Annotated in this window: 38 protein-coding genes (1 of these 38 only partly in view); 30 read left to right on the top strand and 8 right to left on the bottom strand. The window is 67.2% G+C overall.

Features of this window, described 5'->3' with window-relative positions; genetic code table 11:
• Positions 1-354: 354 nt before the first annotated feature.
• From LWH48_RS01540 to LWH48_RS01495, 10 genes are all read left to right on the top strand, one after another.
• Positions 355-855, top strand: coding sequence for an Lrp/AsnC ligand binding domain-containing protein (locus tag LWH48_RS01540; RefSeq protein WP_161432435.1), 501 nt, complete (start codon positions 355-357; stop codon positions 853-855).
• Between the two features lie 8 nt (positions 856-863).
• The gene (locus LWH48_RS01535) at positions 864-1,625 is read left to right on the top strand and encodes a HesA/MoeB/ThiF family protein (RefSeq protein WP_232911019.1); all 762 of its coding nucleotides are present in this window, start codon (positions 864-866) and stop codon (positions 1,623-1,625) included.
• A gap of 253 nt (positions 1,626-1,878) precedes the next feature.
• Positions 1,879-3,165: an NAD(P)/FAD-dependent oxidoreductase gene (locus LWH48_RS01530; protein ID WP_232911018.1), complete on the top strand. Its 1,287-nt coding sequence runs from the start codon at positions 1,879-1,881 to the stop codon at positions 3,163-3,165.
• A gap of 38 nt (positions 3,166-3,203) precedes the next feature.
• Positions 3,204-4,313: an ABC transporter ATP-binding protein gene (locus LWH48_RS01525; protein WP_232911017.1), complete on the top strand. Its 1,110-nt coding sequence runs from the start codon at positions 3,204-3,206 to the stop codon at positions 4,311-4,313.
• 10 nt (positions 4,314-4,323) lie between these two features.
• Positions 4,324-5,247, top strand: a complete 924-nt coding sequence (locus LWH48_RS01520; RefSeq protein WP_232911016.1) for an ABC transporter permease — start codon at positions 4,324-4,326, stop codon at positions 5,245-5,247.
• Positions 5,244-6,041, top strand: a complete 798-nt coding sequence (locus LWH48_RS01515; RefSeq protein WP_232911015.1) for an ABC transporter permease — start codon at positions 5,244-5,246, stop codon at positions 6,039-6,041. The genes LWH48_RS01520 and LWH48_RS01515 overlap by 4 nt, the downstream gene beginning before the upstream one ends.
• Before the next feature lie 39 nt (positions 6,042-6,080).
• A complete protein-coding gene (locus tag LWH48_RS01510) occupies positions 6,081-7,145 on the top strand; it encodes an ABC transporter substrate-binding protein (RefSeq protein ID WP_161432430.1) in 1,065 nt (354 codons plus the stop codon).
• Positions 7,146-7,199: 54 nt separating this feature from the next.
• The gene (locus LWH48_RS01505; RefSeq protein WP_161432429.1) at positions 7,200-8,567 is read left to right on the top strand and encodes a glutamine synthetase family protein; all 1,368 of its coding nucleotides are present in this window, start codon (positions 7,200-7,202) and stop codon (positions 8,565-8,567) included.
• 54 nt (positions 8,568-8,621) lie between these two features.
• Positions 8,622-9,701 carry an ABC transporter substrate-binding protein gene (locus tag LWH48_RS01500; protein ID WP_232911014.1) on the top strand — a complete coding sequence of 360 codons (1,080 nt, stop codon included), beginning with the start codon at positions 8,622-8,624 and terminating at the stop codon, positions 9,699-9,701.
• 146 nt (positions 9,702-9,847) lie between these two features.
• Positions 9,848-11,140, top strand: coding sequence for an NAD(P)/FAD-dependent oxidoreductase (locus LWH48_RS01495; RefSeq protein WP_232911013.1), 1,293 nt, complete (start codon positions 9,848-9,850; stop codon positions 11,138-11,140).
• Between the two features lie 60 nt (positions 11,141-11,200).
• Here the strand turns inward: LWH48_RS01495 and LWH48_RS01490 are convergent, their stop codons facing one another.
• Positions 11,201-12,079, bottom strand: coding sequence for a MurR/RpiR family transcriptional regulator (locus LWH48_RS01490; protein WP_232911012.1), 879 nt, complete (start codon positions 12,077-12,079; stop codon positions 11,201-11,203).
• Between the two features lie 145 nt (positions 12,080-12,224).
• Here LWH48_RS01490 and LWH48_RS01485 point away from each other — a divergent pair, with 145 nt between their 5' ends.
• From LWH48_RS01485 to LWH48_RS01455, 7 genes are all read left to right on the top strand, one after another.
• Positions 12,225-13,022, top strand: coding sequence for an N-formylglutamate amidohydrolase (locus tag LWH48_RS01485; protein WP_232911011.1), 798 nt, complete (start codon positions 12,225-12,227; stop codon positions 13,020-13,022).
• Positions 13,015-13,611: a TRAP transporter small permease subunit gene (locus LWH48_RS01480; protein WP_232911010.1), complete on the top strand. Its 597-nt coding sequence runs from the start codon at positions 13,015-13,017 to the stop codon at positions 13,609-13,611. Before LWH48_RS01485 ends, LWH48_RS01480 begins: the two co-directional genes overlap by 8 nt.
• Positions 13,611-14,933 (top strand): TRAP transporter large permease, encoded by a 1,323-nt coding sequence (locus tag LWH48_RS01475; RefSeq protein ID WP_232911009.1) that lies wholly within the window; start codon positions 13,611-13,613, stop codon positions 14,931-14,933. The genes LWH48_RS01480 and LWH48_RS01475 overlap by 1 nt, the downstream gene beginning before the upstream one ends.
• 83 nt (positions 14,934-15,016) lie before the next feature.
• On the top strand, positions 15,017-16,069 hold the full coding sequence (locus LWH48_RS01470; protein WP_213313032.1) for a TRAP transporter substrate-binding protein: 1,053 nt from the start codon (positions 15,017-15,019) through the stop codon (positions 16,067-16,069).
• Between the two features lie 101 nt (positions 16,070-16,170).
• Entirely contained in the window at positions 16,171-17,541 is a 1,371-nt protein-coding gene (locus tag LWH48_RS01465; RefSeq protein ID WP_232911008.1) for a glutamine synthetase family protein, read from the top strand.
• 70 nt (positions 17,542-17,611) lie between these two features.
• Positions 17,612-18,994, top strand: a complete 1,383-nt coding sequence (locus tag LWH48_RS01460; RefSeq protein ID WP_232911007.1) for an aldehyde dehydrogenase family protein — start codon at positions 17,612-17,614, stop codon at positions 18,992-18,994.
• A 16-nt stretch (positions 18,995-19,010) separates the two neighbouring features.
• On the top strand, positions 19,011-20,156 hold the full coding sequence (locus LWH48_RS01455; RefSeq protein WP_232911006.1) for an iron-containing alcohol dehydrogenase: 1,146 nt from the start codon (positions 19,011-19,013) through the stop codon (positions 20,154-20,156).
• Positions 20,157-20,224: 68 nt separating this feature from the next.
• On the opposite strand, the gene LWH48_RS01450 is transcribed toward LWH48_RS01455, so the two are convergent.
• Positions 20,225-21,964, bottom strand: coding sequence for a formate--tetrahydrofolate ligase (locus tag LWH48_RS01450; protein ID WP_232911005.1), 1,740 nt, complete (start codon positions 21,962-21,964; stop codon positions 20,225-20,227).
• Between the two features lie 208 nt (positions 21,965-22,172).
• On the opposite strand from LWH48_RS01450, the gene LWH48_RS01445 reads away from it, so the two are divergent.
• The gene (locus LWH48_RS01445) at positions 22,173-23,189 is read left to right on the top strand and encodes a GlxA family transcriptional regulator (RefSeq protein ID WP_232911004.1); all 1,017 of its coding nucleotides are present in this window, start codon (positions 22,173-22,175) and stop codon (positions 23,187-23,189) included.
• Between the two features lie 10 nt (positions 23,190-23,199).
• On the opposite strand, the gene LWH48_RS01440 is transcribed toward LWH48_RS01445, so the two are convergent.
• Positions 23,200-25,767 carry a GcvT family protein gene (locus LWH48_RS01440; protein ID WP_232911003.1) on the bottom strand — a complete coding sequence of 856 codons (2,568 nt, stop codon included), beginning with the start codon at positions 25,765-25,767 and terminating at the stop codon, positions 23,200-23,202.
• Positions 25,768-26,002: 235 nt separating this feature from the next.
• Here LWH48_RS01440 and LWH48_RS01435 point away from each other — a divergent pair, with 235 nt between their 5' ends.
• The 3 genes from LWH48_RS01435 (at position 26,003) to LWH48_RS01425 (ending at position 29,062) form a co-directional block, all read left to right on the top strand.
• Positions 26,003-27,208 (top strand): glycine cleavage T C-terminal barrel domain-containing protein, encoded by a 1,206-nt coding sequence (locus LWH48_RS01435; RefSeq protein WP_232911002.1) that lies wholly within the window; start codon positions 26,003-26,005, stop codon positions 27,206-27,208.
• A gap of 6 nt (positions 27,209-27,214) precedes the next feature.
• Positions 27,215-28,132, top strand: coding sequence for a methylenetetrahydrofolate reductase (locus LWH48_RS01430; protein WP_232911001.1), 918 nt, complete (start codon positions 27,215-27,217; stop codon positions 28,130-28,132).
• A 234-nt stretch (positions 28,133-28,366) separates the two neighbouring features.
• Positions 28,367-29,062, top strand: coding sequence for a glycine zipper 2TM domain-containing protein (locus LWH48_RS01425; RefSeq protein WP_232911000.1), 696 nt, complete (start codon positions 28,367-28,369; stop codon positions 29,060-29,062).
• Positions 29,063-29,140: 78 nt separating this feature from the next.
• On the opposite strand, the gene LWH48_RS01420 is transcribed toward LWH48_RS01425, so the two are convergent.
• On the bottom strand, positions 29,141-30,517 hold the full coding sequence (locus tag LWH48_RS01420) for a glutamine synthetase family protein (protein WP_232910999.1): 1,377 nt from the start codon (positions 30,515-30,517) through the stop codon (positions 29,141-29,143).
• Positions 30,518-30,758: 241 nt separating this feature from the next.
• Between LWH48_RS01420 and LWH48_RS01415 the strand changes: the two genes are divergently transcribed.
• The 4 genes from LWH48_RS01415 (at position 30,759) to LWH48_RS01400 (ending at position 34,775) form a co-directional block, all read left to right on the top strand.
• Positions 30,759-31,538, top strand: coding sequence for a gamma-glutamyl-gamma-aminobutyrate hydrolase family protein (locus LWH48_RS01415; protein WP_232910998.1), 780 nt, complete (start codon positions 30,759-30,761; stop codon positions 31,536-31,538).
• The gene (locus LWH48_RS01410) at positions 31,525-32,931 is read left to right on the top strand and encodes an aspartate aminotransferase family protein (protein ID WP_232910997.1); all 1,407 of its coding nucleotides are present in this window, start codon (positions 31,525-31,527) and stop codon (positions 32,929-32,931) included. Before LWH48_RS01415 ends, LWH48_RS01410 begins: the two co-directional genes overlap by 14 nt.
• A complete protein-coding gene (locus LWH48_RS01405; protein ID WP_232910996.1) occupies positions 32,928-34,460 on the top strand; it encodes an aldehyde dehydrogenase in 1,533 nt (510 codons plus the stop codon). Before LWH48_RS01410 ends, LWH48_RS01405 begins: the two co-directional genes overlap by 4 nt.
• A gap of 144 nt (positions 34,461-34,604) precedes the next feature.
• A complete protein-coding gene (locus LWH48_RS01400; protein WP_161432421.1) occupies positions 34,605-34,775 on the top strand; it encodes a DUF6435 family protein in 171 nt (56 codons plus the stop codon).
• A gap of 9 nt (positions 34,776-34,784) precedes the next feature.
• On the opposite strand, the gene LWH48_RS01395 is transcribed toward LWH48_RS01400, so the two are convergent.
• Genes LWH48_RS01395 through gatC form a run of 4 tightly spaced genes read right to left on the bottom strand, consistent with a single transcriptional unit; the run spans position 34,785 to position 38,619 of the window.
• Positions 34,785-35,336, bottom strand: a complete 552-nt coding sequence (locus LWH48_RS01395; protein ID WP_161432420.1) for a cupin domain-containing protein — start codon at positions 35,334-35,336, stop codon at positions 34,785-34,787.
• A gap of 39 nt (positions 35,337-35,375) precedes the next feature.
• Positions 35,376-36,845 carry an Asp-tRNA(Asn)/Glu-tRNA(Gln) amidotransferase subunit GatB gene (gene gatB / locus LWH48_RS01390; protein WP_232910995.1) on the bottom strand — a complete coding sequence of 490 codons (1,470 nt, stop codon included), beginning with the start codon at positions 36,843-36,845 and terminating at the stop codon, positions 35,376-35,378.
• Positions 36,845-38,305 carry an Asp-tRNA(Asn)/Glu-tRNA(Gln) amidotransferase subunit GatA gene (gene gatA, locus LWH48_RS01385; RefSeq protein ID WP_232910994.1) on the bottom strand — a complete coding sequence of 487 codons (1,461 nt, stop codon included), beginning with the start codon at positions 38,303-38,305 and terminating at the stop codon, positions 36,845-36,847. Before gatA ends, gatB begins: the two co-directional genes overlap by 1 nt.
• 26 nt (positions 38,306-38,331) lie before the next feature.
• Complete coding sequence (gatC, locus tag LWH48_RS01380) at positions 38,332-38,619, bottom strand: Asp-tRNA(Asn)/Glu-tRNA(Gln) amidotransferase subunit GatC (RefSeq protein ID WP_161432417.1); 288 nt, start codon at positions 38,617-38,619, stop codon at positions 38,332-38,334.
• A gap of 172 nt (positions 38,620-38,791) precedes the next feature.
• On the opposite strand from gatC, the gene LWH48_RS01375 reads away from it, so the two are divergent.
• The 5 genes from LWH48_RS01375 to rng all read left to right on the top strand — a co-directional run.
• Entirely contained in the window at positions 38,792-39,829 is a 1,038-nt protein-coding gene (locus LWH48_RS01375; RefSeq protein WP_023005904.1) for a rod shape-determining protein, read from the top strand.
• A gap of 58 nt (positions 39,830-39,887) precedes the next feature.
• Complete coding sequence (gene mreC, locus LWH48_RS01370) at positions 39,888-40,793, top strand: rod shape-determining protein MreC (protein ID WP_232911028.1); 906 nt, start codon at positions 39,888-39,890, stop codon at positions 40,791-40,793.
• On the top strand, positions 40,793-41,287 hold the full coding sequence (gene mreD / locus LWH48_RS01365; RefSeq protein WP_161432416.1) for a rod shape-determining protein MreD: 495 nt from the start codon (positions 40,793-40,795) through the stop codon (positions 41,285-41,287). The genes mreC and mreD overlap by 1 nt, the downstream gene beginning before the upstream one ends.
• A gap of 13 nt (positions 41,288-41,300) precedes the next feature.
• Entirely contained in the window at positions 41,301-41,897 is a 597-nt protein-coding gene (locus tag LWH48_RS01360; RefSeq protein WP_232910993.1) for a Maf family protein, read from the top strand.
• An 80-nt stretch (positions 41,898-41,977) separates the two neighbouring features.
• Positions 41,978-42,181 carry the 5' end (the start) of a ribonuclease G gene (gene rng, locus LWH48_RS01355; protein WP_161432414.1) on the top strand. Its footprint extends 1,260 nt past the window's final position, so only the first 204 of its 1,464 coding nucleotides appear in the window; the start codon lies at positions 41,978-41,980; its stop codon lies off the right edge, out of view.

Here is a 42,181-nt window from a genome sequence, read left to right as displayed (position 1 = left end):
ATAGCCCATCAAGGTCCGATGCTCATCAGAGCATCATTAACGAGACCGGATATACGTGTGCAGTCGTACCTACCGACCATCGTGCCTCGTGCTTGCAAACGGGGAGGACTCCATATACGCCCAGGGAGGGGTTCACAGCGCCTCCTCGAAGGCTTGTCGCCAGATCAGCCCCGAGCGACAAGTCATCTGCGATAGCCCTGAGTCAGACCAAGCGTTGATAGCCGTGGATGCGAGGCTGTGGTACACCTTCGGCAGATGATATTTCCGTCAGCTGCCGTAATGCAGGGTGATTAGCAGTCGATTCTGCTGTTGCGGCGGCGCTCATGACTCTTCCGACCGGTGCCACCCATTACAATGAAAGCCAAGTCCCGCTCCCTCGACCGCATCGACCTCAAGATCCTGCGCTGCCTGCAGGAGAACGCGCGTATCTCCTACGTCGACCTCGCCAGCCAGGTGGGACTCTCCACAACCCCCTGCCTTGAGCGGGTCAAGCGCCTGGAGCGCGCCGGGGTGATTCGCGGCTACCGTGCCGTGCTCGATCCCCGGGCGCTCAAGGCCAACCTGCTGGTGTTCGTGGAGATCAGCCTGGAGACCCAGTCGCCGGCGGTATTCGACGAGTTTCGCCGCGCCGTGGCGCGCCTGCCCCAGATCCAGGAGTGCCATCTGGTCTCGGGGCAGTTCGACTACATCCTCAAGTGCCGGATTCCCGAGATGTCTGCCTATCGCCAGCTGCTCGGCGACGTGGTGCTGACCCTGCCGGGGGTCAAGGAGTCCAAGAGCTACGTGGTGATGGAGGAGGTCAAGGAGGAGTTCTCCCTCCACGTGCCCGATATCGAGGAGTTCGACAGCAAGTGAGTCACGCCATGAACGACCGCGACCTGCTGCGCTACAGCCGACAGATCATGCTCGAGGCCATCGACATCGAGGGCCAGGAGCGCCTGCTTGCCGGCCACGCCCTGGTGGTCGGCGCCGGTGGCCTGGGGTCGCCGGTGGCCCTCTACCTGGCTGCCGCCGGTGTCGGGCGGCTGACCCTGGCCGATGCCGACGAGGTCGAGCTCTCCAACCTGCAGCGCCAGATCGCCCACGGCGAGGCGGACCTGGGGCGCAACAAGGCCGAGTCGGCCCGCGAGGCGGCGCAGGCGCTCAACCCGGGGTGTCGCATCGAGACGCTCACGACGCATCTGGAGGGCGAGAGCATGGCCGCGGCGGTGGCCGCCGCCGACGTGGTGCTTGACTGCACCGACCGCTTCTCCAGCCGTTACGCCATCAACGCCGCCTGCCATGCGGCCGGGGCGCCGCTGGTCTCGGGCGCGGCGATCCGCTTCTCGGGCCAGCTGGCGGTGTTCGACCCCCGCGATCCCGACTGCCCCTGCTACGCCTGTCTCTATCCCCCGGATGGCCAGGGCGACGCGGCGCTCTCCTGCGCCGAGAGCGGCGTGGTGGCGCCTCTGGTGGGGCTGGTCGGCAGCTTCCAGGCACTGGAGGCGATCAAGCTGCTCAGCGGTGCGGGCACCCCCCATCGGGGGCTCTCCACCTTCGACGGCCTGAGCGGCGAGTGGCGCCGCTTCGGCGTGCCGCGGGATCCTGCCTGCGTCACCTGTGGCAATCCCGTGACGGCATCGTGATCGTGATTTCTTGACGTTTGGCGCGCCGCGTCGAGCGCCTGTGCGATCGCGACGTACGGCCCTTCATGGCGCAGTGGCGATGCCAGGGCCGGTTGCCTGGGCGTCCGGGAAAGGGGGCTGTGGTGGTTGGGCGTTGTTATTGAATACTTGACATTCACGCGTCGCCTGGTGTCAAACTGATTCCCAGCAGCACCCGTCTTCACAACAACGACAATGGCCACCGGCGCCCAGCGCCCAACCCCGGGGAGCCCGCATGACCGACCACGCCGCACCGCCGAACTCCTGGTACCGCGACTCCATCGCCGTCGACCTCGGCGCCTGCCCGCCCCTCGAGGGCGAGGTGCGCGCCGATGTCTGCGTGGTGGGGGGCGGCATCACAGGCTGCTCGGCGGCGCTGGAGCTGGCCGAACGCGGCTACTCGGTGGTGCTGCTGGAGGCCGGCGTGATCGGCTACGGCGCCTCGGGGCGCAGCGGCGGGCAGATCCTGCCGGGGCTGGGCACCGACATGGCCACCGTGGAGAAGGCCCTGGGGCGTGAGCGGGCCCGCGATATCTGGCAGCTCAGTCGCGAGGCGGTACGCCTGACCGCCGAGCGTGTCGAGCGCCACGCCATCCCCTGCGACCTGCAGTGGGGCTACCTGCACGCGGCGGTCAAGCCGCGCCATGTGCGAGAGCTGGCCGAGCACCGCGAGCGCATGGCCCGGGACTATGACTACCATGATCTCGAGATGCTCGAGGGCGATGCACTGCGTGAACGGGTGGTCACCGACGCCTACCCGGCCGCCCTGCACGAGTCCGCTGCCGGGCATCTGCACCCGCTCAACTACACCCTGGGTCTGGCCCGCGCCGCCCGCGATGCCGGGGTGGTCATCCACGAGCAGAGCGCCGCCGTGGCCATCGAGCGTGGCCAGCCGGCCAGCGTGCGCACCGCCGCCGGGCGGGTCACCGCCGATTTCGTGGTGCTGGGCACCAACGCCTACCAGGCGGGGCTGGTGCCGGAAATGGGGGGGCGGGTGATGCGCGCCGCCAACTACATGATTGCCACCGCCCCGCTCAGCGAGGACCAGGCGGCGCAGGTACTGCCCCACAACGACGCCCTGTCGGATGCCAACTTCGTGCTCGACTACTACCGCCTCTCCGGTGATCGCCGCCTCATCTACGGCGGCGAGGTGAGCTACGACGGCCGCGAGCCCAAGGGCATCCAGGAGCGCATGGATGCCAAGATCGCGCGACTCTTCCCGGTGCTCGAGGGCATTTCCATCGACTATCGCTGGGGTGGCGACGTGGCCATCACGCTCAATCGTGCGCCGGACTTCGGCCGCCTCGGCGGCAATATCTACTATGCCCAGGGCTACTCCGGACACGGCATGGCCCTGGCGGGGCTGGCCGGGCGGCTGATGGCCGAGGCCATCGCCGGCCAGGCCGAATGTTTCGACGCCTTCGCCGCCATGCCTCATCGGCGCTTCCCGGGGGGAGCCCTGTTGCGCACCCCGCTGCTGGTACTGGCGACCACCTTCTACAAGCTGCGTGACCGGCTGTGACTGGCCGGCGAGACACCAAAACAACAGAGAGCAACGCCATGAACGATACCCTGACCCTGGATGCCGCCGAGGCCTCGCGAGCCGAGGCCGCCGAGTCGACTCGCGAGGCCTCCTCCATCGAGATGCAGGGGCTGCACAAGCGCTTCGGGCGCGACACTGTGGCCCTGGACGGCGTCGATCTGGTCATCGAGGCCGGCGAGTTCTTCACCCTGCTGGGCCCCTCCGGCTGCGGCAAGACCACCCTGCTGCGCATCCTAGCCGGGCTGGAGGAGGCCGATGACGGGCGCCTGGCCATCGGCGGCCGTGACGTCACCGAGGTGCCACCCCACAAGCGCAGCGTCAATACCGTGTTCCAGTCCTATGCGCTCTTCCCGCACCTCTCGGTGCGCGAGAACCTGGCCTTCGGCCTCAAGATGCGTGGCATGCCCCCTGGGGAGCGCGAGGCGCGGGTGGCGAAGATCGCCGAATTCATCAAGCTGGGCGACCTGGTGGACCGCCGCGTGGACCAGCTTTCCGGCGGCCAGCGCCAGCGTATCGCCCTGGCCCGGGCGCTGGTCAACGAACCCGACGTGCTGCTGCTCGACGAGCCGCTCTCGGCGCTGGACGCCGGCCTGCGCAGCCAGCTGCAGGTGGAGCTGCTGCGGGTACAGAAACGCCTGGGCATGACCTTCGTGTTCGTCACCCACGACCAGCAGGAGGCGATGGTGATGTCCGACCGCATCGCCGTGCTCAACGGCGGGGTGATCCAGCAGGTGGGTCCGCCCCGGGAGGTCTACGAGCACCCGGCCAACGCCTTCGTGGCGCGCTTCATGGGCCATGACAACCTCTACCCGATCAGTGCCCGCGACGGCGACCGCCTGACCACGTCGCTCGGCGAGCTTACCGCCGAAGGGGCCGGGGAGGGCGGCCTGCTGCTGATCCGCCCCGAGACCCTGGACCTGCTGCCCGGTGAGCAGGCCGGCGAGAACCAGCTGCCGGCCACCGTCAGCGAGCGGCTCTACCGCGGCAGCCACGCCGAGTATCGCCTGGAGGTGGGCGAGACGACGCTGCAGGCCACGCTGAACAACCGTGGACGGCGCCTGCCCGAGGTGGGCGACCGGGTCACCGTCAAGGTGGCCCCGGAAGACCTGGTCACCCTGAGCGAATGAGGAGTTTCCCATGTCCTACGCCGGCGTGACCCCGACGGCCCGCAGCCGGGCCATGGTGCGCGAGAGTCGCCACCTGCTGTTTACCGTCGCCCCCGGGGCGACCTGGATCATCATCTTCCTGGTGTTACCCAGCGCCTACCTGATGGGCGTGGCCTTCATGACCAACGGCCCCTACGGCCTGCCGGAGATGCCGCTGTCGCTGGAATCGTTCCGGCGCCTGGCGGGCTTCGGCTTCCTGGGCTGGAGCCCGGGCAACCTCTACACCCTGCTGCGCTCGCTGTGGCAGACCCTGGTCTCCACCGGCCTGGTGGTGATCGTCGCCTACCCCATCGCCTACTACATCAGCACCTGTCGCGCGAAGTGGCGGCCGATCATGCTGCTGCTGGTGGTGGTACCCAGCTGGACCAACCAGGTGATCCGCACCTTCGGCTGGATGAACCTGCTGGCCCCGGGCACCCCGCTCTCCGGCCTGGCCGAGGGGCTGGGGCTGATTCCGCCCAACATGGGGCTCTACCCCTCCAACTTCGCGGTGACCCTGGGCCTGGTCTACAACTTCCTGCCCTTCATGGTGCTGCCGCTCTACGCCGCCTTCGAGAAACTCGATACCGCCCAGGTGGAGGCCGCCCAGGACCTCTACGCCTCGCCGGTGCGCGCCTTCTGGCACGCGGTGTTCCCCCAGACCCTGCCGGGGCTGCTGGCCGGCATCGTGCTGGTGGCGATTCCCGCCTTCGGCATGTATGTGATCCCCGAGCTGCTGGGCGGCGGCAAGGGCATGATGCTCGGCAACCTGGTGGCCAACCAGTTCTCCGGTGGCGCCAACTGGCCGCTGGGGGCGGCCGGCGCGATCCTGATGCTGATCGCCACCTTCATCGGGCTCTACGCCATGCGTCGCATCGGCAAGCGCCTGGGTGGCGGCGAGGAGGTGGTGATATGAGAAAGCGCACGCTCAAGCGAGGCCTGACCGGCTTCTGGTGGTTCACCCTGGCCTTCCTCTACCTGCCGCTGGCCGTGGTGATGCTGTTCTCCTTCAACGCCTCCAACAGCGCGGCACGCTTTACCGGCTTCTCGCTGCGCTGGTACGAGCGGCTGCTGGGCAACGAGGAGATCATCTCGGCCTTCGCCAACAGCATGGTGCTGGCCATCGTCTCCTCGGTGATCGCACTGGGCGTCGGCTGCCTGATCGGCTACGGCATGTACCGTCACCGGCATCGCAAGCTGGGCTGGCTGATCGTGCTGATCTACCTGCCGATCGTGCTGCCCGACATCGTCTTCGGCATCTCGGAGATGGCCTTCTTCGTGCAGATCCACCGCCTGACCGGGCTCTTCCAGCCGGGGCTGGGCACCATGATCATCGCCCACGTCACCTTCCAGATCCCCTTCGTGGCGCTGATCGTCTACTCGCGCTTCGTGGGCCTGGACCCGACGCTCTTCGAGGCGGCCAAGGATCTCTATGCCACGCCGGCCAAGCGGGTGATCCACTTCATGCTGCCGACAATCAAGCCGGCGCTGATCTCGGCCTTCTTCCTCTCCTTCACCCTGTCGGTGGATGACTTCGTGATCAGCTTCTTCACCGCGGGGCCGGAGAGCGCGACCCTGCCGATCTACATCTGGGGCGCGATCAAGAAGGGGGTGTCGCCCGAGATCAACGCCATCGCTACCCTGATGATCGGCGCGGTAGCCATCGCCGCCATCATCAGCCTGATGTTCAGCCGTCGCCGGCAGGCCTGAGCCGGCACCTTACTCCACGGGGAAACCAGGAGAGTCATCATGACAATCAACAAGACCGCACTTGCCCTGTCCGTCGGCGCCGCGCTGCTCGCCGGCAGCGTCCAGGCCCAGGAGAACAAGCTCTACCTGTTCAACTGGACCGAGTACATGGACCCCGAGATCATCGAGGCCTTCGAGGAGAAGTACGACGTCGAGGTGGTGCAGAACTACTTCAACTCGCTGCCGGAGATGCTCTCCAAGCTCCAGGCCGGGGGTGTCTCCCAGTACGACATCATCGTGCCCTCCAACTACTACGTGCCGCGGCTGATCGAGACCGGCCTGGTGCAGAAGCTCGACAAGGCGAAGCTTCCCAACTTCGCCAACGTCATGGAGCAGTTCCAGGACCCGGTGTTCGACCCGGGCGCCGAGTACACCGCCCCCTACCAGTGGGGCACCACCGGGGTGGTCTACAACACCGAGACCTTCCCGGATGCGCCCAAGAGCTGGTCGCTGCTGTTCGACCCCGAGGTCAATCCGGACCATCCCTTCGCGCTGATGGGGGACGGTCAGGTCAGCCTGGGCGGCGCCTGCGCCTACCTCGGCCACGGCTACGACTGCACCGACCCCGAGGGCTGGAAGGAGGCCGCCCGCCTGCTGATCGAGACCAAGGGACGCGATACCTTCAGCGGCTTCACCGACGGCACCCCGGCGCTGCAGCAGCTGGCCCGCGGCGTGACCCATATCGGACTCTCCTACAACGGCGACTACCTGTTCTTCAAGGACGAGGACCCGGAGTCCTTCGAAACCCTGGACTTCATGATCCCCGACGAGGGGGCCGAGATGTGGGTGGACTCGATGATGATCACCTCCGAGGCCCCCAATGCCGACATGGCCCACAAGTTCATCGACTTCATCCTCGATGCCGAGGTGGGCGCCCAGCTCTCCAACTACAACTACTACGCCAGCCCCAATGCCGCCGCCGAGCCCTACCTGGATGAGGTGCTGACCGTGCCGCCAGTGCAGCCCAGCGAGGATGACATGGCACGCCTGCGCTTCACGCCGAGCCTGGAGGGCGAGTCCCTGCAGATCTTCCAGCAGCTCTGGTCGGAGGTTCAGTCACGCTGAGCGGACGGCCCCCGGTGCGCCGGGGGCCGCCTTACCATGATCAAGGACATTCCCATGAGTAACCGACAGGAGCAGCCGCTCCTCAACGACTGGTTCCAGAATCACGGTATCACCGAGGTGGAGTGCCTGGTCAGCGACCTGACCGGCATCCTCAAGGGCAAGATCATGCCCGCCGGCAAGTACCTCAACGGCGGGCGACCGCGCCTGCCCGACTCGATCTTCATCCAGACCGTCACCGGGGGGTATCCCGATGACGAGGATATCCGCTTCTGGAATCCCGCCGAGCGGGACATGGAGCTGGTGCCCGATCCCAAGGCCGTCTTCCTGGTGCCCTGGGCCGAGGATCCCACTGCCCAGATCATCCACGACTGCTACTACCTGACCGGTGAGCCGGTGGAGCTGGCGCCGCGCCATGTGCTCAAGCGGGTGCTGGAGCTCTATGCCAAGCGTGGCTGGACCCCGGTGATCGCCCCCGAGGTGGAGTTCTACCTGGTCAAGACCAACACCGACTCCGACTACCCCCTGGAGCCGCCCATCGGCCGTACCGGGCGCCAGGAGAGCAGCCGTCAGTCCTTCTCCATCGATGCGGTCAACGAGTTCGATCCACTGTTCGAGGAGATGTACGACTACTGCGAGGCCATGAATCTCGACCTGGACACCCTGATCCACGAAGAGGGAGCGGGGCAGATGGAGGTCAACTTCCAGCATGGCGACCCGCTGGCACTGGCCGACCAGGTGGTGATGTTCAAGCGCACCCTGCGCGAGACGGCGCTGCGCCACGGTATGTACGCCACCTTCATGGCCAAGCCCATGGCCAATGAGCCGGGCAGCTCCATGCATATCCACCAGAGCCTGCTGGACGCCAAGGACGGGCATAACGTCTTCGCCGGCGACGACGGCCAGCCCAGCCGGCTCTTCCACCACTTCATCGGCGGCCTGCAGAAGTACTTGCCGTCGGTGATGCCGCTGTTGGCTCCCAACGTCAACTCCTATCGTCGCCTGATGCGCACCGAGAGCAGCGGTTCGGCGCCGATCAACGTGGAGTGGGGCATGGACAACCGCACGGTGGGGCTGCGGGTGCCGGTCTCGTCGCCCGAGGCGACCCGGGTGGAGAACCGCCTGGCCGGCGCCGATGCCAACCCCTATCTGGTGATGGCGGCCTCGCTGGCCTGCGGCTACCTGGGCATGCTCAGCCAGCTCGAGCCGCGTCCGCCGATGACCGGCTCCGCCTGGTCCGGTGGCCACAAGCTGCCCGACGATATCGGCCCGGCCCTGGATCTGCTGCACGACTGCCAGCCCCTGGCCGATATCCTCGGTGAGCGTTTTACCCACAGCTACCTGGCGGTGAAGCGCGCCGAGCATCGTGCCTATTTCCAGGTGATCAGTTCCTGGGAGCGGGAGCATCTGCTGCTCAGGGTCTAGGCTTACAGCCGGGCGCCTCGATGCGCCCGGTGATCCGCAACAGGGAGAATGACGATGCCGATGACACCGAGACGCTGGGCGCCGCTCGCCGGACTGGGCCTGCTCACGCTGAGCGTGGCCGCCGCTGCCGCTGACGGCAAGCTGCGGCTGTTCAACTGGTCGGACTACATGGACCCGGCCATCATCGAGGACTTCGAGGAGGAGAGTGGCCTGGAGGTGGTACAGAACTACTACAACTCCAACGCCGAGCTGTTCTCCAAGCTCACCGCCGGGGGCGACGCCCAGTACGACCTGATCGTGCCCTCGGACTACTTCGTGCCGCGGCTGATCGACGCCGGGCTGGTGCGTCCCCTGGCCGCCGAGGGCGAAGCGCTAGAGGGGCACGACAATATCCTCGACGAGTTCCGCGCACCGAGCTATGACCCCGAGGGCGCCTATACCGTGCCCTACCTGTGGGGCGCCACCGGTATCGTCTACAACACCGAGACATGGCCCGACCCGGTACCGAGCTGGGGCCTGCTCTATGATCCCGAGGTCAACGGCGACTACCCCTTCGCGCTACTCAAGGGTGACGCCCAGTTCACCTTCGGCACCGCCTGCGCCTTCCAGGGGGCCGGCTTCGACTGCGTGGGGCAGGAGCCCTGGGTAGCGGCGGCCAGGCAGGTCATCGAGACCCGCGGCCGAGACAACTTCGTCGGCTTCGTGGATGCCACGGCGGCCATCGAACAGGTGGCCAACGGGGTGATCCACGCCGGCATCGCCTACAACGGTGACCTGGCCGGGAAGCGTGCCGAGGATCCCGAGACCTACGGCAAGCTGGGCTTCTTCATCCCCGAGGAGGGATCCCAGCGCTGGGTCGACGTGCTGGCGATCCCGGCGCGCGCCCCGAACCCCGAGGCGGCGCAGGCCTTCATCGAGTACCTGCTGCGTCCCGAGGTGGCCGCCCGACTGGCCAACTACAACTTCTATACCACGCCCAACGAGGCGGCCCTGGCGCTGGTCAACGATGCCCTGCGCGAGCCGCCGGTGATGCCCGATGCCGCCGCCCGCGAGCGGCTCCACTTCACCCCCTCGGTGAGTGGCGAACAGCTGGAGCTGCTCCAGGAGCTGTGGAACGAGGCGCGCAGCCGCTGAGGCTGGCCGCGCTCGCCATCACGCCGCCGGGGGCACCCTCGGCGGCGTCTTTTTTGGTGAGTATATAGTGCCATCATGATTGCCATTCTCCGGGATGGGTCGGTAATATGGCGATCAAGTGTTGAATAAAATTTCCAAGGGGTCTCATGTCCGTCTCGTTCGAGCCCGATCACGCCGCGTCCTGGTACGCGGCCACCGCCAACCCTGCTCCCGAACGCCCCGCCCTCGAGGGCGAGGTCGAGTGTGATGTCTGCGTGGTGGGCGCCGGCTTCACCGGCATCTCCGCCGCCCTGCACCTGGCTGAGCGGGGCCTCTCGGTGGTGGTGCTGGAGGCCGTGCGGGTCGGCTACGGCGCCTCCGGGCGCAATGGCGGCCAGATCGTCAACAGCTACAGCCGCGACATGGACGTGATCGAGGCCAAGTACGGTGCCGAGACCGCCCGAGCCCTGGGCGACATGGCCTTCGAGGGCAACCGCATCATCCGCGAGCGCGTCGAGCGCTATGCCATCGACTGCGATCTCAGGGACGGCAACCTCTTCGCCGCCTGCAATCAAAAGCAGCTCGAGGGGCTGCGCGAGCACCAGGCGCTCTGGGAGCGCTATGGCTATCGCGAGCTCGAGCTGCTGGAAGGCGAGGCACTCAAGCGCGAGGTGAACTCCGACCGCTACACCGGCGCCCTGGTGGATCACGGCGGCGGCCACCTGCACCCGCTCAACCTGGTGTTGGGTCAGGCCGCCGCCCTGGAGTCGCTCGGCGGGCGCATCTTCGAATACTCGCCGGTGACCGGCCTTGCGCATGGCGAGCCCGTGGTGGTGAGCACCGCCAACGGCCGGGTGCGCGCCGAACGGGTGGTGATGGCGGGCAACGCCTACCTCAAGGGGGTGCTGCCGGAGATCGAGGGCAGGTCGATGCCCTGCGGAACCCAGATCATCACCACCGAGCCGCTGGGCGAGGAGCGGGCCCGTGAGCTGATTCCCAATGGCCTGGCGGTGGAGGACTGCAACTACCTGCTCGACTACTACCGCCTGACCCGCGACAACCGCCTGCTCTACGGCGGCGGGGTCAACTACGGCGGCAGCGACCCGGCGGACATCACGGCGGTGATCCGTCCCAAGATGCTCAAGACCTTTCCAGAACTCGCCGACGTCAAGGTCGACTACGCCTGGAGCGGCACCTTCCTGATGACCTTGAACCGTCTGCCCCAGTTCGGGGTGGTCAACGGCAATGTCTACTTCGCCCAGGGCTACTCCGGCCACGGAGTCACCTGCACCCACCTGGCCGGCAAGCTGATCGCCGAGGTCATGCATGGCCAGGGAGAGCGCTTCGATGCCTTCGCCGGGCTGCCCCAGCTGCCGTTCCCGGGCGGGCGCCTGCTGCGGGTGCCGCTCTCGGCCATCGGCGCCTGGTATTACCAGACCCGCGACAGGCTAGGGAGATAAGCACCGCTCCCCCCTTACCGATGCCGGGATAATGACCGGCGCGGGAGGCGGGGCGGCTGATCAGCTGAACTTGCGGAACAGGCTCGTCATGTCGAACAGCTCATCCAGTCGCTCATAGCGATCACGGGCTTCCGGCCAGCGCTGCTCCTGCACCGCGGCGATCATGGTCTCCAGCAGCATCATGGTCGCCACGCTGGAATCCCATCCCGAGGGAATCTCGACCCAGCAGTTGAAGGTGAAGTCGGCCAGCGAGGAGATGGGGGAGCCCCACTGGTCGGTGAACAGCACGACGCGCACGTCACGCTTGCGCACCATCTCCGTGAGCCGCAGCAGGTTGGTCTCGTAACGGCGGATATCGAAGATCAGCAGGGTCTCACCCGGCTCCATGTCCAGTACGTAGTGTGGCCAGGTGCCGGAAGACGAGGTCATATGGGTCACGCGAGGGCGCACCGCCTGGAAGTGCGTGAAGGCGTAGTCGGCGAGCGCCTGGGTGATGCGTCCGCCGACGATGTAGAGCCGCCGGTCGGCATCGGCCAGTTGAGCGGTGGCCCGGTCGAACCGCTCCGTCTCGATATGCGCGAAGGTCTGCTGGATGTTGCCCGTGACCGCCTGGGCGAAGCGGTTGAGCAGATGGGTCTCGGGGGCTTCGGATGACCAGTTGGCGCGCCTCTGGGTAGGGCCGACCCCCGTTGCCTCCAGCTCGCCCAGAAGCGCGCGGTGAAACTCCGGGTAGCCCTTGAACCCCAGCTTCTTGACCATCCTTGCCACCGTTGGAGAGGAGACGCCCACGTTGCCAGCCACGATGGTGATGGAGGCCAGGCCGGCCGCTGGATAGTTGTCGAGCAGGGCGTTGGCAAACTTGCGTTCCGCTTGCGTGAGCGCCGGGTAATGCTGGCGGATCAGCTCTCGCACGGTGGGGGGGGAGTTGGCGGTCGTCATGACGAGTCCTCCATAACGCGTCCTTCCTGGTAGGCATCGGTTACCCGATTACGCGGGCGGATCGACGTTGAAACGGTGATTGAAGAAATATTGACACGCCGACTTTTCGACGTCTATATCTTTACAGGACCGTGGAGGAGTCCTGATGTCCAGCGCAATCGAGTCGTCATCCCCGAGTGTCGAGATCCATAACCGTCAGGGCAGCGGCCCCGCCGTGATCCTGTGCGAACATGCGTCTCATCATATCCCCGAGCGATACCATGACCTGGGTCTGAAGCCCGAGCATCGTTGCAGTCACGCGGCATGGGATCCCGGTGCTAGGGCCGTGGCCGTGACGCTGTCGGCGATGCTGGATTCGCCGCTGGTGGCCAGCCGGATCTCCAGGCTGGTCTACGACTGCAACCGTCCTCCCGAGGCGGAAAGCGCGATGCCCGAGCGCGTGGAAGTCATCGACGTGCCGGGCAATCACCAGCTGACGGCAGATGAGCGCTTGGCCCGGGTCGAGGCGGTCTATCGTCCGTTCTGCGACGCCGTGGCTAGGGTGATCGACGAGCGTGCGTCGCGCCGTACCCCGACGGTGCTGATCACTATCCATAGCTTCACGCCGAGCTTTCATGGTCAGGCCCGCACGGTCGAGATCGGCATCCTGCATGATGTCGACCGGCGAATGGCCGATGCGATGCTGGCGCAATCCCACCTCCTGCCACATCGAAAGATTCAGCGTAATGCTCCCTACGGGCCCGAGGATGGGGTAACCCACTCGCTGAAGCGGCATGGCATCGACAACGGGCTGGCGAACGTGATGATCGAGATTCGCAATGACCTGCTGGCCACGCCGGAAGGGGAGGAGGCGCTGGCCCGGGAGCTGTCGCAGCTGATCCGGCCCGCCCTGGCCAGCCTGGGGATGGCGCCAGCGGCCGGGGAGGGGCAGCAAGATGCCTAGGGCCATCCTGATCTATATCGGTGCCATCGAGGCCATGAACCGCGTCATCGGTCGAATGGCGATGTACCTGATCTTCGTGCTGATGGCGGTACTGCTCTGGTCATCGACCTCCAAGGTGTTCATGACGCCCTCGGCGTGGACGCTGGAAACTGCGCAATTCGTGATGGTGGCCTATTTCGTGCTGGGCGGGCCCTACTCGATCCAGTTGGGGTCGAACGTGCGCATGGACCTCTTCTATGGCGACTGGAGCCCGAAGACCAAGGCCTGGGTCGATGCCATCACGGTCTTCTTCCTGATCTTCTATCTCGGCGTGCTGCTCTATGGCGGCCTGGTGTCGACGGCGTATTCGCTCGGCTACTTCGGCAGCGAGCCGTTCGACTTCTTCCTGTCCCTCATCGCTACCTTCTTCACCGAGGGCCCGTCGGCGGCGGGAGAGAAGCTCGGCTTCCTGGAGCGCAGCCCCACGGCCTGGCGACCCTGGCTCTGGCCGATCAAGACAATACTCTGTCTCGGCGTGTTCCTGATGATCCTCCAGTCCCTCGCCGAGTTCTTCAAGGATATCGGCCGTCTGCGCGGGGTGCTCGATTGATGCCGTACGAGATGATCGCCATCGTGATGTTCAGCGCCATGATGCTGATGCTGTTTACCGGCCAGCGTGTGTTCGGCGCCATCGGTTTCGTCGGTGCACTGGCCGGCGTGCTGCTGTGGGGGACGGGCGGAGTCGATATCCCGTTTTCATCGGCGATGAAGCTGATGAAATGGTATCCGCTGCTGACCCTGCCGATGTTCATCTTCATGGGCTATGTGCTCTCGGAGAGCCGCATCGCCGATGACCTCTACCGCATGTTCCATGTCTGGATGGGGCCGGTCAGGGGAGGCCTTGCCATCGGGACGATAGGGCTCATGGTGCTCATCTCGGCCATGAACGGCCTGTCGGTGGCCGGGATGGCGATCGGTGCCACGATCGCCTTGCCCGAACTGCTGCGGCGGGGCTACGACAAGATCATGGTGACCGGCGTCATCCAGGCGGGCTCCAGCCTGGGGATTCTGGTGCCGCCTTCGGTGGTGCTGGTGCTCTACGCGATGATCGCGCGCCAGCCCGTCGGGCAGCTTTGGCTTGCCGGGGTGCTGCCGGGGCTGATGATGGCGACGCTGTTCATCATCTATATCTATGTCCGCTGCCGCCTGCAGCCCTCCCTGGGCCCGGTCCTGCCTGTCGAGGAGCGCAATGTCTCGCTTGCCGAGAAACTGCGCCTGCTGAGGGCGGGCCTGCTGCCGCTGGTCATCTTTGCGGTGATGATGGTGCCCTTCGTCAAGGGCTGGACATCACTGGTCGAGAGTTCCGCCGTGGGGGCGGTGACTGCGCTGCTGGCGGCAACGCTCAAGGGGCGGATGACCCGCAAGGTGTTCGAGGTATCGGTGCGCCAGACCCTGGCCATCACCTGCATGTTCATGTGGATCATCCTGGCCGCGCTCGCCTTCGGTGCCATCTTCGATGGGCTGGGCGCGGTCAAGGCCATCGAGGACCTCTTCACCGAGCGCCTGGGGCTGTCGCCCTGGATGATCCTGATCCTGATGCAGCTCAGCTTCATCGTGATGGGGACCTTCCTCGACGATACCGCCATGCTGGTGATCGTGGCGCCGCTCTATGTCCCGCTGGTCGACGCGCTCGGCTTCGACCTGATCTGGTACGGGGTGCTCTACACGATCACCACCCAGATCGCCTACATGACGCCGCCGTTCGGCTATAACCTGTTCCTGATGCGTGCCATGGCGCCGCCCGAGATCGGGCTGCGCGATATCTATCGGTCGATCCTCCCCTTCGTCTTGGTGATGACGGTCGCCCTCAGCCTGGTGATGGTCTTTCCTCAGATTGCACTCTGGCTTCCGGGCTATATCTATGGGAGCTGACCATGGCAGGAGTCAACAACAAGAGCCTCACCAGGGGCCGACAACGTGTCACATCCGGTAGTTAACACCAGGAGAGCGAGAAAATGACAACAAGACGCAAGTTTCTGATCAATGCCGCGGCCGGTGCCGCCATCGCGCCGTTGGCCTCACGGGTCATGGCCCAGTCGTCCTCCGAGCCCACCATTAAGTGGCGCATGCAGACCTATGCCGGTGCCGCCCTGGCGGAGCATGTCGCCAAGCCGGCCATCGACCTGTTCAACAGGATCGCCGGGGACCGCATGCAGATCGAGCTCTACTATGCCGACCAGCTGGTACCGACGGGTGAGCTCTTCCGTGCAATGCAGCGCGGGACCATCGATGCCGTGCAATCGGATGACGACTCCATGGCATCCCCCACCGAGGTCACCGTCTTCGGTGGCTACTTCCCCTTCGGGTCACGGTACAGCCTCGATGTGCCGGTGCTCTTCAACCAGTATGGGCTGAAGGAGATCTGGGAGGAGGAGTATGCCAAGGTCGGTGTCAAGCATGTCAGCGCCGGTGCCTGGGACCCCTGCCATTTCGCCACCAAGGAGCCGATCCGCAGCCTCAAGGACCTGGAGGGCAAGCGCATCTTTACCTTCCCCACTGCGGGACGCTTCCTGTCGCAGTTCGGCGTGGTGCCGGTGACCCTGCCCTGGGAAGACATCGAGGTGGCCGTGCAGACCGGCGAGTTGGATGGCATCGCCTGGTCCGGCATCACCGAGGACTATACGGTGGGCTGGGCCGACGTCACCAACTACTTCCTTACCAACAACATCTCGGGTGCCTGGATCGGGCACTTCTTCGTCAATATGGAGCGCTGGAACGAGCTCCCGGAAGACCTGCGCCTGCTGTTCGAGGTGTGTTGCGAACAGTCCCACTACTACCGCCAGCACTGGTACTGGGGCGGCGAGGCCAAACTGCGCGTCCACGGCGACAAGCTGGAGCTTACCTCGATCCCCGATGCCGAGTGGGATCAGGTGGAAGCCGCCGCCCAGGAGTTCTGGGATGAGATCGCGGCGGAGTCGGAGACCAAGGCCAGGGTGGTCGAGATCTTCAAGCAGTACAACGCCGACATGCGCAAGGCCGGCAGGCCTTATCGTTATACCGATGCCTGATCAGGTCACATGCCCCGGCGGCGCCGGGGCATGTCCCTTGGGCAGGCCCCCTTCCGGTGAGGGTGGGCCTGGATATGTTGATGCAATGAGGAGCGTCGGTAATGACCAATGCGCTGGCTTTGGATGCCCTTGAGGACCTGAAGGCCAAGGTGAGAAGCGGTGAGGTGGATACGGTGCTCGTCTGCATCGTCGACATGCAGGGGCGCCTGATGGGCAAGCGACTCCATGCGCGTCACTTCGTGGAGGAGGGGTGGGGCGAGACCCATTGCTGCAATTACCTGCTGGCCACCGATCTCGAGATGGAAACGCCGGATGGCTATGCCAGCACCTCCTGGAGTGCCGGCTACGGCGACTACATCATGAAGCCGGACCTGACCACGCTGCGCCCCGTGCCATGGCTGGAAGGCACGGCAATGGTGCTGTGCGATGTGCTGGATCATCACACTCACGACCCGGTGCCCCATGCCCCGCGTACCATCCTCAAGCGCCAGCTCGCACGGCTTGAGACGCTGGGCTTCGATGCGGTCATGGCCACCGAGCTCGAGTTCTTTCTGTTCGAGAAGAGCCTCGACGAGATCCGCAGGAACGCCTTCCGCGATATCGCACCGATCAGCGGATATAACGAGGACTACCATATCTTCCAGACCACCAAGGAAGAGCATGTGTTGCGCCCCCTTCGCAACCATCTCTATGCGGCGGGCATACCGGTGGAAGGTACCAAGGGCGAGGCCGGTTCCGGCCAGGGTGAGCTCAATATCCGCTATGCGAAGGCGCTCGATACCGCGGACTATCACACCATCGCCAAGCATGCGACCAAGGAGATCGCCTGGCAGCAGGGCAGGGCGGTGACCTTCATGCCCAAGTGGCATCACGACCATTCGGGCAGCTCCACCCATATCCACCAGTCTCTGTGGCAGGGAGGTAGCCCGGCCTTCTTCGACGAAAGCGATGCCCATGGCATGTCGGCGCTGATGAAGCACTACCTGGCTGGCCTGCTGAAGTATGCGGCGGACTACACCTACTTCCTGGCCCCCTATATCAACAGCTACAAGCGTTTCCAGAAGGGCTCCTTCGCCCCGACCAGAACGGTCTGGTCGGTCGACAACCGCACCGCCGGGTTCCGTCTATGCGCCGATAACACGCGGGCGGTTCGCATCGAGTGTCGCATCGGCGGTTCGGACCTGAATCCCTACCTGGCCATGGCGGGACAACTCGCCGCCGGCATCAAGGGCATCGAGGAGAAGCTCGAGCTGCCACCGCCCGCCAAGGGGGACACCTACGAGGGAGAGACGGGCCTGATACCGCAGAACCTGCGTGATGCCATGCACGCCCTGAAGGCGTCCGCCATGCTGCGCGAGGCCATGGGGGATGCGGTGGTCGACCACTACACCCGCGCCGCCGAGGTAGAGCTCGAGGACTTCGACCGGGTGGTCACCGATTACGAGGTGGCACGCGGCTTCGAGCGCTCGTGAAGGCGCGCCATGCCGGCCGGCCCCTGCGCACGAGGGCAGGGGGCGCACTTTCCACACACTGGAGAAGACCATGAGTCATGTCCTGACATGCATCTCGCCGATCGACGGATCGATCTACGCCGAGCGTGAAGCCCTGTTGCTGGACGCCGCACAGCAGGCTGCCGCGCGGGCGCGCTCGGCCCAGGCGAGCTGGGCGGCGCGCCCTCTCCAGGAGAGGATCGCGCTGGTTCAGGCGGGTATCGCCGCGGTAGGGGAGATGAATGACGAGGTGGTACCGGAGCTGGCGCACATGATGGGTCGCCCGGTTCGCTATGGCGGCGAGTTCGCTGGCTTCGAGGAGCGCGGCAGCCACATGGCGGCAATCGCCGAGGAGGCGCTGGCCGATATCGCGGTGGGAGAGGACGCCACGGCCAAGCGCTTCATCAAGCGAGTCCCACATGGGGTGGTGCTGGTGGTGGCCCCCTGGAATTATCCCTACATGACCGCAATCAACACCCTGGCCCCGGCCTTGATCGCGGGGAATGCGGTGCTGCTCAAGCATGCCACCCAGACGCTGCTGGTGGGCGAGCGCCTGGCGCGTGCCTTCCACTCGGTCGGAGTGCCCGAGGAGGTGTTCCAGAACGTCTACCTGGATCATGCGACGACCTCGGCATTGATCGCCGAGCGGGCCTTCGACTTCGTCAACTTCACCGGCTCGGTAGGCGGAGGCCGCGCCATGGAGCTGGCGGCGGCCGGCACCTTCACCGGGCTGGGCCTGGAACTGGGCGGCAAGGATCCGGGCTATGTCATGGAGGATGCCGACCTCGATGCCGCGGTCGCCACCCTGGTCGACGGGGCGATGTTCAATTCGGGACAGTGCTGCTGCGGGATCGAGCGCATCTATGTGCACGAGAGCCTCTTCGAGGCCTTCGTCGACAAGGCGGTGGCGATCGTCGAGGGCTACAAGCTGGGCAACCCCCTGGCCGCCGATACCGATATCGGTCCGATGGCGAATATCCGCTTTGCCCGGGAGGTGCGTGCCCAGATCGACGAGGCCCTGGCGGCCGGTGCGAAGGCGCATATTGCCCGCAAGCCCGAGGATGATGGGGGCGCCTACCTGACGCCGCAGATCCTCACCCGGGTGACCCATGAGATGCGCGTGATGCGTGACGAGAGCTTCGGGCCGGTGGTCGGCATCATGCCGGTGGCGAACGATGAGGAGGCGATCCGGTTGATGAACGACAGCCGGTTCGGCCTGACGGCTAGCCTGTGGACCGCGGATATCGAGCGGGCCCAGCGCGTGGGAGACCGCGTCGAGACCGGTACCGTGTTCATGAATCGCGCCGACTACCTGGACCCGGGCCTGTGCTGGACCGGCTGCAAGGACACCGGGCGCGGCGGCGGCCTATCGGTGATCGGCTACCACAACCTGACCCGGCCGAAGTCCTACTATTTAAAGAAAACAACAACATGATCAAGAAGGTGACGACATGATGCTGACCGGAAACTGGACCTATCCCACTGCCATCCGCTTCGGCGCGGGGCGGATCAAGGAGCTGCCAGAGGCCTGTGCCGAGGCGGGCATGAACCGGCCGCTGCTGGTCACCGACCGTGGCCTGGCGGACCTGCCCATCACCCGGGCAGCGCTGGATATCCTCGAGGCAGCGGGGCTCGGCCGCGGCCTGTTTGCCGAGGTGGATCCCAATCCGAACGAACAGAATCTGGCGGCAGGGGTCGAGGCCTTCCGGGCCGGCGGCCATGACGGGGTGGTCGCGTTCGGCGGCGGCTCGGGGCTGGACCTGGGCAAGATGGTGGCCTTCATGTCCGGCCAGACGCGTCCGGTGTGGGATTTCGAGGATATCGGTGACTGGTGGCAGCGCGCGGATGCCGAGACGATTGCTCCCATCGTGGCGGTGCCCACCACCGCCGGGACCGGTTCGGAGGTCGGCCGAGCCAGCGTCATCACCAACTCCCGCACCCATGAGAAGAAGATCATCTTCCATCCGAGGGTGCTGCCCAGGGTGGTGCTGTGCGATCCCGAGCTGACGGTCGGCATGCCCCGGCCGATCACCGCCGGGACCGGGCTGGATGCCTTCGCCCACTGCGTCGAGGCGTTCTCCAGCCCGCATTATCACCCGATGAGTCAGGGCATCGCGCTGGAGGGCATGCGCCTGGTCAAGGAGTACCTGCCGCGCGCCTATGCCGACGGCACCGACCTGGAAGCGCGGGCGCACATGATGAGTGCGGCACTCATGGGGTCCACGGCGTTCCAGAAGGGGCTGGGGGCCATCCACGCGATGAGCCACCCCATCGGGGCGGTGTTCAACACCCACCATGGCACCACCAATGCGATCTGCATGCCGGCGGTGCTCGAGTTCAACGCCGACGTGATTCGCGAGCGATTCGACATGGCGGCCGGTTATCTGGGTATCGAGGGTGGCTTCGACGGCTTCCGGGCCTTCGCGCAGGAGCTCAATGATCGGCTGGGCATCCCGCGGACCCTCTCCGAGGTCGGGGTCACCTCCGATCGCCTCGACGACCTGGCTGCCATGGCGATCCATGACCCCAGCTGTGGCGGAAACCCGGTGAACCTGACCGTGGAGAACCTCAAGGCACTGTTCCACCGCTGCCTGTGACCGATGCCCGGCATGGGTGTCATTCGCCGGGGGAGTCAGCGCCAGGCGTTCGTCGCCTCCCGCGGATATCAGGTGAGTCCCGTGATCTCTCCCTGGTCATCGATATCGAGCCGTGTGGCGGCGGGTGAAGGACTGAATCCCGGCATGGTGAGGATGTTCCCGGCCAGGGCGTAGACGAAGCCGGCGCCGGCGGAGAGGCGCACCTCGCGCACCGGCAGCCGCCAGCCGGTCGGGGCGCCGAGCCGTTTCGGGTCGGCCGACAGCGACATATGTGTCTTGGCGATGCACACCGGATAGGCTCCGTAGCCCTGGTGCTGCCAGGTCTCCAGTCGCTCGCGTGTGCCGGGGGCGAAGTCGACCCCCTCGGCGCCGTAGAGGCGCGTGGCGATGCGCTCGATCTTCTCCGCCAGCGCCATCTCGGCGGGGTAGAGGAAGTGGAAGCCGTTCCCGGTGGTGTCGGCCTCATCGATCGCCGAGATCAGCGCCTCTGCCAGGGCCATGGCACCCTCGCCGCCGTCACGCACATGAGTGGAGACTTCGGCGCGCACCCCCACCGAGGCGCACAGCTCGCGGATGGCGGCATGCTCGCTCGGGTGGTCGCCGGGGAAGGCATTGATCGCCACCACGGGGGTGAGGCCGTGGGCGCGCACGTTGTCGATCTGCTTGAGCAGGTTGGCGCCCCCCTCCCGGACCTCGTCCGGGGATTCCCCCAGCAACGAGGCGGGCAGTGGCTGGCCGGGCATCACTCGGTGGCGGCCGCTGTGGTACTTCAGGGCGCGTACCGTGACCACCAGCACCGCGGCATCCGGGACGAGGCCCGAGGCCCGGCACTTGATGTTGAAGAAGCGCTCGGCACCCATGTCGGCACCGAAACCCGCCTCTGTGATCAGGAAGTCGCCGGCGTGAAGGCCGATGCGGTCGGCGACGATCGAGGAGTTGCCGTGGGCGATGTTGCCGAAGGGGCCGGCATGGATCAGCGCCGGGGCGTGCTCCAGGGTCTGCAGCAGGTTGGGCTTGAGCGCCTCCTTGAGCAGCACCGTCATGGCACCGGCGGCGCCGATCTGTTCGGCGGTGACCGGCTCGCCGTCGCGGTCCAGCCCCACGATCAGCCGGCCCAGGCGTCGGCGCAGGTCGGCCAGGGAGTCGGCCAGCGCCAGTACCGCCATCACCTCCGAGGCGGCGGTGATCTCGAAGCCGCCCTGGCGGGGGACCCCGTCGCTGCGCCCGCCGAGACCCATCACCAGATGCCGCAAGGCGCGGTCGTTGAGGTCGATGACACGCTGCCAGCGTACCTCGCGGGGATCCAACTCGGGGGCCAGGCGATGGTGAAGGTGATTGTCGACCATGGCCGCCAGCAGGTTGTGGGCCGCTCCCACCGCGTGGATGTCGCCGGTGAGGTGCAGGTTGATGCGCTCCATGGGCAGCACCTGGCTGTAGCCTCCGCCGGTGGCACCGCCCTTGAGGCCCAGCGTCGGGCCCATGGAGGGCTGGCGCAGGGCCACCGTGGCGGTGTGGCCGAGGCGCTGGAGCCCCTGCACCAGGCCGATGGCGGTGGTGGTCTTGCCCTCCCCGGGCGGGGTGGGGGTCATCGAGGTCACCACCACGTAGCGCCCCCTAGGACGCTCGGCCAGGCTCGCCATGGCCGTCAGGTCGAGCTTGGCGATGCCGCGGCCATAGGGCTCCACCGCCTCGCCTGGCAGGCCCAGGCGATGGGCGATCTCCTCGATGGGCCAGAGTCTCGCCGCACGGGCGATGCTCAGGTTGTCAGCCGACGGGGCCGCCGCCGGTTCGCTCGCTTGTGGGGCCATCGCTCTCTTCTCCTGGGCAGCGGCGAGTCGTGCTCGTGTTGCGTTCAGTATCGTGCGCCTCGCGCGATACTCTTGCCTGCCGACGTCCGCGGCCTTGGGCGTAACGACATACCTCCTGCGCCTCTGCTCTTGCCGAAAGCCGAAGGGATGGGCTATGCCTGATGACAACCTCGCCGCGGTCGTGCGCTGGCGATGATCAGGAGGCGTGATGGATGCTCCCGTATCGGCCAAGGGTCACTATGACATCGGCTTCCTGCTACTGACAGGATTCTCGCAACTCGCCTTCTCCGCGGCACTGGAGCCATTGCGCATGGCCAACCATCTGGCCGAGCGCCCCCTCTATACCTGGCACCTGGTGAGTCGCGATGGCACCGCGGTGATGGCGAGCAGTGGCCTGCCCACGGCGGTGGACCAGGCGCTTGCGCCCATGCCGCAACTGGACCTGCTGCTGGTGTGCGGTGGGGTGGACGTGCAGGCGCACTGCGATCACGCGACGCTTACCTGGCTACGGCGCCTGGCCGAACGGCACATCCCCCTGGGCGCCGTGTGCACCGGGGGTTATGTGCTGGCCCGAGCGGGGCTGCTCGACGGCTATCGCTGCACCCTGCACTGGGAGCATATCGGCAGCCTTCACGAGGCGCGACGCTTCCCCGAGGTAACCTTCACTTCTCATCTTTTCGTCATGGATCGCGACCGCTACACCTGCTCGGGCGGCATCGCCCCCCTGGACATGATGCTCAACCTGATCGGTCGCCAGCAGGGGCTGGCACTGGCCGAGGCGATCGCCGAGGAGTTCATCCACGAGCGGATCCGCGGCGTGGGCGACCGTCAGCGCAGCCCGCTGCGGGTGCGCCTGGGTCACAGCCATCCCAAGCTGGAGGAGGTGGCCACGCTGATGGAGGCCAACCTCCAGGAGCCATTGGCCCTGGACGAGCTGGCCCGCTATGCCGGTCTGTCGCGGCGCCAGCTGGAGCGCCTCTTCCAGCGCTACGTGGGCTGCCCACCGCTCAAGTACTACCTGGAGCTGCGCCTGGCCCGGGCGCGGCTGCTGCTGCAGCAGACGCGGATGCCGATCACCGAGGTGGCGCTGGCCTGCGGTTTCGTCTCACCGCCCCACTTCACCAAGTGCTACCACGATCACTTCGGCCACTCGCCCAGCGGCGAGCGCAAGCACCGGCAGCAGCGGCAGGACGAGCTGGAAAACGCCGACGACCGGCTGCCTTGAGCCTGAGTCCTCAGCCTCGCGGCCGGGCGTTCTCCGGGTCATAGAGGGCCCGGTAGCCGACGGCGGCCACCCGCATCGGGTAGTGCTCGGCGAAGTACTCCAGCAGCAGGGGTCGTCCCTCCTCGGCATAGCCAGCGGGCAGGTAGGCCAGGGCGATGTTGCGCCCGAGCGAGGGCCCGTAGGCGATGCTGGTCACGTAGGAGCGCCGGCCCAGGGCGTCCACCGGCACCTCGCCGCTCTCGGGGTCGAGCAGCGGTGACTGGCCGACCGGGAAGCGCGGGGTGCCGGTGGCGTCGTGGTGTGCCTCCATCACCAGGGTGCAGAGCGTGGCCGGCTGGCAGGGCCGGTCGCGCTGTTCCAGGTAGGCGGCCTTGCCGTGGAACTCCGTGGCCTTGACCCTAGGCCGTGCCAGGCCCGCCTCGTAAAGGTTGTAGTCGGTGAGCAGGTCGACGTTCTGCAGCCGCAGGCTCTTCTCCAGGCGGCGGCTGTTGGCGTAGGTCTCGATGCCCACTGGCGTCACGCCGGCGTCGAACAGTAGGTCCCAGAGCGCCAGGCCGTAGCTGAAGGGCACGTAGAGTTCCCAGCCCTGCTCGCCCACGTAGGAGATGCGGAAGGCCCACACCGGCAACCCCTGGATGCGGATCTCGCGGGCGGTGGCGAAGGGGAAGCGAACGTCGGAAAGGCCCTCGGGATCATCCGCCAGGGCCTGCAGGGTACGCCGGGCGTTGGGGCCCCACAGGCCCAGGGTGGCCAGGGCGTCGCTGCGATCCTCCAGGTGCCAGCGTGTCAGGCCGGCCGCTTCGGCGCGCCGGGTGATCCACATCAGGTCGCGGTGACCGGTGTCGCCGCCGCAGATCACCCGCCAGGCGTTCGTGGCCAGGCGCACGAGGGTGAGGTCCGAGTGGACGCCGCCGGCGGCATCCAGGAAGTGGGTATAGACTCCCTTGCCGATGGGGGTGTCGCCGCCGATCTTGGCCACCGAGAGCCACTCCAGCAGCGCCTCGGCATCGCGGCCCGAGATGTCGTAGATGGCAAAGTGGGAGAGGTTGATCATGCCCACGTCGTCGGACAGTGCCAGGTGCTCGGCATTGGAGACCCGCCAGAAGTGGCGAGCGTCCCACTCGGCCGGACGCTCGGGCACCCGCTCGCCGTAGCGCTCCAGCAGCGCCTCGTTGGCGGCATAGCCGTGGGCGCGCTCCCAGCCGGCGGTCTCCATGAAGTGACCGCCGAGCTCCCTCTCGCGGGGCCAGAAGGGGCCGCGGCGCAGGTCCCGCCCGCTCTCGAAGGGCTCGCGGGGGTGCACCGGCGGGTCGTAGATCTTCCGCGCGATCTCCCGGCAGCGGCCCTCGACGTGGTGGGGTGTCTTCTGTATCGGGTAGAAGCGTGCGATGTCGATGCCGCAGGGGTCGGGCTCGGCGCGGCCATGGGTCAGCCAGTCGGCGAGCAGCTTGCCCATGCCGGGGCCGTCCTTGACCCAGACCGCCTCGCAGAACCACAGGCCCCGGGTCTCCGGCGACTCGCCCACCAGCGAGCCGCCGTCCGAGGTGACCGAGAGCAGGCCGTTGAAGGAGTGCTTCTCGTCCCAGCCCAGCTCACCGAGCATCGGCGTGAGCTCGATGGCCCGCTCGAAGGCCTCGGCCACCTGGTCCAGCTCCAGGTCACGCATGGAGGGCGAGAGGCGCGCCCGGTCGCTCGGGAGGATGGCGTAAGGGGCCACCAGCCGCGGCTCGCGCTGCTCATAGTAGCCCCACTCCAGCAGTCCGCCCTCGGTGCTGGTCGGGTCGCCGGTATCGCGCAGGTAGGCGGAGTTGCCCTGGTCGCGCAGCAGCGGGTAGCCGATCTCCTTGCCGCTGCCGGCGAAGGTCTCGAAGGGGCCGAAGAAAAGCAGCGGATGTTCCACCGGCATCAGCGGCAGGGTCGCGCCGCCCATGGCGGCGGGGATCGGGCCCCAGATGCCCGAGGTGATGATCACCCGCGGGGTGGCGATGTAGCCCCTGGGCGTCTCGACTCCGCAGACCCGGCCGTCCCGGACATCGATATCCAGTGCCGGGGTCTCGGCGAAGGCGCGCAGGTGGCCGCTGGCAACGGCCTTCTCGACCAGTTCGCCGGCCACCCGCTGGGAGCGCGGGATCACCAGGCCGGCGTCGGGGTCCCACATGCCACCCAGCACCCGGTCACGGTCCAGCAGCGGGAAGCGCGCCACCACCTCGTCGGCGCCGACCATGCACACGTTGGTGCCGAAGGCCTTGCCCGAGGCGACCTTGCGCTGCAGTTCGGCCAGCCGCGCCTCGTCGCCGACCCGCGCGATCTCCAGCCCACCGGCCCTGTGGTAGTGCCCCATCGCCTCGTAGAAGCGTCGGCTGTAGGTGGTGGTATAGCAGGAGAGCCGATCATGGGAGGTCATGAAGCAGAAGTCGGAGGCGTGGGCGGTGGAGCCGATATCCGAAGGCAGGGCGGACGTCTCGAGCCCCACCAGGTTGGTCCAGCCCTGCTCGATCAGGTGATGGGCCACCGAGGCGCCGACGATGCCGCCTAGGCCGATGATCACCGCGTCTGCCTGCGAGGGAAGTGCCGCCATGATCGTGCTCCTGATGTCGAGGGTTTCTCGCAGCATAAGGCAGGTCTCACGAATCACGCTGTTCTGCAGCGACACCCCCTTGCTTGGCGGCGACAGGGTCATCCGCGCCCTGTCGCCCACGGCTAAGAGCTCGACGCCCATAGCGAGATGGAGGCTGGTCAGTGGAGCTAGTGTCGAAGGCAAGGGTGCCGGCGGGTGCCGGTCCCCGGTAAAGCGACAGTGGAGGGAGGCGGTCATGTCCCAGGCCATCGAGAGCATCCAGAGCACGCACGAAACCCCGTCGACGCCGGAGATCCTGCTCTATCCGCGTATCCGCAAGTCACCGTTCTTCTACGCCTCGCGGCGGCACGGGGTGCGCAAGTACAGCGTCTACAACCATCACTACCATCCGCGCCTCTACACCGACCCGGTGGACGAATACTGGGCTCTGGTCCAGGGCGTGACCCTCTGGGATGTCGGCGTCGAGCGCCAGATCGAGATCAGCGGGCCCGACGCCTTCGCCTTCGTCCAGCGGCTGGTTCCCCGGGACATGCGCCACTGCCAGGTGGGGCAGTGCAAGTACGTCTTCGTCACGGCCCCCGATGGCGGTATCCTCAACGACCCGGTGCTGCTGCGCATCGAGGAGAACCGCTTCTGGCTGTCGCTCGCCGACAGCGACATCCTGCTGTGGTGCCAGGGCCTGGCGGTCAATGCCGGGTTCGACGTGACCATCCGGGAGGTGGACGTGGCACCGGTCCAGGTCCAGGGGCCGAAGGCCAAGGCGGTGATGGTGGACCTGTTCGGCGAAGCGGTGCTGGGCATGCCCTACTACCACCTGATGGAGGCCGATCTCGATGGCATGTCGGTGGTGATCTCGCGCACCGGTTACTCCGGGGAGATCGGCTACGAGATCTATCTGCGTGAGGCCAGCCGCTTCGGGGAAGCGCTCTGGCAGCGGGTCTTCGAGGCCGGCCGGCCCCACGACATGCAGGTGATCGGCCCGTGCCACATCCGCCGCATCGAGGGCGGGATCCTCGCCTTCGGCTGCGACATCTGGTACGACACCAACCCCTTCGAGGTGGGCATGGGCTACGACTGGATGGTCGACCTGCGCGGCGCCGACGACTTCATCGGCCGCGCCGCCCTGGAGCGCATCAAGGCCGAGGGGGTCTCGCGCAAGCTGGTGGGAGTGGAGATCGACGGCCCGAGCGTCGGCTACTTCACCGACGGCACGATGATCGATGTCTTCCCGGTATTTGACTCGGGGGGCGCGCCTATCGGCAAGGTGACCTCGGCCACCCGCTCGCCGCGCCAGGAGCGCAACATCGGCTACGCCATGGTCCCGATCGAGTATGCCGAGCTGGGCACGGCGCTGCGTATCGAGGCCAATACCGGTGCCCAGGACGCTATGGTGGTGGAGAAGCCCTTCCACGACCCCAGCAAGGCGATTCCCAAGGGGTAAGCTGACATGAACGAGGCCAATCGGGCCGCCCTGGCGGCGGCCCTCGCCCGGCCCGCCTGGCAAGCGCCCCGCTTCGAGCTGCTGCCCATCGCCGGCATGCAGGAGGCGGCCCGCGCCCTTCCCGAGGGTGCCGTGGTCAGCGTGACCTGCTCGCCGCGCCATGGCCTGGCGCGGACCCTGGAGGCCAGCGAGTGGCTGGTCGGGGAGGGCTTCCACGTGGTGCCGCATCTCGCTGCTCGACTGATCCAGGATCGCGCTCATCTCGAGCGACTGCTGGAGCACCTGGCGCAGTTGGGAATCGACGATGCCTTCGTGGTGGGCGGCGATACCGAGCAGCCGGTGGGTTCCTTTCCCCACGGTCGGGCGCTGCTCGAGGCCCTGGCTGGGTGTGAGCTGCGCCCGGCGCGGCTCGGCGTGCCGGCCTATCCGGAGGGGCATCACCGCATCGAGGCGGCGGCGCTGCAGTGCGACCTGGAGGCCAAGGCGGCGCTGGCCGACTACGCCGTGACCCAGCTGTGCTTCGAGGCGCAGCCGCTGCTGGCCTGGCGGGAGCGGCAGCGGCGGCTCGGCATGACGCTGCCGGTGGTTGCCGGGATACCCGGAGTAATGGAGCCCAGGCGACTGCTGGCCATCGCCCTGCGTCTGGGGCTGGGACCCTCGGTGCGTGCCCTGCGTCGCCGGTCAGGCTGGATGTCACGACTGCTGCGGCCCTCTCCCTATTATCCCGATGGCTTGCTCGAACAGCTGGCCCCGCGGCTCGGCGATCCCCTTGGCGGTTTTGTCGGTCTGCACGTCTACACCTTCAATCGAGTCGAAGCTGCCCGCCGTTGGCTGGATGGGCGTTGGGGGCTCGCGGCGCCGCGGGCCGCAGTGGCCGAGCCGGAAGGCGAAGCCGTCACCTCCGCCGGCGAGCCCCTGGCCTGATTGCCGCGACTGTCTCTGCTGACCTGACTGTCGCCAGGCGGCGACGGCCAGGGAGAGTCTGTGGAAGTCATCTCCACCGGGCCCTCGACAGGACGCATCATCCTATACTGGGTTTCGTCGGGTGGCGCCGGATTGCGCTGCCCCTCTCATCGCCCCAAGCCGTCATGGTCACTCACGCCTGGAGCCCGATGGTGTTTCAGCGAGTGGTGTTCCACTCTCTTCAGGAGGTGACAGATGAGCAAGTCGATAGTCGTCGGTGCGACGCTGGCAGTGCTGGGCCTGGGTGGACTGGCCTTCGGTGCCTGGCAGGTCCAGCAGCCACGCGGGCCGGAGTACGCCGAGATCCTGGCCGTGCAGCTCGTGACCCGAACCGTGGAACGGCCCCGCGAGGTCTGCGAGGACGTTGAGCGGGTCGTGAGCGAGGAGGTGCCGGTCGAGGTGCCGGTTCAGGTACCAGTGGAGGCGCCGGCCCCGAGCGGCCCGGCGGCCAGCCGGGATCCTCACCGTATCGTCGGTGGTGCTGCCGGTGCCGTCGTCGGTGGCCTGCTGGGCAACCAGATCGGTGGTGGCAGCGGCAAGAAGCTCGCCACCGTGGCCGGTGCCATCGGCGGTGCCCTGGCCGGGCGGGAGGTGCAGGAGCGTGTCGAGGCCCGCCAGCATGCCCAGGCACAGCCGCAGGTCCAGTACGAGACCCGTTACGAGACGCGCTACGAGACCCGCGAGCGAGTGGTGACCGAGGAGCAGTGCCGCACGGTCATGGAGGAACATGAGGAGACTCAGGGCTATGACGTCACCTACCGCCTCGACGGAGAGGAACAGTCGCGACGCCTCGATACCGCTCCCCAGGCCGAGCGCCTGCCGGTAATTGACGGCGAGGTACAGTGGCAGGCCGAGCCCGAGGTTCGGGAGGGCGAGTCCACCGAGGTGTGAGCCTGTGGTGTTCGCGCCCTGAAGCCTGTCGGATGTGACCGGCCCTCGCCGTGAGGCAGCCTGGAGTCCGGCAGGCGCCTAGACCTGGCGCAGGTACCAGTCGGTCTCCAGGCGGCTGACATGCTGCATGGCGAGATCGCGTTCGGCACGTCGATTGGCTAGGAAGACCGTCAGGAAGTCGTCTCCCAGGGCCGCGCGGAGCGGCTCGCTTGCCTCCAGCAGGTCGAGCGCCTGACACCAGCTGTTGGTCAGGCTCGGCTCGACCTGGGCATAGGCGTTGCCGGTGATCGGCGGCGGCGGGGTCAGCTCCCTGGAGAGGCCGTAGTCGATGCCCGCCAGCAGGGCCGTCAGCAGCAGGTAGGGGTTGGCATCGGCGCCGGCCACCCGGTGTTCGAGCCGCCGAGCGGCGTTGGGTCCCGAGGGGATGCGCACCGCCACCGAGCGATTGTCGAAGCCCCAGGTGGGCGCCATGGGCACGTAGAGTCCCGGCTGGAAGCGGCGGAAGGAGTTGAGGTTGGGGGCGAACAGCGCCACGCTGGCCGGCATCAGCGTCAGCAGGCCGGCCGCCGCGTGATGCAGGTCGGGAGTGCCCAGGGGGTCACCGTCGGTGGCGGCGAAGACGTTGTCGCCGTCCTCGTTCAGCAGGCTGATATGCACGTGGGTGCCGTTGCCCGCCTCGAGGCCGTAGGGCTTGGCCATGAAGGTGGCCTCGAAGCCATGGTTCTGCGCCACTCCCTTGATCAGTCGCTTGAGCAGTACCGCCGCGTCGCAGGCGGCCAGCACGTCCGCGCCGTGCTTCAGGGTGATCTCGAATTGCCCCGGGGCACACTCCTTGAGCATGGTATCCAGCGGCAGCCCCTGGATGTCGGCCGCGCTCTGCACCTCACCGAGGAAGTCCGCATACTCGTCGAGCTCGCTGACCGAATAGAGCTGGCTCTGGCTGGCGCGCTCGCCGGTCGCCGGTGAGCAGGGCGGCTGGATCGTGCCGCTGGCGTCGCGCTGGCGGTCCACCAGATAGAACTCCATCTCCACGGCGACCACCGGGGTCAGGCCACGCGCCGTGAGGCGCTCGAGTTGCCGGCCGAGCAGCTGGCGCGGCTCGGCGAAGAAGCCGCTGCCGTCGGGCTCCTGCATATGCATCAGCAACTGGGCCTGGCGGCCCTGGCGTCGCCAGGGGGTGGGCATCAGCGTGCCGGGAAGCGGCCGGCACACTCGATCGGCGTCGCCGCTGTCGAGGCCCAGACCGGTCTCCTCGATGGTATTGCCGAGGATATCCAGGGCGTAGACCGAGGCGGGCAGGTTGATACCCTGGGTATAGGCCTTCTCCAGATTCTCTGGAGAGACCCGCTTGCCGCGCAGCACGCCGTTGAGATCGCTGATCAGCAGGTCGATGGCGTCGATCTCGGGGTGCTGAGCGAGGAAGTCCCGGGCCTCGGAGGCGACGTGTGGCGACATGATGGCAGAGTCCCTTGTTTGGCTTGGCTTGGTGCTATCTTTGTGGTGGCACCTGGGTGTTGTCAAATACTTTACGTTATGCGCGGCCCGTAGATAGCGGTATCGGTATCCTCTGGTCGCTGCTTCCTCATGGTTTCCCATCGTATCCTGAGGCCTTTCGGCTCCCGCTTGGCATCCGTCCCGGGACAGGCTATGTTGAACAAAGCATAACATCGAGATTCATTGACGAGAGGAGAGCGCAATGTCGTCCCGACCCCTGGTGGGCGTGATTGCCTGCCGCCGCGAGGTGGAGGGCCATCCGGCGCATATGGTCACCGACAAGTATCTTGCCGCCCTGCGCGAGTACGGCCTGGCGCCGGTGATCCTGCCGGTGTGGGAGGACGCCGTGTCCGGCGACCTGCCGGCCCATCTGGATGGCCTGCTGCTCACCGGCAGCTATACCAACGTCGAGCCGGGCCGTTACGGGGCCGAGCGGGAGCCGGAGAATACCCGGGATGATCTCCACCGCGATGCCGCAGCCCTGGCCTGGATTCCCGCCGCACTGGATCTCGGCCTGCCGCTGCTGGGCATCTGTCGCGGCTTCCAGGAGCTCAATGTGGCCTTCGGCGGGACCCTGCATCAGGCGGTGCAGCGGGTGCCGGGCATGCTCGACCACCGTGAGCCCGCGGGAGAGAAGGCGGAGCAGTTCGCCCCGAGCCATGACCTTGCCATCGTGCCTGGCGGCCGGCTGGCTGCCCTCTATCCCGAACCCCACGCCCAGGTGAACTCCCTGCACCAGCAGGGCGTCGCCACCCTGGGGCCGGGCCTGGTCGCCGAGGCCCACACCCCGGACGGTCTGGTCGAGGCGATCTCGGTGGGCGATGCCCCGGGCTTCGCCCTGGCCGTGCAGTGGCACCCCGAGTGGCACCCCACCGAGCATCCGCTCTATGACGCCCTGTTTCGTGGCTTCGCCGAGGCGTGCCACTCCCGTCGGGCCGCCCGAATTCCCCAGCCTGGAGTCGTCGACCATGCAGACCTCTGACTACCAGCGGCTCGACCGCGCCCACCACCTGCACCCCTTCACCGACTTCAAGTCTCTGGGTGAGGAGGGCAGCCGCATCATCGAGCGTGGCGAGGGGGTCTATATCATCGACTCCGAGGGCAACCGCATCCTCGACGGCATGGCGGGGCTGTGGTGTGTGAACCTCGGCTACGGCCGCGAGGAGCTGGTGGAGGCCGCCACCGCCCAGATGCGCCAGCTCCCTTATTACAACAACTTCTTCAAGACCACCCATCCGCCGGCGGTCAAGCTCGCCGAGACGCTATGCCGGCTGGCGCCGCCGCATATCAACCGCGTCTTCTTCACCGGCTCCGGCTCCGAAGCCAACGACACCGTGCTGCGCATGGTGCGCCGCTACTGGGCCCTGAAGGGGCAGCCCGAAAAACAGTGGGTTATCGGCCGCGAGAATGCCTACCACGGCTCCACCGTTGCCGGGCTGAGCCTCGGTGGCATGGCGCCCATGCACGAGCAGGGTGGCCCCCTGGTACCGAAGATCGCCCATGTACGCCAGCCCTATTGGTTTGGAGAAGGGCGGTTTGGAGAGGGGCGTTCCGAGGGCCAGGACCCCGAAGCCTTCGGGCGCGAGTGTGCCGCGGCCCTGGAGGCGAAGATCCTCGAGCTCGGCGAGGAGAACGTCGCGGCCTTCATCGCCGAGCCGGTGCAGGGCGCCGGCGGCGCCATCATCCCCCCGGCGAGCTACTGGCCGGCGGTCAAGGAGGTGCTGGCGAAGTACGACATCCTGCTGGTGGCCGACGAGGTGATCTGCGGTTTCGGCCGGCTGGGCGAGTGGTTCGGCAGCGTCCACTACGGGCTCGAGCCCGACCTGATGCCCATCGCCAAGGGGCTCTCCTCCGGCTACCTGCCCATCGGCGGCGTGCTGGTGGGCGACCGAGTCGCCGACACCCTCATCGAGGAGGGCGGTGAGTTCTTCCACGGCTTCACCTACTCCGGCCACCCCACCTGTGCCGCCGTGGCGCAGAGGAACCTCGAGCTGATGGAGGCGGAGGGCGTGGTCGAGCGGGTGCGCGACGACCTCGGCCCCTACCTGGCGCAGCGCTGGCAGGCACTCGCCAAGCATCCGCTGGTGGGCGAGGCGCGCTCGCTGGGCCTGATCGGCGCCCTGGAGCTGATCGACCCCGCCACCGGCGAGCGCTTCGACAAGGCGCTTGCGGTGGGCAACCTGTGCCGCGACCTCTGCTTCGCCTCGGGACTGGTGATGCGCTCGGTGGGCGATACCATGATCATCTCGCCGCCGCTGGTGATCACCCACGCCGAGATCGACGAACTCGTCGACAAGGCGCGCGCCGCCCTGGATGCTACCCTGGCTCGACTGGCCGACACCACCACCGATCAGCAAGAGGAGACCTCCGCATGAGTCGCCCCGAGATGCCCAAGACCCTGGCCGAGTGGCAGCAACTCGCCGCCGACCTGACCGCCGCCCTCAAGTCCGATAGCGGGCTCGAGACCCGCGCCTTCATCAATGACGTCTTCGTCGCTGCCGCCAGCGGCGAGACCTTCGAGAGCGTCAATCCGGCCACCGGCGAGGTGCTGGCTCGGGTGGCGAGCTGCGATACCGCCGACGCCGACGTGGCGGTGAGCCACGCCCGCGCCGCCTTCGATGGCGGTGACTGGTCACGCCTCGCCCCGGGCAGGCGCAAGAAGACGCTGCTGCGCCTGGCCGACCTGATGGAGGCCAACAAGGCCGAGCTCGCCCTGCTCGATACCCTGGACATGGGCAAGCCGATCGCAAGCTCGCTCGGCGACATGAGTGGCGCCATCGCCTGCTTCCGCTACCAGGCGGAGTGCATCGACAAGCTCTACGGCGAGGTGGCCCCCACCGGCGAGGAGGCCCTGGCGCTGGTGCTGCGCGAGCCGCTGGGCGTGGTGGCCTCCATCGTGCCCTGGAACTTCCCGCTGATGATGACCGCGTGGAAGGTGGCCCCGGCGCTTGCCGCCGGCAACAGCGTGATCCTCAAGCCCTCGGAGAAGTCGCCGCTCTCGGCGCTGCGCCTGGCCCAACTGGCCCGGGAGGCGGGCCTGCCGCGGGGCGTCTTCCAGGTGCTGCCGGGCTTCGGCCATACCGTGGGCAAGGCGCTAGCGCTCTCCATGGAGGTGGACTGCCTCGCCTTCACCGGCTCCACCGGGGTGGGCAAGCTGCTGATGCAGTACGCCGGCGAGTCCAACCTCAAGCGCCTCTACCTGGAGTGCGGCGGCAAGAGCCCGAATATCGTCTTCGCCGACTGCAAGAACCTGGATCGGGTGGCCAAGCATGCCGCTGCGGCGATCTTCCATAACCAGGGCGAGGTGTGCATCGCCGGCTCCCGGCTGCTGGTGGAGAACAGCATTCGCGAGGCCTTCATCGACAAGGTGGTGGCCGCGGCCGAGACCATGCAGCCCGGTGACCCGCTCGATCCGGAGAGCTTCATGGGCGCAATGGTCGACGAGACCCAGTACCGCCGGGTGCTGGAGTTCATCCGCCGTGGCCAGGAGGAGGGTGCCCGACTGCGTGCCGGTGGTGAGGCCACCGTGGTCGATGGCAAGGGGTTCTTCATCCCGCCCACGGTGTTCGATGGCGTCACCCCCGAGATGGCCATCGGCCGCGAGGAGATCTTCGGTCCGGTGCTTTCGGTGTTCGGCTTCGACAGCGAGGAGGAGGCGGTGCGCCTGGCGAACGACAGCGTCTACGGCCTGGCGGCAGGCCTGTGGAGCCAGGACATCGACCGCATCATGCGGGTGACCCGGCGGTTGCAGTCGGGCCAGGTGTTCGTCAACAACTGGGCCGGCGGCGACCAGACCATGCCCTTCGGTGGGGTCAAGCAGTCCGGCAACGGCCGCGACAAGTCCCACCACTCCCTGGAGGAGTACTCTGACCTCAAGAGCGTATGGATGTCGCTGGCCAACTGAGCCGCGTGATCCTCCGCAACACGACGAGGCCGGCGCCATGGCGCCGGCCTCATTGTATTGAAGTGAATCATTCGTACAACTCTTGTATCGATTTATCCTGCCGAAAGGGGTAGGCTGTGGGAACACCCCCAGAGGAGATGCCCCATGTTCGGACTCTTCAAGACGGACCCGACCAGGAAGCTGCAGAAGGCCTACGAGCAGAAGCTCGAGCAGGCGATGCACGCCGCTCGCAACGGCGACATGCGCGCCAACGCCTCCCTCACCGAGGAGGCGGAGGCGCTGCGCGAGGAGATCGACAAGCTCAAGAAGGGCTGATCCCGGGCCTCAGAAGGCCCGGGCGGGGGTCGCACAGCTCACCAGGCGGCAGGGCTCGCCGCCCGGGTTGCGGAAGCGGTGGGGCACGTTGGTCTCGAAGTAGTAGGCCTCGCCGGCCTTCAGCATCCGCGACTCGGCGCCGATGGTGATCTCGATCTCTCCCTCCAGCACCACGCCGGCCTCCTCACCCTGGTGGGCGATCATCTCGCGGCCGGTGTCGGCGCCGGGGGGATAGGTCTCGATCATGAAGGCCAAGGCCCGGTCGCGACGATCGGCGCCCACCAGCTTGTAGATGACGTCGCCTGCGCCCACGTCGGCCAGGTCCTCGGCCGAATAGAAGACTCGGCGGCCGTTCTCCAGGTCCATGGTGAAGAAGTCACCGACGCTCATGGGTATGGCGTCGAGGATCTTCTTCAGGGAGCTCACCGAGGGGCTCACCTTGCCCTGCTCGATAAGCGACAGGCTGGAGTGTGTCACCCCGCAGCGCTTGGCCAGCTCACGCTGGGAGATACCGCGCAGGGTGCGCAGGGTGCGCAGCCGTGCGCCGACGTCATCGGCCATGTCGGACCTCCTCCTGGGCTCCGAGTGTCGTCCCCGTCGTCAGCACAGGGCGTCGAGCTTCTCTTTGAGCAGGCCGTTGACCTGCTGCGGGTTGGCGGTGCCGCGGGAGGCCTTCATTACCTGGCCGACGAAGTAGCCGATCATCTTGCCGCGCTTCTCCGGCTCGGCGTCGCGGTATTGGGCCACCTGGGCGGGGCTGTCCGCGATCACCTGGTCGATCATCGCCTCGATGGCGCCGCTGTCGGTGACCTGCTTGAGGCCCTTGGTCTCGATCACCTCGTCGGCGCTCTCGCCCTGGCCGTTCCACAGCGCCTGGAACACCTGCTTGGCGGCCTTGCCGTTGATGGTGTCGTCCATCACCCGGGCGATCAGTCCACCGAGCTGAGCGGCGGAGACGGGGCTGTCCTGGATCGCCAGGCCCTCACGGTTCAGGGCACCGGAGAGCTCGCCCTGCACCCAGTTGGCGGCCTGCTTGGCGTCGCCGCAGGCGTCCTTGACCGCCTCGAAGTACTCGGCCATCTCGCGGCTGGCCGCGAGCACACCGGCGTCGTAGGCGGAGAGCCCCAGCTCGTCCTGGAAGCGGGCGCGCTTCTCGTCGGGTAGTTCCGGCAGGATCTCGCGCAGGTGGTCCACGTAGGCGCCGTCGAGCACCACGGGCAGCAGGTCGGGGCAGGGGAAGTAGCGGTAGTCGTTGGCCTCCTCCTTGGTGCGCATGCTGCGGGTCTCGTCGCGCTCGGGATCATAGAGGCGCGTCTCCTGGACCACCTTGCCGCCGTCCTCGATCAGCTCGATCTGGCGCTCCACCTCGAACTCGATGGCGCGCTCCACGAAGCGGAAGGAGTTGACGTTCTTGATCTCGGCGCGGGTACCGAACTCCGCCTGGCCCACGGGGCGCACCGAGACGTTGACGTCGCAGCGCATCGAGCCCTCGGCCATGTTGCCGTCGCTGATGCCGAGATAGGTGACGATGGAGTGGATCGCCTTGAGGTAGGCGGCCGCCTCCTTCGCCGAGCGCATGTCCGGCTCGGAGACGATCTCCAGCAGCGGGGTGCCGGCACGGTTGAGGTCGATGCCGGTCATGGCGTGGCCCATGCCGTCAGAAAAGGATTCGTGGAGCGACTTGCCGGCGTCCTCCTCCAGGTGGGCGTGGTGCACCCGGATGCGCTTGGCCTCGCCCTGCTCCAGGGTGATCTCCACCTCGCCGGGGCCGACGATGGGGTGATACATCTGGCTGGTCTGGTAGCCCTTGGGCAGGTCGGGGTAGAAGTAGTTCTTGCGGTCGAACACCGAGACCTCGGGGATCTCGGCGTGGATCGCCAGGCCGAACTGCACCGCCATGGCCACCGTCTGCTCGTTGAGCACCGGCAGCACCCCGGGCAGGCCCAGATCCACGGCACAGGCCTGGGTGTTGGGCTCGGCGCCGAAGGCGGTGGGGGCGCCGGAGAAGATCTTGGACCGGGTGGCGAGCTGGACGTGGACCTCAAGGCCGATCACGGTTTCCCATTGCATCAGGCGCTCTCCTCGACAAGCTGGGGACGACGCAGGTGCCAGTCGGTGGCCTGCTGGAACTGGTGGGCGACGTTGAGCAGGCGCTGCTCGGCGAAGTGGGTGCCGAGTATCTGCAGCCCCACCGGGCGCTTGCCCACGAAGCCCGCCGGCACGCTGATGCCGGGGATGCCGGCCAGGTTGACGGCGATGGTGTAGATATCCTGCAGGTACATGGAGACCGGATCCTTCTGGGCGCCCAGGTCGAAGGCAGGGGTGGGAGAGGCCGGGCCCATCAGCACGTCGACCTCCTCGAAGGCATCGAGGAAGTCCTGGCGGATCAGGCGGCGCACCTGCTGTGCCTTCTTGTAGTAGGCGTCGAAGAAGCCCTCGGAGAGGGTGTGGGTGCCGATCAGGATGCGCCGCTTGACCTCCTCGCCGAAGCCCTCGGCGCGGGAGCGCTTGTAGAGGTCGATAAGGTCGCTGGGGTTCTCGCAGCGGTGGCCGAAGCGCACGCCGTCGTAGCGGGAGAGGTTCGACGAGGCCTCCGCCGGGGCGATGACGTAGTAGGCCGGGATCGCGTAGTGGGTGTGCGGCAGGCTGACCTCGCGCACCTTGGCGCCCAGCGACTCGTAGACCGCTACCGCCTCGCGCACCGCACGCTCCACCTCCGGGTCGAGGCCGTCGCCGAAGTACTCCCGGGGCAAGCCGATCTTGAGGCCCGCCAATGGCGCGTTGAGTTCCTCGCGGTAGTCGGGCACGCCGCGGGCCACGCAGGTGGAATCCCTGGGGTCGTGGCCGGCGATGGCGTTCAGCAGCAGGGCGCAGTCATCGGCGGTGCGCGCCATGGGGCCCGCCTGGTCGAGGCTCGAGGCGTAGGCGATGATGCCCCAGCGCGAGACCCGGCCGTAGGTGGGCTTGAGGCCGGTGATGCCGCAGAAGGCGGCCGGCTGGCGGATCGAGCCGCCGGTGTCGGTGCCCATGGCGGCGGGAGCCAGTCCCGCGGCCACCGCGGCGGCGCTGCCACCGGAGGAGCCGCCCGGCACGGCGCTGGTGTCCCAGGGGTTCTTCACCGCGCCGAAGGCGCTGTTCTCGTTGGAGGAGCCCATGGCGAACTCGTCCAGGTTGGCCTTGCCCAGGCTCACCGTGCCGGCGGCCTTGAGTCGCTCCACCACGCTGGCATCGTAGGGGGCGACGAAATTGGCCAGCATCTTCGAGCCGGCGGTGGTCAGCACGCCGTCGGTGCAGAACAGGTCCTTGATCGCCACCGGCAAGCCGGTCAGCGGCCCGGCCTCGCCGCGGGTACGCGCGGCATCGGCGGCGTCGGCCGCGGCCAGGGCTTGCTCCGGGGTGACGGTAATAAAGCTGTTGAGCTCACCGTCGTGGCGCTGGATACGCCCCAGCAGATGTTCGGTCAGCTCGCGGCTGGTGAACTCGCCGGCCGCCAGGCTGGCGGCGAGCTCGGTCAGTGTCTTGTCATGCATGGGCCGGAGGCTCCGTAGAAAGTGGCTCACTCGACGACGCGGGGTACCAGGTAGAGGCCCTGTTCCACCGCCGGGGCGCAGCGCTGGAAATGGTCGCGCCGGTCGCTCTCGGTGACCTCGTCGGCGCGCAGCCGCTGGGTGGCGTCCAGGGGGTGGGCCAGGGGGGCAACGCCCTCGGTGTCCAGTGCCTGGAGGCGGTCGACCATCTCGAGGATGCGGCCGAGGTCGTCCAGGTAGTGGACGGCGTCTTCGTCGGAGAGGCCGAGCCGGGCGAGATGCGCGGCCCTGAGCACATCAGCGTGTTCAAGCGCCATGAGTCGGGTGTCCTCGATGAGAAAATCAGGCCGCTGAAGGTACCATATTCGGCGTCGCTCGGGCAGGGCCTCGATGTGCCGCTGCCCGGGGGTTTCGCTTGCTGCTGAGGGGGTGCGGTGATACCGTTTGCCTCCGCACAGGGTTCCCGGACTGCACTAGGTAACGACTTCCATGTTCAAACGCTTGAGGGGGCTGTTCTCCAGCGATCTGTCGATCGATCTGGGCACGGCCAATACGCTGATCTACGTCCGCGGCCGAGGCATCGTGCTCGACGAACCATCGGTCGTGGCCATTCGCCAGTCCGGCAACATGCGCAGCGTGGCCGCCGTGGGCTCCGACGCCAAGCGCATGCTGGGCCGCACCCCTGGCAATATCACCGCCATCCGGCCGATGAAGGACGGTGTGATCGCCGACTTCACCGTCACCGAGCAGATGCTCCAGCACTTCATCCGCAAGGTCCATCAGAGCACCTTCCTCACTCCGAGTCCGCGGGTGCTGGTGTGCGTGCCCTGCATGTCGACCCAGGTGGAGCGCCGGGCCATCAAGGAGTCCGCCGAGGGCGCGGGTGCCCGTGAGGTGTTCCTGATCGAGGAGCCCATGGCGGCCGCCATCGGTGCCGGCCTGCCGGTGGAGGAGGCCCAGGGCTCCATGGTGGTGGATATCGGTGGCGGCACCAGCGAGATCGCCATCATCTCCCTGAACGGCATCGTCTACTCCGAGTCGATCCGCGTCGGCGGTGACCGCTTCGACGAGGCGATCATCGGCTATGTGCGGCGCCACTATGGCAGCCTGATCGGTGAGGCCACTGCCGAGCGCATCAAGGAGGAGATCGGCTGCGCCTACCCCGGCGGCGAGCTGCGCGAGATCGACGTGCGCGGCCGCAACCTGGCCGAGGGCATCCCTCGCAGCTTCACCCTCAACTCCCACGAGATCCTCGACGCCCTGCAGGAGACCCTGGCCTCCATCGTCGCCGCGGTGAAGAACGCCCTGGAGCAGTCGCCCCCGGAACTCGCCTCCGATATCGCCGAGCGTGGCCTGGTGCTGACCGGCGGGGGTGCGCTGCTGCGCGACCTGGACAAGCTGATCGCCGAGGAGACCGGCCTGCCGGTGATCGTCGCCGAGGATCCGCTGACCTGCGTGGCGCGCGGCGGCGGCAAGGCCCTCGAGATGATCGACCAGCACACCTTCGAGCTGCTGTCCAGCGACTGACCCGGGGAGACGCGTCATCAAGCCGCTGTTCTCGCATGGCCCGCTGCCTGTCTATCGCCTGCTGGTCTGCGCGATCGTCGCGGTCGGACTGATGGTCGCCGACCTGCGGTTGACCCGCATGGAGGAGGTGCGCGCCCAGCTCTCCACGGTGGTGGCGCCCGTCCAGTGGGTGGTCAGCCTGCCCAGCAGCGTGCTGAGCTGGGCGACGCTGGCGCTCTCCGACCAGCGCGCCCTGGTCGATGAGAACGGTCGACTGCGTGAGCAGATCCTGACCCTCTCTCACCGCGTCCAGCGCATGGCGGATCTCACCGCCGAGAACGTGCGCCTGCGCGAGCTGCTCTCCGCCGCTCGCCAGCACGACATGCCCTTCATCACCGCCGAGCTGCTCTCCCTGGACCCCGATCCCTTCGCCCACCAGATGGTTCTGGACCGCGGTCGTCGCGATGGGGTGCAGGTGGGGCAGCCGGTGATGGATGCCGCCGGCCTGGTCGGGCAGGTGACCTCGGTCTCGGCCTACTCGAGCCGGGTGCTGATGGTGGCCGATGCCAGCCATGCGCTGCCGGTACGGGTCAATCGCAATGGCCTGCGCTTCATTCTTCAGGGCGGTGGGCGCTACGACCGCCTCAGCGTGCTGCATGTCCCCGATACCGCCGATATCCGTGTGGGCGACCTGCTGGTGACCTCGGGCCTGGCACGACGCTTCCCCCCCGGTTACCCGGTGGCCCGGGTCAGTGAGGTGGTGCACGACCCTGGCGAGCCGTTCGCCCGGGTCAGTGCTGCGCCGGTGGCCCAGCTGCAGCGCTCGCGCCACTTCCTGCTGCTCTTCCCGCCCAGCCAGCTGCGCTTCGATGATCCCGGGTGGGACGGCGACATCGAGGCGATGGCCATCGAGGCAGCCCGGGCGGTGGTCGGCAACGCTGCACGGGCGCCCGCCCCCGAGGACGACGACGAGGAGGATCGCTGATGGCCGCCCCCTCCGCCGCCAACCTGGCCCTGCCCTGGATCTGGTGCTCCCTGTTGCTGGCGCTGTGCCTGCAGGTGATGCCGCTGGCCGAAGGCTGGCAGATCTGGCGGCCCGACTGGCTGGGGCTGATGCTGGTCTACTGGTGCATGAAGACTCCCTATCGGGTGGGCGTCTTCCACGCCTTCGTGCTGGGCATCCTGCTCGACCTGATCGAGGGGGCGGTGCTCGGCCAGAACGCCCTGCTGCTGTCGCTGCTGGCCTTCCTGTGCGCCCTGGTCTATCCGCGCTTTCGTGCCTACTCGCTGGTCCAGCAGGCCCTGATGGTGCTGGTGCTGCTGGGCAGCGTGCAGCTCCTGGAACAGTGGTTGCGCACCCTGCTCGGCCCCTTCGCCATCCACCTCTCCTTCCTGACGCCGTCGCTGATCGGTGCGCTGCTCTGGCCCTGGTTCGCCACCCTCTTCAATGCCCTGGGGCGGCGCCTGGCCGGCGATTGACCGGAGCCTGTCAATGTCCGCTACCCCCTCTCCCTTGCTCTGCCTGGCCTCCGCTTCGCCGCGGCGTCGCGAACTGCTGGCCTCCATCGGCGTGCCGTTGACGGCTTGTCCGGTGGATATCGACGAGACTCCTCTCCCCGGCGAGTCCGCCGAGGCGTATGTGACGCGCCTGGCCCGGGAGAAGGCGCTGGCCGGTACGCGCCTCTCTTCGCTGCCGACCCTGGGCTCCGATACGGCAGTCGTCCTCGATGGCGCGATCCTCGGCAAGCCCGAGGGGCCGGCGCATGCGGCCGCCATGCTGCGCTCGCTCGCCGGGCGCGAGCACCGGGTGCTCACCGCGGTGGCGGTCACCGGCCCCGCCGGCCTGCTCGACGCCTGCGTGGCCACCACGGTGACGATGCGCGAGATCTCGGATGACGAGATCGCCGCCTACTGGGCCAGCGGCGAGCCCGCCGACAAGGCGGGAGGCTATGCCATCCAGGGACGGGCGGCGGTGTTCGTCGAGCATATTGCCGGCAGCCACTCTGCGGTGGTGGGTCTGCCGCTGTTCGAGACCGCCGCGTTGTTGCGCCGCCAGGGGGTGGCGCTGTGGGATGGCGCCCTCGGCTGAGGCCGCGGCCCATCTCTGCGCCTTGGGGGCGGGTCTCTATGTCATAATGGCCGCAAAGCAATCTGGACAAGGATTTCCGCATGAGCGGCGAAGTACTGATCAACCTGACGCCGATGGAGACCCGCGTCGCTGTGGTGGAAAACGGCGTGCTCCAGGAAGCCTTCATCGAGCGCAGCCGGCGACGCGGCATCGTCGGCAATATCTACAAGGGCCGGGTGGTGAGGGTACTGCCCGGCATGCAGGCGGCGTTCGTCGACATCGGCCTCGACCGTGCCGCCTTTATC

This window comes from Halomonas sp. G15 (assembly GCF_021282295.1).
Classification (GTDB): Bacteria; Pseudomonadota; Gammaproteobacteria; order Pseudomonadales; family Halomonadaceae; genus Halomonas; species Halomonas alimentaria.
This window is presented reverse-complemented; position numbering and strand designations above follow the sequence as displayed.

Coding starts and splice junctions, on each gene's coding strand:
- LWH48_RS01475 (WP_232911009.1), top strand. CDS start 13,611: ATGCCGTACGAGATGATCGCCATCGTGATGTTCAGCGCCATGATGCTG.
- LWH48_RS01435 (WP_232911002.1), top strand. CDS start 26,003: ATGTCCCAGGCCATCGAGAGCATCCAGAGCACGCACGAAACCCCGTCG.
- LWH48_RS01360 (WP_232910993.1), top strand. CDS start 41,301: ATGTCCGCTACCCCCTCTCCCTTGCTCTGCCTGGCCTCCGCTTCGCCG.
- LWH48_RS01460 (WP_232911007.1), top strand. CDS start 17,612: ATGAGTCATGTCCTGACATGCATCTCGCCGATCGACGGATCGATCTAC.
- LWH48_RS01405 (WP_232910996.1), top strand. CDS start 32,928: ATGAGTCGCCCCGAGATGCCCAAGACCCTGGCCGAGTGGCAGCAACTC.
- LWH48_RS01495 (WP_232911013.1), top strand. CDS start 9,848: ATGTCCGTCTCGTTCGAGCCCGATCACGCCGCGTCCTGGTACGCGGCC.
- LWH48_RS01525 (WP_232911017.1), top strand. CDS start 3,204: ATGAACGATACCCTGACCCTGGATGCCGCCGAGGCCTCGCGAGCCGAG.
- LWH48_RS01510 (WP_161432430.1), top strand. CDS start 6,081: ATGACAATCAACAAGACCGCACTTGCCCTGTCCGTCGGCGCCGCGCTG.
- LWH48_RS01450 (WP_232911005.1), bottom strand. CDS start 21,964: ATGGCCCCACAAGCGAGCGAACCGGCGGCGGCCCCGTCGGCTGACAAC.
- LWH48_RS01395 (WP_161432420.1), bottom strand. CDS start 35,336: ATGGCCGATGACGTCGGCGCACGGCTGCGCACCCTGCGCACCCTGCGC.
- LWH48_RS01505 (WP_161432429.1), top strand. CDS start 7,200: ATGAGTAACCGACAGGAGCAGCCGCTCCTCAACGACTGGTTCCAGAAT.
- LWH48_RS01520 (WP_232911016.1), top strand. CDS start 4,324: ATGTCCTACGCCGGCGTGACCCCGACGGCCCGCAGCCGGGCCATGGTG.
- LWH48_RS01455 (WP_232911006.1), top strand. CDS start 19,011: ATGATGCTGACCGGAAACTGGACCTATCCCACTGCCATCCGCTTCGGC.
- gatC (WP_161432417.1), bottom strand. CDS start 38,619: ATGGCGCTTGAACACGCTGATGTGCTCAGGGCCGCGCATCTCGCCCGG.
- LWH48_RS01530 (WP_232911018.1), top strand. CDS start 1,879: ATGACCGACCACGCCGCACCGCCGAACTCCTGGTACCGCGACTCCATC.
- LWH48_RS01415 (WP_232910998.1), top strand. CDS start 30,759: ATGTCGTCCCGACCCCTGGTGGGCGTGATTGCCTGCCGCCGCGAGGTG.
- LWH48_RS01515 (WP_232911015.1), top strand. CDS start 5,244: ATGAGAAAGCGCACGCTCAAGCGAGGCCTGACCGGCTTCTGGTGGTTC.
- LWH48_RS01430 (WP_232911001.1), top strand. CDS start 27,215: ATGAACGAGGCCAATCGGGCCGCCCTGGCGGCGGCCCTCGCCCGGCCC.
- LWH48_RS01400 (WP_161432421.1), top strand. CDS start 34,605: ATGTTCGGACTCTTCAAGACGGACCCGACCAGGAAGCTGCAGAAGGCC.
- LWH48_RS01480 (WP_232911010.1), top strand. CDS start 13,015: ATGCCTAGGGCCATCCTGATCTATATCGGTGCCATCGAGGCCATGAAC.
- LWH48_RS01470 (WP_213313032.1), top strand. CDS start 15,017: ATGACAACAAGACGCAAGTTTCTGATCAATGCCGCGGCCGGTGCCGCC.
- LWH48_RS01500 (WP_232911014.1), top strand. CDS start 8,622: ATGCCGATGACACCGAGACGCTGGGCGCCGCTCGCCGGACTGGGCCTG.
- LWH48_RS01445 (WP_232911004.1), top strand. CDS start 22,173: ATGGATGCTCCCGTATCGGCCAAGGGTCACTATGACATCGGCTTCCTG.
- LWH48_RS01420 (WP_232910999.1), bottom strand. CDS start 30,517: ATGTCGCCACACGTCGCCTCCGAGGCCCGGGACTTCCTCGCTCAGCAC.
- LWH48_RS01540 (WP_161432435.1), top strand. CDS start 355: ATGAAAGCCAAGTCCCGCTCCCTCGACCGCATCGACCTCAAGATCCTG.
- LWH48_RS01425 (WP_232911000.1), top strand. CDS start 28,367: ATGAGCAAGTCGATAGTCGTCGGTGCGACGCTGGCAGTGCTGGGCCTG.
- mreD (WP_161432416.1), top strand. CDS start 40,793: ATGGCCGCCCCCTCCGCCGCCAACCTGGCCCTGCCCTGGATCTGGTGC.
- LWH48_RS01410 (WP_232910997.1), top strand. CDS start 31,525: ATGCAGACCTCTGACTACCAGCGGCTCGACCGCGCCCACCACCTGCAC.
- gatA (WP_232910994.1), bottom strand. CDS start 38,305: ATGCATGACAAGACACTGACCGAGCTCGCCGCCAGCCTGGCGGCCGGC.
- LWH48_RS01485 (WP_232911011.1), top strand. CDS start 12,225: ATGTCCAGCGCAATCGAGTCGTCATCCCCGAGTGTCGAGATCCATAAC.
- LWH48_RS01440 (WP_232911003.1), bottom strand. CDS start 25,767: ATGGCGGCACTTCCCTCGCAGGCAGACGCGGTGATCATCGGCCTAGGC.
- LWH48_RS01535 (WP_232911019.1), top strand. CDS start 864: ATGAACGACCGCGACCTGCTGCGCTACAGCCGACAGATCATGCTCGAG.
- LWH48_RS01465 (WP_232911008.1), top strand. CDS start 16,171: ATGACCAATGCGCTGGCTTTGGATGCCCTTGAGGACCTGAAGGCCAAG.
- gatB (WP_232910995.1), bottom strand. CDS start 36,845: ATGCAATGGGAAACCGTGATCGGCCTTGAGGTCCACGTCCAGCTCGCC.
- LWH48_RS01490 (WP_232911012.1), bottom strand. CDS start 12,079: ATGACGACCGCCAACTCCCCCCCCACCGTGCGAGAGCTGATCCGCCAG.
- LWH48_RS01375 (WP_023005904.1), top strand. CDS start 38,792: ATGTTCAAACGCTTGAGGGGGCTGTTCTCCAGCGATCTGTCGATCGAT.